Annotated in this window: 43 protein-coding genes, 16 tRNA genes, 2 rRNA genes and 2 pseudogenes (2 of these 63 only partly in view); 6 read left to right on the top strand and 57 right to left on the bottom strand. The window is 35.2% G+C overall.

Annotated features, from left to right (window positions below; genetic code table 11):
* Positions 1-508, top strand: partial view of a HAMP domain-containing sensor histidine kinase gene (locus MHH42_RS02995; protein ID WP_000041010.1) — the end only. The gene continues 938 nt to the left of window position 1, outside the view; 508 of the gene's 1,446 nt are visible here — the last part of the coding sequence; its start codon lies beyond the left edge, outside the window; it ends in the stop codon at positions 506-508.
* Positions 509-801: 293 nt separating this feature from the next.
* Positions 802-1,314 (top strand): GNAT family N-acetyltransferase, encoded by a 513-nt coding sequence (locus tag MHH42_RS02990; protein WP_000351211.1) that lies wholly within the window; start codon positions 802-804, stop codon positions 1,312-1,314.
* Positions 1,315-1,348: 34 nt separating this feature from the next.
* On the opposite strand, the gene pdxR is transcribed toward MHH42_RS02990, so the two are convergent.
* Positions 1,349-2,749 carry a MocR-like pyridoxine biosynthesis transcription factor PdxR gene (gene pdxR / locus MHH42_RS02985; protein WP_340892876.1) on the bottom strand — a complete coding sequence of 467 codons (1,401 nt, stop codon included), beginning with the start codon at positions 2,747-2,749 and terminating at the stop codon, positions 1,349-1,351.
* A 120-nt stretch (positions 2,750-2,869) separates the two neighbouring features.
* On the opposite strand from pdxR, the gene MHH42_RS02980 reads away from it, so the two are divergent.
* Both MHH42_RS02980 and MHH42_RS02975 read left to right on the top strand, forming a co-directional pair.
* Positions 2,870-3,796, top strand: a complete 927-nt coding sequence (locus MHH42_RS02980) for a DMT family transporter (protein WP_016107501.1) — start codon at positions 2,870-2,872, stop codon at positions 3,794-3,796.
* Positions 3,797-3,912: 116 nt separating this feature from the next.
* Complete coding sequence (locus MHH42_RS02975) at positions 3,913-4,437, top strand: DUF4871 domain-containing protein (RefSeq protein WP_097854350.1); 525 nt, start codon at positions 3,913-3,915, stop codon at positions 4,435-4,437.
* Between the two features lie 141 nt (positions 4,438-4,578).
* On the opposite strand, the gene MHH42_RS02970 is transcribed toward MHH42_RS02975, so the two are convergent.
* The 20 genes and pseudogenes from MHH42_RS02970 to MHH42_RS02880 all read right to left on the bottom strand — a co-directional run bounded on the left by MHH42_RS02970 (position 4,579) and on the right by MHH42_RS02880 (position 25,368).
* On the bottom strand, positions 4,579-5,781 hold the full coding sequence (locus MHH42_RS02970; RefSeq protein WP_000892431.1) for an NAD(P)-dependent malic enzyme: 1,203 nt from the start codon (positions 5,779-5,781) through the stop codon (positions 4,579-4,581).
* Between the two features lie 59 nt (positions 5,782-5,840).
* Positions 5,841-7,187: a 2-hydroxycarboxylate transporter family protein gene (locus tag MHH42_RS02965; protein ID WP_000512713.1), complete on the bottom strand. Its 1,347-nt coding sequence runs from the start codon at positions 7,185-7,187 to the stop codon at positions 5,841-5,843.
* Between the two features lie 122 nt (positions 7,188-7,309).
* Positions 7,310-8,017 carry a response regulator gene (locus tag MHH42_RS02960; protein ID WP_000598685.1) on the bottom strand — a complete coding sequence of 236 codons (708 nt, stop codon included), beginning with the start codon at positions 8,015-8,017 and terminating at the stop codon, positions 7,310-7,312.
* Complete coding sequence (locus MHH42_RS02955; RefSeq protein ID WP_000746368.1) at positions 8,014-9,618, bottom strand: sensor histidine kinase; 1,605 nt, start codon at positions 9,616-9,618, stop codon at positions 8,014-8,016. The genes MHH42_RS02960 and MHH42_RS02955 overlap by 4 nt, the downstream gene beginning before the upstream one ends.
* A 78-nt stretch (positions 9,619-9,696) precedes the next feature.
* The gene (locus tag MHH42_RS32375; RefSeq protein WP_435051734.1) at positions 9,697-10,515 is read right to left on the bottom strand and encodes a methyl-accepting chemotaxis protein; all 819 of its coding nucleotides are present in this window, start codon (positions 10,513-10,515) and stop codon (positions 9,697-9,699) included.
* Positions 10,516-10,635: 120 nt separating this feature from the next.
* Positions 10,636-11,538, bottom strand: a pseudogene (locus tag MHH42_RS32370) (HAMP domain-containing protein); the annotation flags it as partial.
* Positions 11,539-11,974: 436 nt separating this feature from the next.
* Positions 11,975-12,721 (bottom strand): C39 family peptidase, encoded by a 747-nt coding sequence (locus MHH42_RS02945; RefSeq protein WP_340892874.1) that lies wholly within the window; start codon positions 12,719-12,721, stop codon positions 11,975-11,977.
* Positions 12,722-12,734: 13 nt separating this feature from the next.
* Positions 12,735-13,556 (bottom strand): hypothetical protein, encoded by an 822-nt coding sequence (locus tag MHH42_RS02940; protein WP_016107496.1) that lies wholly within the window; start codon positions 13,554-13,556, stop codon positions 12,735-12,737.
* 368 nt (positions 13,557-13,924) lie between these two features.
* Positions 13,925-15,160, bottom strand: a complete 1,236-nt coding sequence (locus tag MHH42_RS02935) for a sensor histidine kinase (protein WP_033668301.1) — start codon at positions 15,158-15,160, stop codon at positions 13,925-13,927.
* An 11-nt stretch (positions 15,161-15,171) separates the two neighbouring features.
* Positions 15,172-15,843, bottom strand: a complete 672-nt coding sequence (locus MHH42_RS02930; RefSeq protein ID WP_001238627.1) for a response regulator transcription factor — start codon at positions 15,841-15,843, stop codon at positions 15,172-15,174.
* A gap of 212 nt (positions 15,844-16,055) precedes the next feature.
* Positions 16,056-16,760, bottom strand: a complete 705-nt coding sequence (locus tag MHH42_RS02925) for a metallophosphoesterase family protein (RefSeq protein WP_001079919.1) — start codon at positions 16,758-16,760, stop codon at positions 16,056-16,058.
* A gap of 418 nt (positions 16,761-17,178) precedes the next feature.
* Positions 17,179-18,555 carry an ABC transporter substrate-binding protein gene (locus MHH42_RS02920; RefSeq protein ID WP_000054808.1) on the bottom strand — a complete coding sequence of 459 codons (1,377 nt, stop codon included), beginning with the start codon at positions 18,553-18,555 and terminating at the stop codon, positions 17,179-17,181.
* Positions 18,556-18,582: 27 nt separating this feature from the next.
* Positions 18,583-19,404, bottom strand: coding sequence for a carbohydrate ABC transporter permease (locus tag MHH42_RS02915; protein ID WP_000635953.1), 822 nt, complete (start codon positions 19,402-19,404; stop codon positions 18,583-18,585).
* Positions 19,401-20,333, bottom strand: a complete 933-nt coding sequence (locus MHH42_RS02910) for a carbohydrate ABC transporter permease (RefSeq protein WP_000573572.1) — start codon at positions 20,331-20,333, stop codon at positions 19,401-19,403. Before MHH42_RS02910 ends, MHH42_RS02915 begins: the two co-directional genes overlap by 4 nt.
* A complete protein-coding gene (locus tag MHH42_RS02905; protein ID WP_000571195.1) occupies positions 20,333-21,430 on the bottom strand; it encodes an ABC transporter ATP-binding protein in 1,098 nt (365 codons plus the stop codon). The genes MHH42_RS02910 and MHH42_RS02905 overlap by 1 nt, the downstream gene beginning before the upstream one ends.
* On the bottom strand, positions 21,427-21,993 hold the full coding sequence (locus MHH42_RS02900; RefSeq protein ID WP_000471996.1) for a glycerol-3-phosphate responsive antiterminator: 567 nt from the start codon (positions 21,991-21,993) through the stop codon (positions 21,427-21,429). The genes MHH42_RS02905 and MHH42_RS02900 overlap by 4 nt, the downstream gene beginning before the upstream one ends.
* Positions 21,994-22,301: 308 nt before the next feature.
* Positions 22,302-22,982: a GNAT family N-acetyltransferase gene (locus MHH42_RS02895; protein WP_061530683.1), complete on the bottom strand. Its 681-nt coding sequence runs from the start codon at positions 22,980-22,982 to the stop codon at positions 22,302-22,304.
* Positions 22,983-23,162: 180 nt separating this feature from the next.
* Positions 23,163-24,035, bottom strand: coding sequence for an ankyrin repeat domain-containing protein (locus MHH42_RS02890; RefSeq protein WP_340892873.1), 873 nt, complete (start codon positions 24,033-24,035; stop codon positions 23,163-23,165).
* A 440-nt stretch (positions 24,036-24,475) separates the two neighbouring features.
* Positions 24,476-24,979: a nitrous oxide reductase accessory protein NosL gene (locus MHH42_RS02885; protein ID WP_001220934.1), complete on the bottom strand. Its 504-nt coding sequence runs from the start codon at positions 24,977-24,979 to the stop codon at positions 24,476-24,478.
* Between the two features lie 134 nt (positions 24,980-25,113).
* Positions 25,114-25,368, bottom strand: coding sequence for a hypothetical protein (locus MHH42_RS02880; protein ID WP_000450026.1), 255 nt, complete (start codon positions 25,366-25,368; stop codon positions 25,114-25,116).
* Between the two features lie 255 nt (positions 25,369-25,623).
* Here MHH42_RS02880 and MHH42_RS02875 point away from each other — a divergent pair, with 255 nt between their 5' ends.
* Complete coding sequence (locus MHH42_RS02875) at positions 25,624-26,928, top strand: CitMHS family transporter (protein ID WP_016107489.1); 1,305 nt, start codon at positions 25,624-25,626, stop codon at positions 26,926-26,928.
* Between the two features lie 43 nt (positions 26,929-26,971).
* Here MHH42_RS02875 and MHH42_RS02870 read toward each other — a convergent pair whose 3' ends face one another.
* The 19 genes and pseudogenes from MHH42_RS02870 to MHH42_RS02785 all read right to left on the bottom strand — a co-directional run bounded on the left by MHH42_RS02870 (position 26,972) and on the right by MHH42_RS02785 (position 52,842).
* On the bottom strand, positions 26,972-27,664 hold the full coding sequence (locus tag MHH42_RS02870; protein WP_000503458.1) for a response regulator: 693 nt from the start codon (positions 27,662-27,664) through the stop codon (positions 26,972-26,974).
* The gene (locus MHH42_RS02865) at positions 27,664-29,268 is read right to left on the bottom strand and encodes an ATP-binding protein (RefSeq protein ID WP_000669467.1); all 1,605 of its coding nucleotides are present in this window, start codon (positions 29,266-29,268) and stop codon (positions 27,664-27,666) included. Before MHH42_RS02865 ends, MHH42_RS02870 begins: the two co-directional genes overlap by 1 nt.
* A 160-nt stretch (positions 29,269-29,428) precedes the next feature.
* A complete protein-coding gene (locus MHH42_RS32365; RefSeq protein ID WP_370512681.1) occupies positions 29,429-30,289 on the bottom strand; it encodes a methyl-accepting chemotaxis protein in 861 nt (286 codons plus the stop codon).
* 81 nt (positions 30,290-30,370) lie between these two features.
* A pseudogene (locus tag MHH42_RS32360) lies at positions 30,371-31,405 on the bottom strand (HAMP domain-containing protein); the annotation flags it as partial.
* A 255-nt stretch (positions 31,406-31,660) separates the two neighbouring features.
* Positions 31,661-33,235, bottom strand: a complete 1,575-nt coding sequence (locus MHH42_RS02855) for a flotillin family protein (protein WP_000155001.1) — start codon at positions 33,233-33,235, stop codon at positions 31,661-31,663.
* A 12-nt stretch (positions 33,236-33,247) separates the two neighbouring features.
* A complete protein-coding gene (locus MHH42_RS02850; protein WP_016107488.1) occupies positions 33,248-33,796 on the bottom strand; it encodes an NfeD family protein in 549 nt (182 codons plus the stop codon).
* A gap of 246 nt (positions 33,797-34,042) precedes the next feature.
* Positions 34,043-36,940 carry a collagenase ColA gene (gene colA, locus MHH42_RS02845; RefSeq protein ID WP_340892872.1) on the bottom strand — a complete coding sequence of 966 codons (2,898 nt, stop codon included), beginning with the start codon at positions 36,938-36,940 and terminating at the stop codon, positions 34,043-34,045.
* Between the two features lie 298 nt (positions 36,941-37,238).
* Complete coding sequence (locus MHH42_RS02840) at positions 37,239-40,208, bottom strand: leucine-rich repeat domain-containing protein (RefSeq protein WP_016107486.1); 2,970 nt, start codon at positions 40,206-40,208, stop codon at positions 37,239-37,241.
* 129 nt (positions 40,209-40,337) lie between these two features.
* On the bottom strand, positions 40,338-41,513 hold the full coding sequence (gene yhbH, locus MHH42_RS02835) for a sporulation protein YhbH (protein ID WP_001288242.1): 1,176 nt from the start codon (positions 41,511-41,513) through the stop codon (positions 40,338-40,340).
* Between the two features lie 450 nt (positions 41,514-41,963).
* Positions 41,964-43,859, bottom strand: coding sequence for a PrkA family serine protein kinase (locus MHH42_RS02830; RefSeq protein ID WP_000353271.1), 1,896 nt, complete (start codon positions 43,857-43,859; stop codon positions 41,964-41,966).
* Between the two features lie 395 nt (positions 43,860-44,254).
* Positions 44,255-46,324 carry a sensor domain-containing protein gene (locus MHH42_RS02825; RefSeq protein WP_000664282.1) on the bottom strand — a complete coding sequence of 690 codons (2,070 nt, stop codon included), beginning with the start codon at positions 46,322-46,324 and terminating at the stop codon, positions 44,255-44,257.
* Positions 46,325-46,450: 126 nt separating this feature from the next.
* The gene (gene trmL / locus MHH42_RS02820; protein ID WP_000538149.1) at positions 46,451-46,939 is read right to left on the bottom strand and encodes a tRNA (uridine(34)/cytosine(34)/5-carboxymethylaminomethyluridine(34)-2'-O)-methyltransferase TrmL; all 489 of its coding nucleotides are present in this window, start codon (positions 46,937-46,939) and stop codon (positions 46,451-46,453) included.
* Positions 46,940-46,997: 58 nt separating this feature from the next.
* Complete coding sequence (locus MHH42_RS02815; protein WP_340892871.1) at positions 46,998-47,885, bottom strand: amidase domain-containing protein; 888 nt, start codon at positions 47,883-47,885, stop codon at positions 46,998-47,000.
* A 44-nt stretch (positions 47,886-47,929) separates the two neighbouring features.
* The gene (gene queG, locus MHH42_RS02810; protein WP_000345228.1) at positions 47,930-49,072 is read right to left on the bottom strand and encodes a tRNA epoxyqueuosine(34) reductase QueG; all 1,143 of its coding nucleotides are present in this window, start codon (positions 49,070-49,072) and stop codon (positions 47,930-47,932) included.
* Positions 49,073-49,272: 200 nt separating this feature from the next.
* Positions 49,273-49,346 (bottom strand) — tRNA-Gly (locus MHH42_RS02805).
* A gap of 115 nt (positions 49,347-49,461) precedes the next feature.
* On the bottom strand, positions 49,462-50,112 hold the full coding sequence (locus MHH42_RS02800; RefSeq protein ID WP_000841321.1) for a DsbA family protein: 651 nt from the start codon (positions 50,110-50,112) through the stop codon (positions 49,462-49,464).
* Positions 50,113-50,299: 187 nt separating this feature from the next.
* Complete coding sequence (locus MHH42_RS02795; protein ID WP_000664700.1) at positions 50,300-51,076, bottom strand: transglycosylase domain-containing protein; 777 nt, start codon at positions 51,074-51,076, stop codon at positions 50,300-50,302.
* Between the two features lie 440 nt (positions 51,077-51,516).
* Positions 51,517-51,978 (bottom strand): NUDIX hydrolase, encoded by a 462-nt coding sequence (locus MHH42_RS02790; protein WP_000400461.1) that lies wholly within the window; start codon positions 51,976-51,978, stop codon positions 51,517-51,519.
* A 144-nt stretch (positions 51,979-52,122) separates the two neighbouring features.
* The gene (locus MHH42_RS02785) at positions 52,123-52,842 is read right to left on the bottom strand and encodes a YebC/PmpR family DNA-binding transcriptional regulator (RefSeq protein WP_000532958.1); all 720 of its coding nucleotides are present in this window, start codon (positions 52,840-52,842) and stop codon (positions 52,123-52,125) included.
* Between the two features lie 642 nt (positions 52,843-53,484).
* Between MHH42_RS02785 and MHH42_RS02780 the strand changes: the two genes are divergently transcribed.
* Positions 53,485-53,805 carry a DUF3884 family protein gene (locus tag MHH42_RS02780; RefSeq protein ID WP_098623858.1) on the top strand — a complete coding sequence of 107 codons (321 nt, stop codon included), beginning with the start codon at positions 53,485-53,487 and terminating at the stop codon, positions 53,803-53,805.
* A 176-nt stretch (positions 53,806-53,981) separates the two neighbouring features.
* On the opposite strand, the gene MHH42_RS02775 is transcribed toward MHH42_RS02780, so the two are convergent.
* The 17 genes from MHH42_RS02775 to MHH42_RS02695 form a co-directional block, all read right to left on the bottom strand.
* Positions 53,982-54,063 (bottom strand) — tRNA-Leu (locus MHH42_RS02775).
* 10 nt (positions 54,064-54,073) lie between these two features.
* A tRNA-Cys gene (locus tag MHH42_RS02770) sits at positions 54,074-54,144 on the bottom strand.
* 14 nt (positions 54,145-54,158) lie between these two features.
* Positions 54,159-54,233 (bottom strand) — tRNA-Gly (locus MHH42_RS02765).
* Positions 54,234-54,238: 5 nt separating this feature from the next.
* A tRNA-Gln gene (locus MHH42_RS02760) sits at positions 54,239-54,313 on the bottom strand.
* A 63-nt stretch (positions 54,314-54,376) separates the two neighbouring features.
* A tRNA-His gene (locus MHH42_RS02755) sits at positions 54,377-54,452 on the bottom strand.
* Positions 54,453-54,471: 19 nt separating this feature from the next.
* Positions 54,472-54,545: transfer RNA gene (locus MHH42_RS02750), tRNA-Trp, on the bottom strand.
* 7 nt (positions 54,546-54,552) lie between these two features.
* Positions 54,553-54,636 (bottom strand) — tRNA-Tyr (locus MHH42_RS02745).
* A gap of 10 nt (positions 54,637-54,646) precedes the next feature.
* Positions 54,647-54,722, bottom strand: a tRNA-Thr gene (locus MHH42_RS02740).
* Positions 54,723-54,740: 18 nt separating this feature from the next.
* Positions 54,741-54,816, bottom strand: a tRNA-Phe gene (locus MHH42_RS02735).
* A gap of 11 nt (positions 54,817-54,827) precedes the next feature.
* Positions 54,828-54,903, bottom strand: a tRNA-Asp gene (locus MHH42_RS02730).
* Between the two features lie 3 nt (positions 54,904-54,906).
* Positions 54,907-54,983 (bottom strand) — tRNA-Met (locus MHH42_RS02725).
* 26 nt (positions 54,984-55,009) lie between these two features.
* Positions 55,010-55,085: transfer RNA gene (locus MHH42_RS02720), tRNA-Val, on the bottom strand.
* A gap of 4 nt (positions 55,086-55,089) precedes the next feature.
* Positions 55,090-55,164: transfer RNA gene (locus MHH42_RS02715), tRNA-Glu, on the bottom strand.
* An 18-nt stretch (positions 55,165-55,182) separates the two neighbouring features.
* A tRNA-Ser gene (locus MHH42_RS02710) sits at positions 55,183-55,274 on the bottom strand.
* Positions 55,275-55,276: 2 nt separating this feature from the next.
* Positions 55,277-55,351 (bottom strand) — tRNA-Asn (locus tag MHH42_RS02705).
* 8 nt (positions 55,352-55,359) lie between these two features.
* Positions 55,360-55,475 (bottom strand): 5S ribosomal RNA (gene rrf / locus MHH42_RS02700).
* A 102-nt stretch (positions 55,476-55,577) separates the two neighbouring features.
* A 23S ribosomal RNA gene (locus MHH42_RS02695) occupies positions 55,578-57,671 on the bottom strand; it runs 828 nt beyond the window's last position.

Below are 57,671 nucleotides of genomic sequence, written 5' to 3'. Positions count from 1 at the left end.
ACAAGATTTATTTATGCTTGTACAATTAGAACAACACCAATTTGTTATTAAAAAACAAACGATGCTTCTTCAACCATTTTTAGAAAGAATGGTTGAAAAAACAAAAACAACATTAACGAACAAACAAATGCAACTTCATGTATATTGTAAAAACGATTTAGAAGTTTGCATAGACGAAAGACGCATGGAACAAGTTATGTTAAATTTATTGCATAATGCTTATCAGCATTCACCAGAAAACACTACTATAACAATACGTGTACTAACGGAAGCAGATTATTTTACAATCAGTGTACAAGATGAAGGTGAAGGTATTCCAGAAGAAGATATCCCGCATATTTTCGATCGCTTTTACCGTGTTGATAAATCCAGAACGAGGGCTACTGGAGGAAAAGGTATCGGACTGGCTGTTGCAAAGGAAATTGTAGAATTGCATAACGGTTCCATTCTAGTAACAAGCCAATTAGGAGTGGGAACAAACTTTATAATCGAGATTCCTTTTGAATAAGATGCGTGTGAAAACACCAGTAGTAGTAAACACTACTGGTGTTATTTTGTTCATAAAATCTGCCCTTAGAAGCTAAGCTTTTGAAATTATTCTTATTTCAATATAAAATAAAGTGAAACTTTAATCCATGGAAAGGTTCACTCCATGGATTATTAGTTGAACCAATCGGGCATTTATGGGCAGTTACCTCCCACCTAACTTCCGCGCATTCGCCGAATTTTAAAATTGGAGCCTTACTGCCCGCGAATAGCATGGTAAAGGTACATTTGTCAAAGATCTGGAGGGTGATATAATTGGATATCCATGTATTAACAAAAGACGAAGCAGAAATTTACTTAGAACTTCGCGTAGAAGGATTAAAGCAAAACCCTGAAGCTTTCAGCTCTTCTTATGAAGATATTATTAATAAAGAGTGTGCTATTGAATATAAAGCACAAAAACTAGCACAAGACGAAAACTATACACTAGGTGCATTTAAAGACGGAAAATTAATCGGAGTTGCTACACTGGAAACGAAACCATATGTAAAACAAGAACATAAAGCAAAAATTGGTTCCGTATATGTGTCTCCAAAAGCACGCGGACTTGGAGCAGGAAAAGCACTTATTAAAGAATGTCTTGAGCTTGCTAAATCTTTAGACGTAGAACAAGTTATGCTTGATGTTGTTGTCGGAAACGATGGTGCGAAGAAACTTTATGAGTCATTAGGCTTTAAAACGTTTGGTGTACAAGAACGTTCACTGAAATATAACGGACAATATTGGGATGAAGAGCATATGGTCTTATTCCTAGATGAAAATAAATAATAAAAAACATCCTCTCATATATGAGGATGTTTTTTTACTTTTTTATAAACCATGCCTTATTTAATAATTGAATCGCTTTCGCAATTTCTTCTTCTGATAAAATCGCAAATCCAAGTAGTACTATATTTTCAGGTGCAGTACCGTCTTTATAGTACGTAGACACAGGGTATATTTTGATACTATGTTTCGCAGCTTCTTTAATTAATTCTTTTTCCCGCATTCCATTATGCACCTTTAATAAAATGTGCAATCCTGAATCTTCTCCTATCACTTCAACACGATTTGAGAAGTACTTTTCTAGTTCAAAAACAAGTCGATCTCTCTTCTTTCGATAGACGACACGCATTTTATGAATATGTTTTTCCCAATATCCTTCATTTAAAAACCTTCTAATCACTTCTTGGTCCATTCTTGAAACACTTTGTGTATAAAATAAATATTGTTGTTGATACTTTTTAATCAATTTCTTTGGTAACACCATATAGCTCATCCGTAATGATGGCAACAATGCTTTCGATAGCGTCCCCATATAAATAACTTTCCCGTCTGTATCTAACCCTTGCAGTGCCGGTATAGGTTTTCCCGAATAGCGAAATTCACTATCGTAATCATCTTCAATAATATACCTACCTTCTTCTTTCTTCGCCCATTGTAAAAGCTGCATCCTTCTCGTGATAGGCATAATCATTCCGCATGGGAATTGATGGGATGGAGTTACAAATACAATATTTGCATCGCTATTTTCTAAATCTGCCATACAAATTCCGTCCCTGTCTAAAGACAACATTTGAACCTTCTCTTCTCCCTGTTCAAAAACAACCATTTTCCTATGATAACCTGGGTTTTCAACTGCATAATTACTTCCTTTTAATAATTGAAACAGTAATTTCACTAATATTTGTGTTCCCGCTCCTAATACGATTTGACTAGCTGCACAACGCACACCTCTAGATTCATACAAATAGTTCGCAATTTCTTCTCCTAAGCTCCATTCTCCTTGTGGGTGACCAAGAAAGAGCAACTCATTATTATGAGGCTGCCATACGTCATTTATAATTTTTCGATACATATTGAACGGAAAAGCATTTGTATCGACTCCTGTTTGTGTGAAATCAAATTTATAACCCCTCTCCTGAAAGGGTACTTCTTCTATTTTCTCTTCGTTTTCTTCTACATGAACCATTTGCTCAATCTTACATACAAAATAACCTTTTCTCGAAATTGATTCAATATAACCTTCTGCAAGTAATTGCTCGTAAGCTGCCTCTACTGTATTTTTACTTACTTGTAAATGTGTTGCTAACTTTCGCTTAGCTGGTAATTTCGTAAAAGATAGAATTGTTCCATCTTTAATTTCTTTTTTTATATACTCATACAACTGCACATACAATGCCTTCTTACTATTCATATTTAAATTAGGCGTTAATTCTAACATAATATCTGACCCCTTAATAAAACTAAAATCTGATACTTTTTACAGTACCAGATTTTATATATAATTCCTTTTATCATGTCACACATAAAAAATCAAATACTAAAGAGGAGATGCATGATCATGAACAAAAATAGACGTATTGGACTCATTATGATTATTACAGGAGCCACATTATGGGGATTATCTGGACCGATGATTCAATGGCTATTTCAACATACGAACGTATCATCAATTGATTTTTTAACAATTCGCTTGTTGCTTGCAGGAGTATTTATTTTATCTATCTTACTAATAAAGAAACAAAACATATTTCAAATTTGGAAACATCCTAGACATTCTATACAGCTTATTATTTTCTCTATTCTTGGCATGCTCGGCGCGCAATATGCCTTTATCGAAACAGTTCATATTAGTAATGCTGTCACAGCAACACTCTTTCAATTTCTAGGCCCTGTTCTTATTACAATGTATGTTGCATTTCAGCAAAGAAAATTCCCTGCTTCTATGCAACTACTTGCAATTATAACTGCGCTAACAGGAACATACTTTATTATTACAAATGGCTCAATCGAAAATATTGTTTTATCTAAATCAGCCATTATTTTCGGACTATTAACGGCAATTGGATTTGCATTTTATACCCTTCATCCAGCTTCTCTCATTAAAGAATGCGGAACAACTGTAGTAATTGGTTGGGGGATGTTAATCGGAGGAATTGCACTACTTATTTATAATCGTTCATTTGGATGGAATCAATTTTCACAAACTCTTACACTAAAAACTTTTTCTATGCTTATTCTTATCATTATTAGTGGGACCCTTTCTTTCCTTCTTTATATTGGTAGTCTTAAATATTTAGCAGCAACAGAAACAAGTATTTTATCTAGTATTGAACCACTTGTAGCAGCCATCGTTTCAATCACTTGGCTAAATGAATCGTTTGGATCATATCAATTATTAGGCGGCGTATGTATCGTTCTGTCTGTTATTTTTTTGACGATGCCTCAAAAAGAGACCGAGCCAACCTACACAACTGAACAAATATAAAAAAATGTCAAAAGAGGTCGTACAAAACTTACGACCTCTTTTTATACTTTAAAGGAATTGTCCCGCTATCTAGCAAATACAATTACACTAACAATAATAATTAGGAGCGTGGCACCATGAAAAAAATCGGAACTATGCTACTTTTCTCCTTTCTCATCACTGGATGCACACAGGCTCAACCTGATTCAAAAGCACTAAAAAAAGAAGCCATAGTAATATCATCATCTCAGGTTAACGCCCCTTCCTTTTTTCATCTTAGTGTTTTAAAAGATGTAAATTGGGAAGAAGCGCCCTCCTTCGTAGACGGAAAGATACCTTTAAAGGGGATTGAAAGAAGAATTGCAATTGCTGATACACCTATTGTCGCAAATGAACAAAATGAAATTATGTGGTACTTTCTAGACCCTGAAATACCAACTGGAAATTTATCTATTATCGCGCTAAAACAAGGATCTGTAACTCCAACACCAATACTCTATCAACAAGAAACTTCCAAACAAACTTGGACTACTTCAAATACAATCGATTCTACTACAAACGAACTCCCTCTCACTATATCGCTACCTTCATCCGGATTATGGGTATTAAATATATATGCGAATGAAAAATATTATGATCAATTTGTAATCACTGTTGAGTAAGTTGTCAAAACTAATCTACTTCCTTGCATCCACTGAATTTTGGGCGGGATAAATAATGCGGGAGCACGAATAACTCTACACTTCTTCATTATTTTGATTTCTTACCTCAAAAAAGCAGTGCCTTGAAGGCACTGCTTTTTACTATTTATAACTTGGCATTTTCGTAATTTGTGCCACACCTGAATCTATGGCTGCTTTCGCTACTGCTTCTGCAACATTCGGAACAACTCTTTTATCTAATGGATTTGGAATTACATAGTTCGCACTACGCTCTTCGTCCGTAATTATGTTAGCGATCCCATATGCTGCCGCTAATTTCATCTCTTCTGTAATATCAGTCGCGCGTACATCTAAAGCACCACGGAATATACCAGGGAACGCTAATACATTATTTACTTGATTTGAATAATCAGAACGACCAGTTCCAACTACAGCAGCTCCAGCTTCTAATGCATCTTCTGGGAATATTTCTGGAATTGGATTTGCCATTGCAAACACAATCGCTTTCTCATTCATCGTCTTTACAAGTTCTTTCGTTAATACGTTAGGCGCAGATACGCCAATAAAGATATCAGCCTGATGAATCGCTTCTTTTAATGTTCCACGCACATATTCTCGATTTGTCTTCTTTGAAACTTCAATTTGCGCTTCGTTCATCCATGTTTCACCTTCACAAACAATACCTTCTAAGCTAACTAACGTAATGTGTTTTGCACCAGCTTTTAATAATAATTTTCCAATTGCAATTCCTGCCGAACCCGCACCGTTAATAACAATTTTCACATTATCCATTTGTTTACTTACAACTTTTAATGCATTAATAACAGCTGCTAAGACGACAATAGCTGTTCCATGTTGATCATCATGGAATACAGGGATATTCGTTTCTTCTTTTAATCGTTTTTCAATTTCAAAGCAACGTGGTGCTGCAATATCTTCTAAATTAATACCTGCAAATGTAGGTTCTAAATTTTTCACAAGGGTAACGATTTCATCCACATTCGTCGTCCCTAAACATAACGGGAAAGCATCTACATTCGCAAACTTTTTAAATAAAATACTTTTCCCTTCCATAACAGGCATAGCCGCTTTCGGTCCAATATTCCCTAAACCAAGTACTGCTGTTCCATCTGAAACAACTGCAACCATATTCCCTCTTGCTGTATAGTCATACGCTGTTTCTTCATCTGCTGCAATTGCTTTACAAGACTCCGCTACACCTGGTGTATAAGTCAGGCTTAAATCATCCGCTGTATTAACTTCTACCTTACTTGTAATCTCAATTTTCCCTACCAACTCTTTATGCAATAACAATGATCTTTCATTAATTTGATTTTCTAACATACTTATAATCTCCCCTTAATTTGACAAGCTAGCTATATGAATATAGCTAGCTTGTTTGATCATGAAAACATTGTTAATAAGATTGTCGCTGTTACAACCATTGCTGCCCCGCCTAAACGCGTCGAAATTTGTGCGAAAGGCATTAATTCCATACGATTTGAAGCTGATAAAATAGCAACATCTCCAGTTCCGCCTAAACCGCTATGACATCCAGTTACAATTGCTGATTCAACTGGATACATTTTCATCACTTTTCCTATAAGAAAACCTGATGCTACCATTGTAAGAACAACCGATGCACAAACAACAACATATCCCACTGAAAGAACTGCCGCTACGTCTTTTAACGGAATATATAGCAATCCTAATCCGACCATTAACGGCCAAGTTAAATTCTTTGAAATAAATTTATATAAATGGAATGCTCCTTGCTCCATTTTTGCTGGCATTAGTTTAAAGTATTTCACAAGTGCTGCTGAGAAAATCATAATGATTGCCCCAGGAATACCGATGAACTTAGAAGCAAACCCTCCGAAGATAAAGAACGTACATGCAATTAATAAACCTGCTCCCATTAATGAGAAATCAATTGGCTTCTCTGTATTTTGTTCTTTTAATAATTCTGCTTGATTGTCTGTTTTCACTAATACACCATTACCACTAAGCTCAGGTCTCTTCTCGCCTAAACGCTTCATATACCCTGCACTCACGATTGCAAACATATTCCCAATAATAGCTGCCGGAATAAGCTGTGATACGAATGTTGCTGATGATTCGTTTAAAATGTCACTGTATGCTAATGACAATGGTAAAATCCCTTCTCCAATACCACCGCTCACAATTGGTACGATAATAAAGAAGAATGTATGCTTCATTTCAAACCCGAATAGTGAACCGACCAATAATCCTACTGCTACAGAAGCTAACGTTCCTACTACTAAAGGAATAAACATACGAACGAAACCTTGCACTAACACTTTACGATTCATTCCTAAAATACTTCCGACTACTAAACAAGAAATATATAAATATAAAAAGTTCGATTTTTTCATTAACATAGTCGCAGCTTCCATTGAAGCTGGGTTCATCCAGTTAAAAAATACAAGTAATGATGGAATAAATAATGAGAGAATTGCTGGACCACCGATATTTTTTAAAATTGGAATTCTCATCCCAATGTCACCTAAGAAAATACCCATGATCATAATAACTGCAAAACCACCAATCATGTCTGCTGGCAATTTATTATATACAGATGCCCCATAAATAATAGCAGCCAATACTACATATAACGGTAAAGGTATAACACCGATTTTAACGTTCATAATTTTAGAAGCGAAAGATTCATTTTTCAATTCATTTCCTTCAGCAAATGATACCGCTTCCACATTCTTTTGAATTCCCATATGGCACCCCCTTGTTTTCTTAATAACAATATTAAAACGCTTTCAATAGTAAAAATAGTTTTTGTAAGTTTTGTAATTGGTTTTGTAATTAAAAAAAGTATAAGCGACTTATAATAAGTCGCTTATACGTAAAAACCTATTTTATTTTGATCAACACATCTTAATTTACTTACAGGTCTTCCCACATGCTGATACACCATTTCGTTTTCTAACACTCCAATTTCAGTCAAAAACATTACATACTTTCGAATAGAAACTCTTGAAATTCCTACTAATTGTGCCATTTCATCTGTTGTAAACGCTCGTCCATTCAGCGACTCGATCTTCTGCCAAATTAATTGCAACGTTTGCTTCGTTAATCCTTTCGGGAGCTCTTTAGTGACAGTAGGCTCTCTTTTTTCTTTTTGTAAAATTAACGAATCTAATTCCGATTGACTAATTTTTTGTTGTTCTTTCATGAAAGTAAGTTTTTCTCGATATATAGTTAATGCATCTTTAAATCGTTCAAATGTAAATGGTTTAATTAAATAATCTACTACGCCATATTGTAATGCTTTTTTAATACTCCCCATATCATGTACAGCTGAAATCATCATAATATCGATTTCTTTTTCTTGATTCCGAATATACATTAAAAGCTCAAACCCAGTCTCTTCAGGCATAAAAATATCAAGTAAGACTAAATCTATTCGTGATTTCTCTAATACTTCTATCGCCGATTTCACTGAGTTAACTGCTTGAACAAGTTCGAATCCTCCTACTTGCTCTAAATAATGTGTATTTAACATTGCTACCATCGGGTCATCTTCTACAATTAAAACTTTAATCATATTTGCTTCTCATCCCTACCTTTAGGTATTTCAATTGTTATCGTTGTTCCCTCTCCTAATAAGGAGGAAATGTGAATCTCCCCATTTATTCGCTGTATACTTTCTTTTACAAGATACAAACCATAACCGCGATTATCCCCTTTTGTGGAATAACCTTTTGTAAATAATGCATCCACTTCGTCTTCTTCTATACCTTTCCCCGTATCTTGCACTGTAATAGTTAATGTATTCTGATATTGTACCCCAATTTCAACTTGTTTCTTTTTGCAATGTATCACTGCCTCTAATGCATTATCTATTAAGTTCCCTACAATCGTAATAAGTTCATGAGTAATACTTTCATCATATATTTCCGGCAAGTAAGAATCTTCACTTATAATTAACTTAATATTTTTCTCCCTAGCATAGCTAAGTTTACCTAGTAAAAAACCAGCAAATACTGGACTTTTTATTCTTTTCATAACTCCACCAATTTCATATTGATGCTCTGATACCATGCCACTTATATACTTTTGTAATTCTTCATATTGTTTCATATGTGTAAGCCCTAATACGACATGCATTTTATTCATAAACTCATGAGATTGTGCCCGTAATGCTTCCGCATATAGTCTAATACCAGTTAGTTCCTCTGCTAGTTTTCTAATCTCTGTTTTATCACGAAATGTTGCAATCGCGCCAACTATTTCTCCTTTTACATATAAAGGAACACGATTCGTCACAATCGTAATTCCGTAAATATTTTGTTCTTCGTTTAATTGTACCTCTCCCGTTTGCAATACTTCTTTTATACGCGAATTCGGCATATATAGCTCAACGTCTTTACCTATAAAATCTTCTTCAAGTCCACTTTTTTTAAATAGACGTTTCGCTTCATTATTAATTAACGTTACTCTCGCCTCTTTATCTACAGCAATAATGCCTTCCTTTACAGATTGTAACATCGTATTTCTTTCTTCAAGAATTTTCGCTATCCTGTGCGGCTCAAGACCGAATAAACTTTTCTTTATATGTCTAGCTAGCAATATTGCTCCTATAATTCCGACTAGTACTCCAACTCCGACACCGATATAAATAATATGTCTACTTTCCTTAACTCTCTCTTTTACATTATCTGCCGAGATACCAACGGCTACCGCTCCAAGTTGTTCACCTGTTTCAGAAAATATAGGCACAAACACTCGCATTGAAATACCTAACGTTCCTTCTGCTAGCGATACATGTTCCTTTCCTTTCAATGCAGGCCCTTCATCTCCTCCAATAAAATGATGACCTATTTTTTGAGGGTTTGGATGTGATTTTCTTATTCCATTCATGTCCATAACTACAATAAATTGAACGCCTGTGTTTTTTAATATTCTATTTGTATACGTTTGAATTGCAGAAGTATCTGCTTTTCCAATCAAACCATCGATTACAATCGAATCATTCGCCACAATATGGGCAATCGTTTTTGCTTTCTCTGCCTGGCTATCCTCCGTTGTCCGCTCTACATTATGACTAATTAATATATCTGTAACAAGTAAAGAAAAAATTACAACTGTACAAACTAGCAATGTAATCGTTTTCCATAAATTCCATAGTTTTTTTCTTTTTTTCATCCCACTAATGACTCCCCTAATTGCTGAATAGAAAAATAAGTAAGGTGATATTATTTTCACCTTACTTATTTGCTGTTATTATACTTTAAATTTACTAGTCATTGCTTGTAGTTCTTCGGCCATCTCAGCTAAGTTTTGCGAAGCCGAACTAATTTCTTCCATCGAATTTACTTGTTCTTCTGTTGAAGCTGCAACACTTTGCATACTAGCTGTATTTTCTTCTGCAGCCGCTGCAATTTCATCAATAGCATTTGTCACTTCATTTGCATCTCCAGCGATTCTCCTCGTTGTTTCTACCATTTGATTAACTTGAGAAACAATATGAGTAGTAGAACTTAAAATTTCTGTAAAACTTACTTTCGTTTTTGTTACAACATCTAAGCCTTGTTGAACTTCCCCACTCACATTATCCATTGCCTTAACAGTATGTTCAATATCAGCCTTAATTTCTGCAATTAAATTTGCAATCTCTCCAGATGATTCTCCTGATTGCTCTGCTAATTTTCTAACTTCATCGGCTACAATAGCAAATCCTCGTCCCTGTTCACCTGCTCTTGCTGCTTCAATAGCCGCATTTAAAGCTAATAAGTTTGTTTGAGTTGCAATGTTTTGAATTGCTTCAGAAATAGCTCCTACTTGCTTTGACTTCTCATCAAGAAGTTTAATAATAGCATCTGACTCGGATACCGATCTAGAAATAGACTGCATTTGTTTTGCGGTTTGTTCAACTAAATCTTCTCCCTCTTCAGCTCTTTCTCGCGCATGTAATGAGGAAATAGAAATTGACTCTGCGCTTCCAGTTACATCTTGAATTGCTGTATTTACTTGTTGTAATGTAGCCGCGCCTTCTTCAACACCTTGGCTTTGTGATTCAGCCCCACCTGATACTTGTTCCATTGCAATTGTAATTTGATCTGTCGCATCATTCGCTTGCTGTACGCTCGCTGTTAACTCTTCTGCCGATGCTGCAACATGCTCTGCTGAAAAGCTAATTTGGGTAATCACATCTTGTAAAGACGTAGACATTTCATTAAATGAATTCCCTAGTTTCCCTATATCATCCTTGGAGTGGATTGTAATTTTCTCGGTTAAATCTCCCTTACTAATTTTATGTGCCGATTCAGCTATTTTTCGTAATGGCCTTGTAATAGAATTTGTAATGAAATAAATTAATACACTACCAAATGCAATAGCGATAGCTATGACAATCAAAGTCTTATAAAACACTGGACTGGCAGCTTGCATAATTTCTTCGTCAAACATAACTCCAACTATTTTCCATCCTGTTTTCTCATTTGTTGCAAAGATTAAATTCTTTTTATCATCTTGTTCTGTATAAGATACATTTCCTTGTTTATCTTCATAAATTGGTTTAATCCAAGGATCAGTAACCTTTGAACCAGGCTTTCTAGACGGATGACTAACAATTTGCTTATTTTGATCTAAAATAACTGCATAGCCTTTTTCACCAATATTAATCATTTTTGAAACCTTTAGGATGTTATTCAAATTCAAGTTAATACCTATAACACCTTTACCATCTTTTACTTCTTTAGCAACTGTCACTACCATATTTTTTGTAGATGCTGATTGATACGGTGCAGTAACAATTACCTTTCCTTTATTTTCATGCGCTTCTTTATACCATGATCTATCTGTTGGATTATAGCCATCAGACATTTGAATAAATGGTTCTCTTATAAACTTCCCCGTCTGCGCTCCAATATAAATACCTTCTACTTCTGGATGAAGCTTTATATATTGTGCTAACTTCGTTCTTACTATTTCTTCTTGTCCATTTAGATATGTATCCTCTGTTAAGATGTCTGCAAAGTACATCGCATCAACAAATTTCTCTTCTATATTTTGAGAAATAACAGTATTTAAAACTGAAATATTCTCCTTTGCTTTATCTGTCATTTGATGTTCAAAATTTGTTTGGGCAGTTTGATATGAAACACCACCGATAATAAGTCCTGGTATAGTTAAAATAATAAAAAATGAAATGATTAATTTTTTCTTGATACTCATACATTTAACCCAGTTAAATATATTTTGCATAATAAGCCTCCTTTATGTAATGTGAATACTTGTGTAATTTTATACAATTAACATATATAAAACAATATATAATGATAACATGTAATTTTTCGTCAATTATGCATTTTTACATATTCACTACTTCTAAGCATTTTAATCATAAAAATAAGAGAACTTTAGCATTATATATGCTAAAGTTCTCTTATTTCTTAACAGCTTCTATTCCAAACAAAACACCCTACAAAACTTTTCTTATAATTCCTTAAATCTCTATCCTTCACCTTATAGCTATATTGTTAAAACTCTCCGTCCTAATTTATTTAGAGCTCTTTACATAACTAATTGCCTGACTCCCCATTTGCACCCATGCCTGTTCAAAGTTTTCTCTTGGTACTTTCACATCTAAGCTATCATCAAGCGGGTCTCGAATATATACAGATTCCTTATCGTACCCAATAAGTACAACACAATGTTCATTATATGTAATAGAAACATCCCCACTATTTGTTTTCCATGTAGTAAATTCATCTTCATCTAAAGGGGCATATGTTGCATTTGTAATCATGACTACCGGTTGCCCTGCTTTTACACTCTTATACATTTCCTCTATACTCTTTCCTGTTAAATCCACAGCTTTATTAGATAAATATTTTTTCGCTAACTGAAAAAGTGGCCCATGATATACACCATAACCGGATTCAGAAAAGGTATAAATATTTCCTACAAACCCTTCATTCGGATTTCCGCGTACACCATCAACCATAAAATCAACTTTTTTTATTTCATTTGCTAATTTCATCTTATCTACTGAAACGCCTGCGTATTGTAACATCATTGCTAAACTTGTCACTTCACACCCTCTATCCAGCTCTGGTAACTGCTGAATTAAAGGCACATTTGATAAGAGGATCTTTTCATTATTATTACTAAACTCCGTTCTTTTTCCGCTTTGTATGAAGGATGTTAATTTCTCCATATACTTTGTGATTCCATTTGTATATACACTCCATACTGCTACGCCAAGTAAAGCTATGCATATATACCACTTCAATTTTCGTATCACTCTCACGCCCTTTTTAATTCGTTAAATAAGAATAAAACGCGTCAGCATCCGTTCGAACCATCGGTACAAAATTTAGTTCTTTTCCTTTTTCAGGCTGATCTCTTTTTATTTTTTCTGCTAATTCTTGAATGTTCATATTCATTTTGTCCATATTAAGCTCATCTGCCATTTGTAGCACTTTTTGCTCATTAATTTCTCTTAATACTTGATATATATCTTTACCATACAAATCAATATGATATTTTTTTGCTTCTGCCTGTACTTTTTGTTCGTACACTTCTTGCGCTAACTCTTCTATCTCTTTTCCTTTTTGAGAAATATCTAACTTTCCTGCTTCTTCTCTTACTTTTGTTCCATAAATCTCTTCCGCAACCTCTTCTATTTCTTTTCCTTCAGTCGAAACGCCTAATTTCTCTGCTTCGTTATTAATTTTGATTGCATTGATTTGGCTTATTAAATCCACAATCGATTTGTTCTCTACAGATATCCCTAAGTTTAACGCTTCTTGCTTCACTTTTGTTTCATAGATTTCTTCTGAAAGAATTCCAACATCTTTTCCTTCAATCGAAATCCCTAACTGTTCTGCTTCTCTGCCTACTTCTGTTTCATGAATTTCTTTTTCTAGCGTAATTTGTTCTTTTCCTTCCGTTTCAATACCTAATTTCTCTGCTTTTTCTTCTGTATTTATTGCATGTATCTTTCCGTTGTTTAATTGCTCTTTACTGCGCTGCGCATAGTCTGTCTTTCCTTTCGATGTTTCAGAAGGAGAGGCACCGCCTAATATACTTAAACTCATTACTCCAATAGTGAATACCGTCATCATTTTCTTCTTCAAAACTAATTCCTCCCTCTTATACTTTCTTTCCCATCATTCCCATAAAGTGAAACTATACTCAGTGGGAAGCTTCATCTTCCACTGAATATTAGCCTTCACCAATCGGGCATTTACGAACAACCCGACTCCAGCCGAGGTTTAAGGTGGGAGTTTTACCGCCCGGAAAATAGCGGGATCATTTTTTTAATACTATACATACATCTCATCACTGCCTGAGATAACATTATGATCTAAAAAATTTACTCACATACACCTCTCTAATCTCTTCTTCATGTAACGATCTTTCTTTATGCAATACATAATATAAATAGTTTCTTAACTTTCCCTTAAAAAAAGACGAACTTGTAAAAACAAGATCGTCTTCTTACTTATATTTTTTGATTTTTAGGGAGCACTACTTCAAAACAAGTACCCTCTCCCCATTTGCTCTCTACTAATATTTTTCCGTAATGCTTTTCTACAATCCACTTGGCGATTGAAAGACCTAATCCAGCTCCCTCTGATGTACTCCTTGCTTTATCCCCTTGATAAAAACGATCAAATAATTTTGGGATATCCTCTACTTTCACGCCTATCCCATCATCTTTCACCTGTATACAAATCGAGCTGCTCGTTTGCATGCAATCAATTCGAATATGACCGCCTTCATTCGTATATTTCATCGCATTATCTAACAATATGACCATCATTTGATGAATCCGTTCCCTATCACCCATAAAAGACATGTTACGTTCTACTTTTAATATCATCTCTTTTTCTTGATAAGAAGCAATTTCTTTATATGGATCTACTATTTCTTCTAACAATTTACCCATTTCAAATATTTTTTTATCCATCTCAATTTGATTAGAATCCGAACGTGCTAACAACAATAAGTTGCTAACTAGTTTCGATAACCGCCTGCATTCCTTAGATATTGTAGAAATGTCCATCGCTTTTTCTTCTATCGTAGCGGATGGTGACTGAAATAACACATCCGTTTTTGATTGAATAACTGCAAGTGGCGTTCTTAATTCATGCGATGCATCGGAAACGAACTGCTGCTGCTTCTCCCATGAATTTTGAATCGGTATGAGTGCTCTGCCAGCTAGGAAAAAGCCGATACCTATTGCACAGAGACTTCCTATACCACAACCTATAACGAGAATTAAAAATAAAGTATTTAACATTCCTTCTTCCGCTGTTATATCTCGCACGATTTGAACTATTTCTCCATCTTTTTGAAGCGCAAATGCTCTAAAATATCGTCCTTGCACTTCAATATCTTGCAAATCCTCTAACTTTTTTGGAGAAAACTTTTCCAAATTCTCTTCAAAAATAGAACGAAATTTACGATTATCGCCCTCTATTTTCACTATTTTCCCATTCCAAGTTATTCTAGTTACCCGCGGATCTCCAATTTGGATATTCTCCATGCGTTTTCTTGGTGGTATTTTAACATCTAGTTTTTCTCCATACTGAGCCATCATTTTTATAGATTGATCCACTTCATTATAAATACGCTTATATGTGTACGAATAAACAATACTACCTAATACTCCTATTAATAGGATAAATACTAATGAGTTCACTATAGTCAGACGAATGCGTGTTTTTTGAAACATACTTCCTTTTTTCATTTCTCTTTTAATATATATCCAATACCACGAACAGTTTGAATATCTTTCTGATAACCGAATGGCTCTAATTTTTTACGTAAATGATGCACATACACTTCTACAATTGCTACTGTCGTATCTGAATCAAATCCCCAAACACGATCGAAAATTTGTTCACGCATTAAAATCTTTCCGCTATTTTGAATGAGATACTCTAAAAGCTCATATTGTTTTAATGTCAGCTTAATATCTTGTCCCTCTACTTGAACATCTTTATCTTTTCCAAACAATTCAATTCCTTTATATCGAATTGTCTGCTTTGTTGTTAAACTACCACTTCTGCGTAATAAAGCACGAATTCTCGCCTTTAGTTCTGGTGCTTGAAACGGCTTTACGATATAGTCGTCTCCGCCAAAATCCAATCCTTTCACTCGATCTTCTAAAGAATCTCTCGCTGTTAAAAACAGGACTGGCGTTTCAATTCTTTCATCACGTATTTTTTGAATTACTTCAAACCCGTCCATTCCTGGCATCATCACATCAAGTAAAATTGCATCATAAATGTTTTGCATTGCCAAAAACAATCCATCTTCTCCATTTAACGCTGTATCTACTTCAAATTCATCACGCAAAATTTGTACGATAGACTCTAATAACGAAGCATTATCTTCTACTACAAGTAAGCGCATATTCTCACCTTCCATACTATAGTTCAATTCTATTTATTATTACATTTCTGCTCTTCATAACGAAAGAATGTAATCCTATTATGTAATTTCATTTTCAACTATTTCCTTCTAAGTTTTTGCTAGATATAAAATTTTGAGCCTTTATTATAAAAACTCTTTCTTAAATTTTGCTTAATAAAAAATTGAAAGAAATAAGATTCCCCTTATCTCTTTCAATTTTTTACTACGTACACCTTTTTACTCGGCAACTCCAAACAATTTAATTGACCGCCATACACAGCCCCGCCATCAATTCCAATAATACGATTACTACCAAAATATACTCCGCAATTCTCACTACCATGAAGCGTTTTTGTTTCCGTATGGCCAAATACAACAACCTTTTCGCCACTATATCCACTATGAAATTCATTACGGATCCACATTAACGTATATGGTTCAGATTCAGAAACTCGTTTCATTGGCTCAACACCAGCATGTACAAATATATACTCTTCTGTTTCAATGTAATGATCTAATTCTTGAATAAATTTTACATGTTCCTCTAATACGTGAGATTGTAAAATTGGCTTTTGGAAGTCCCCTTCATTAACTGCAATATCTTCTTCTACAAATCCATAGCTATATAACGTTTTATCTCCACCATTTCTTTTTACCCAATGGTTCCATGAGCGTTCCTCATCTGTCGTTAGCGCTTTAATCATCATATCTTCATGATTTCCCTTTAAAACGAATGCTCCTTCTTCTTTTAGCTCTTTCACCTTTTCAAGTACAGCACGTGCATTCGGACCACGATCCACATAATCCCCTAATAGAATTAATTGATCTTGTTTTGCGTTGTATTGTATTTCCTCAAGTAACTTTTTAAATTTATCAATCTCTCCATGAATATCACTTATGACAAGTATCCTATTCATTTTTCTCCTTCTTTCTAAATAAAGTTATTTCTAATTATAACTTTATTTAAAGGAATTTTCTGAACTCAACTACTAGAAAGTATTATTATTACAAATGCAGCTAATTTCCTTACAACACTGTAAGTCTCTTGTCATTCAATTCGATAGTTGTAATTACTATATTTCCTTATACTAAAAGTAAGAAATGAAACAAAAAACAAGGAGAGATGAGATATGAAAAAAGTGATGGAAGTTGTAGTAGCGGTGGTAGAGGTTTTCGTAAATGGTAAGCAAGTTGCAATGGAGTTAAATAAATAATGAAAAGGACAATATTCATTCTAGACCCTTTACTCATATAAAAGAGATAAGAGTTCATCATTTCTTTGATCCCTTATCTCCCTATAAAGAAAGCCGTATCCCTTTAGGATACGGCTTTCTTTTATTTTTGGCTCGTACGAGCTGAAATGCTAATCGCTCTATCTGTTGCTTTTGCAGCTTCATCCAACGCTTCTTTACTATTCTTTCCGTCATACATTGCTTCTAATGCTTTTACAACTGCATCTCGTGATTCTGGGAATACACTAATTAATGCACCTTGAGTTGCTGGAGATTGCTTCGTCGCTTGTAATTGTTCTACTGTTACTTTTAACTGTGGATATTTTTCATATTGCTCTTTTACTAACGATTCATTATATGCATCTGGATTAATTGAGAAATATCCTGTTGCAGTATGCCATTTTGCTTGTACGTCTGGCTTCGTTAAATATTTCATAAAGTCCCATGCACCTTGCTGCGTTTCTTCTGAAACCATATTCGTCATCCATAATGATGCACCGCCAATAACAACACCATTTCGCTTTGAATCTTCTGGATACGGAATATACGAAACACCTACATTAAACTTAGATGCATCAATTAAATCACGAACACCTGCTGAAGAATCTAAATACATAGCAACTTGTCCAGATTGGAACGCGGCACGAATATCATCCCAACTTGCTCCATACTTTCCTAGTGCACCAGCTTTATTCAATTCATCTAACATTCCAAATACTTTCTGTCCTTCTTTACCGTTAAATACCGCTTTCTTTGCAGCATCTTTACGGCCATTTTCATTATCTACATATAAAGCCCCTTGTGTCGCTAACAATTCTTCAAAGAACCAACCATAATTGAGCATAGAAAATCCATATTGTTTTACATTTCCGCCTTCTTTAAACGTTAACTTTTTCGCGGCTTCTTTTAATTCAGCATATGTTTGTGGAGCTTTCTCTGGATCTAACCCAGCCTTTGCAAAAGCATCTTTATTATAAATTAATACTGGCGTAGATGAATTAAATGGCATAGAATACATTTTTCCATCAACTGAATAATAATTTGTAATTGCTTTTTCTAATTTTGATGTATCGTACTTATCTTTTTTAATCCAACTATCGATAGGCGTAATCTTTTTGCTATCAATCATATATTTCGTTGTAATTTCACTCGATTGAACAAGAGCTGGAGCTTCTTTCGTAGCAGACATCGTTTTAAACTTCGTTAAAGACTCTTCGTATGTTCCTTGAAACTCTGCCTTTATCTCGTACTTATTCTGCGATTTATTATAGTCTGCAACAAGCCCATCTAGTACACCTTGTGTTTTTCCACCCATCGCATGCCAAAAACGAATTACAGTTTTATCACCATTTTTTTCAACTGGTGCTACTTTTGCCTGCGCTTCAGGTTTCCCCTCTGTTTTACTATTTGAACAAGCAGCCCCAGTTAATGCCATTGTGGCTGCCATTAAAAGAGCAGCACTTTTTTTCAATAAACTCATCTCAATCCCACCTTTTCCTATGTATGCTTATTTAATTGCACCTTTTGTTAATCCTTGTTGTAATTGCTTTTGCCCTAAAAATAGTAAAATCAACGTTGGAATGACGATAACCGTAACACCGGCCATTACGCTTCCCCAATCAGTTGCAACTTCTTGAGATTGAAGTTGCTTCACACCAATTTGAACTGTTCTGACTTTTTCATCAGTGGTCACTAAGAGCGGCCACAAGTACATATTCCATGTTGTTAAAAAGCTATATACTCCAAGCGTAATAAAACTCGTTTTACAATACGGAATTACAACGCTGAATAAAAACCTTACATTTCCAATCCCTTCAATAAAAGCAGCTTCTTTCAATTCATTCGGAAGCGTCATAAAATGTTGGCGTAATAAGAAAATACCGAAAGCTGTTGCAAAAAATGGCACTGTCATCCCAGCAAAGCTATTGATCCAACCAAAGTTTTGAATCGTTAAAAAGTTCGGTACCATCGTTGCTTCCCACGGAATAAGCATCGTTGAAATAAACAAGAAGAAAATTACGTTTCTCCCTTTAAACTGAAGAAAAACAAAAGCATAAGCTGCTAAACTGGATACGATAAGTTGTCCAATCATAACAATCGTCGATACAATTAAACTGTTGTACAAGTATGTAAAAAGCGGTACTTTTCGAAAGATATTCATAAAATTATCGAAAGTAAATTGGGTCGGAAATAACCTTCTCATTTGAATATCATCTGGTGTCATAAAGCTTATTAAAAACGCATAGAGTACAGGAAAAAACACCATTACTGCACTAATAATGAGCAGCATGTATAATAGGAAATTTTGTTTCCACTGTTTAACGATCATTTATAATGCACCTTTCTCTCAGCAAACTTAAATTGAAGTAATGTAGCAATAAAAATGAAAACAAATAATACCATCGCTTGTGCACTTGCTGTTCCAAATTGATGATTCACAAATGCCTCTTTATAAATCGAATACACAATTAAATTCGTTGCATCATTCGGTCCACCGTGCGTTAAAATATCAATTTGTCCAAAACTTTGGAATGCACTAATTAACGTTACTGTCACGATAAAGAATAAAGTTGGTGATAGCATCGGTAATGTAACGCGGCGAAGCTTATATAAATAACTAGCACCATCTATAGATGCACTCTCATATAAAGACGTATCAATATTTTGCAAACCACCTAATATAACTAAAAATGCAAATCCTGTATTCACCCAAACCGTTGTAACCGATACAGAAAACAGTGCCCAGTCCGGACTCGTTAACCATGCGATTGCCGGAAGATTCATAGCGGCTAATATATTATTAAATAACCCTACACTTGGATGAAATAAAAATAGCCAAATCACTGCGCTAGCAGCTACTGATATTCCCATCGTTGAAGAAAAGAGAACACGGAACAATCCAATACCTCTTACTTTTTCATTTGCAATTAATGCAAGAAATAAGGCGAATACAATACTAGTAGGCACTGTATATAAAACAAATAATAAAGTTGACTTTATACTTTTGTAGAAAGCAGGATCAGAAAATAAATATTGATAATTTTCTAAGCCAACGAAAAGATTGGCTTCTCCGTGTATATCTGTTAAATAAAAGCTATAGTAAATCGTCCTAAACAATGGATAGAAAAGAAAAATTGAAAATAACAAAATAGATGGAGCCAAAAACAATAATCCTATTCTTAAATCTTTCGTTCTGCCCCATAAACTCTTCTTTTTTGACACTGCTGTTTGAACTGGTAACTTCCCTACTTCAATCATTATTTCGCCACCACTTTCAACTCTTCTTCAGCCACCACTTTTAATCGTTCATTCTTATTTTGGTGAAAGAAACATAGTTTTTCTTGCGAGAATAATAATTTTACTTTGTCACCTTTGTTCAGGATTAACTGTCCGATGACTTTCGCACTCCAAGTTGTTCCATTTACCGCAAAGTTTAATATAGACTCATTCCCTAATACTTCTACAGATTGCAGCGTAACTTCTTGTCCTGCCTCAGACAATGCAATATGCTCAGGACGCATACCTATTCGAATTGTCCCTGCTGGTAATTGCTTTAACTGTCCAATAGATAATGGAATTTGCAATTGCCCTATATGTAATACGCCTTTTTCTTTATCCACTTCTCCATCATTTATATTCATAGAAGGAGAACCTATAAAACTTGCAACAAATTCGTTTGCTGGTTCGTTGTATATATCAAGAGGTGTTCCAACTTGTTGTATACTTCCTTTATTCAAGACCATGATACGATCTCCCATAGTCATCGCTTCTATTTGATCGTGAGTAACGTAAATCATCGTAATTCCGAGTCGTTGCTGAATTTCTCTAATTTCAATCCTCATTTGCGCACGTAATTTCGCATCTAAATTCGAAAGTGGTTCATCCATTAAACAAATCGGTGCTTGACTCACGATCGCCCTGGCAAGCGCAACACGCTGTCTTTGTCCGCCTGATAATTGGCCCGGTTTCATTTTCACATACTCTTTCAGCCCTACCATTTCAATAGCTTCTATTAATCGCTTTTGTCGCTCTTCTTTTTGTACCTTCCTTACCTTAAGTCCAAATAAAATATTTTCTTCTACAGTTAGGTGTGGATATAATGCATAATTTTGAAATACCATTGATAAATTACGGTCTTTCGGCTCTAAATTATTTGCAACACGTTCATTAATCATTAAATCTCCCGAAGAGATTTCTTCTAAGCCAGCGATCATTCGTAGTAATGTACTTTTTCCACATCCCGAAGGTCCAACTAAAACGAAAAATTCTCCCTTCTTAATATGAACCGATACATCTTTAACCGCTGTCTCTTCCGCATTTATATATATCTTTGAAACATCTTTCAATTCGATCACAAGGTTGCACTCCTTTTTTCTTCTTGTATCCATACTTCATAATGACTCGTTGAAATCGCACTTGCTCCCGCACGAATGGCAATTTCCGCATCTTCCCGCGTTTGAATCAATCCACCTGCAATAATAGGAAACTCTATTTTCTCTGCTAGCTGTTTTATAATAGAAGGCATAATTCCAGGCATAATCTCTACCGCATTTGGTTTAGTCGTTTTACAATTTTCAATTGATTTTGTAAGAGATAAAGTATCGACAATAAAAATTCGTTGAATCGTTTTTAATCCAATTTTATTGGCATTTCGAATTGTCGAACCTTTTGTTGAAATAATACCTTGTGCTCCGATAACATCTTGAATATACAAAAGGGCTTCCTCTGTGTTCGTATTTAAGCCTTGTATAAAATCACAATGAAGAAATACATCATGTCCATGTTTCTGTAATTCGTATACACGCTCTGGTAACTCCAGCATTGAACCAGTCATAAGAAAAACTGTTTTCGGTAATTTTTTGTATGCTTTATACCCTTTCCAATCCTTTATCATCGCGATATGAGGTTCTTTAAACATTTATTCCACCTAGCTTTTCTATTTTTATCCAAACTAAAAACACCTACTTACATAGAACACCCTTCTCCTTATTTGAACTCTAGGGAATAGAGCACACCTAAGAAAGTGGCACGTTATATGTAAGCGGGTGTTCTCAAATGTTCTCTACCCTAGTTATTTTGTTACCTTTACTATATTACGCATTTATTAAGTCAGTTTTGATAAATTGTTAATTAGGTGTTAATCGAATGTTAATATTCACCATATTGTTTTTTACAATAATCCAGATATACGAATAAACTCTAACAGAACACAACAATATTTACATTTCAATCAATATGTAAATTCATTCCATAGTTAATAAGTTTTAGTTTTCTCGCCACTGCTTGTGAAGCACAATTATCCCAAGAGGTACTATAAAGCGGAATACGTTTTTCTTCTTTTATTGACATTTCCCAAGCTTTAACGACATCAGCACCATATCCCTTTCCCTGGAAGCCCTCTACAGTTTCCACACTTGCCTCAGTAGCTATAGGCGTACTTCTTGCACTGCAGCATATAGAAACGACTTGTTCATTTTCAACAATTGCAAAATAAGGTTGCCTCCATTCCATCTGTTCTATTAGATTAGGAAAATTTTCTCGCATGAGCTCTTTATTCTTCTCTGTTATTTGTATCACCCTAGTCGGCTCATTTGAATTATTTGGAAACATGTAAGCAGGACCCATCCAAATATTCTCTACCGTTCTCTCTTCATTTAATACTTTCATGATCTTTGCTATCTCTATGTGATTTGAACGTTCTCGAATTAATTTCTCAATCTTACTTATTATTTCACCATCCAAATTACAATGATATCTCGTTATATTCCCTTCACGAGTTTTGCTAAGAAAAAAACGTGGTGCTTTCGGATTTCCCTGTTCATTTACACTCTTTATTCTTCCCACTTGATTATGAACAAATAAAACCTCTGCCTGAATTACTATTAACTCAAGTTCTGAAAATCGCATTTATGCCCTCCTTCATTACCCTGTGTAGCCTCCATATACCATCCATTCATACTCTATTTTCTGATGTTCAAAACAAAAATCCCATTTAAATACACATTACTGAATCAATCATACTAAAATGACTTCTTCATTCTGTCTATCTAAATGGGATTATTTCGTACTCTTTATGTCTTTTTCTTATTATTCCACCGGTTGTGGTTGCGGCTGCACTACTTCATTCGCACCAGCTATTCTCAACACATTCGCAATATCTTTAAAACCTCTTTTTTCAGCATATTGCAGCGGCGTAATATTTTCCTTATTGGCCATATTTACATCTGCCCCGTGGTCAATAAGCATTTGAATTACTTTCTTATGGCTTTCACTACCATTTCCCAATACAATTGCTTCTATTAAAGCTGTACCACCACGTTCATTTTTATAATTCACATCAATATCTGTATGCTCTAATAATTCTTTAACAACCTCTACATGACCACGCTCAGATGCAGAAATGAGTGCTGTGCCACCTGACTTAGTCGTTTCTTTCGTATTAACTCCTGCATTAATTAATACTTTTACAATATCCGTATACCCTTCTCTACTTGCATAAAGGAATGGATTGCTTTGTTTCTCATCTTTGACTTCAATATTTGCACCTGCACCAATTAATGCTTTAACTGTCTCTACATGATTTTGGTACGTTGCTGCAAGGATAGGGGTTTCTCGGTTGTCACCTTCTACGTTTATATTCGCTCCATCCTGAATCAACTTCATAGCTGTCTCTGTGTCTCCAAGAGTCGCTGAAAGTAACAACTGTTTGTCCAGTAAATTTATACTTTTTTCTTCTTTAACTTCTTCTTGTTCTTTATGCTTTTCTTTTTTCTTTTCGTTTTTCACATGAACCGGTTTCGATTCTGATTCCTCTTGCTTATCGCAAGCCACTACCGTCATTAAAAGTCCTAATAACATACATAATAAAATTTTTTGTTTTCTCACAACTACAGCTCCTATGAAAGATAATGTTTTCTTAACCATTCCTCCATCACATACAATAACTCTTCTTGAGTACATTTATCCATAAGCCCTTTATATTCCTTCTTTAATCGGATTATCTTAAGCTTATCCTATGTTTCTCAACCTATTGGAATGATACGCCTGATGGCCTCATCATTAACATTATGAAGCAATTAGTTTAGCACGTTTTAACCGCATTTGTATACATTTCTAAAAAGTACATAAAGTGAAACTTTAATTAGTGGGGGTTTTGTTCATCTACCACTAATTATTAGTTGAACCAATCGGGCTTTTACGGGCAGTTGATCTCCACCTAACTTCTTTGCTTTCACTAAATTTTGAGGTGGGGATCTTACTGCCCGTTAATGCGGGATAAATGATTGCTTTAGGTCACTATACTCCATTGTAACCGTTCTTCTAAAAATTTTACACCTTTTCTATATTTGCACCTGAGTAATGCTAGAAAAAGACAACTATATAGTTGTCTTTTTCTAGTATTAATGATGCCCACCGTGATTCCCTGTTTTCGGTTTCCCCATCATTTCTTTATTCATTTCCCATTTATGCTCTGCTAGCTCTTTATACGAAAGAACCTTACCCTTATAGTTAGATACAAAGCTCTCTGCATCTTTTTTATTTTTAAATGAAATGACATTATAAGCCATTGGTGTCGTTATTGTTTTATCATATACGTAAGTAGCGTCTTCTAACGAAACCCAATCTTTCGAATCATAATCTCGAACAAATTTTTCTTTCGTCTTTTCGCCTGGATTAATCTCCATCCATTTATACATACAACCAATATCATCAAACTTTAACGCTTTTCCATTTTCTAAAATGATTTCTGTTGCAAATTGATTATCCGTTACCCCAATTTGGCAAATATCACACTTATCATGTTTCTCATCAATTGCCACAGCTGTTGTTCCCTTTTTCCCACACCCCACTATCGTAAATAAGAAACATAAACATATAGCAAGCACAACATACTTTATTCTCATCACTATTCCTCCCTAAAAACCGTATACTCCACAAGGAGAATATCAAAAACTTGTGTGGGATTTGTGAAAAAACAATGTGCTTTTTGTAATATAGAAAACAAAAAAGATGTGTAGCTATTTCTACACATCTTTCATCATTCACAGCCTGTAATTAATAAATCATCTTCTAACTTAACTAATAATGTATCTGTATTAATTTTCTGCCCAACTTCTACATTTACTAATCTTATATTTCCACTGATACCGACCGCGACTTTTTCAAGCTCACCATTATTTTTTCGGACCATCATTAATTTTTCCCACTCATATACATAAGAAGATTCATTAACAAAAATCTCTTCTATCTTCCCCTCATAAGAACTATAAACTTCTTCTATTCTCGTTTCCATTCAAAATCTACTCCCTACTTCGCACTTCACTATTTTCACCTTATTCTATCACTCTTGTTAGAAGTAAATTATATTTTTAAAAATTCAAAATTACCTTCGTGAACAATATGACCAAAATAAAAATTATGCTTCTAATGGTGTTATTTTTCAAATTATTTACCATTTGGATAGATGCTTTTATGATAAACAAAAAACATTGTTCTGAATTTTTACTTTATTTTGAAAGCGCAATCATTTTTTTAAGGGGGAGATCGGATGTTAGCTCTACTTGGATTTGCAATGGTATTTGTCTTTATGTTTTTAATCATGACGAAACGTATGTCAGCATTAGTAGCATTAATATTAATTCCAATTACTTTCGCATTAATTGGCGGATTTTATGCAGACATGGGTCCTATGATGTTAGAGGGCATTCAAAAATTAGCACCTACCGGTATTATGCTTATGTTTGCCATTTTATATTTTGGAATTATGATCGATAGCGGTTTATTCGATCCTGTCATTAGTAAAATATTAAAATTTGTAAAAGGGGATCCTTTAAAAATTGTTGTTGGTACAGCCATTCTTACTATTATTGTTTCATTAGATGGGGATGGAACAACAACGTATATGATTACTGTTTCCGCAATGTACCCATTATATAAACGTCTCGGAATGAATCCACTTATATTAGCTGGGGTTGTTATGTTAGGGGCAGGTGTGACAAATCTTACACCTTGGGGTGGACCAACTGCTCGAGTTATGAGTGCACTTGGACTAGATGCATCAGAGCTCTTTACACCACTTATACCAGGAATGATCGCTGGTGCAATTTGGGTAGTTTTCGTTGCCTACTATCTTGGAAAAAAAGAAAGAAAACGTTTAGGCATTATGGATGTGCAATATTTAAAACAAATGCAAACAATGGATGAGCAAGCTGCCACAGTAGAAGCTGCCGTGCATAAACGCCCTAAACTTCTATGGATTAACTTTTTATTGACCGCTACATTACTTGTCTGTCTCATACTAGAAGTTATGCCGTTACCTGTTCTCTTTACAGTTGCTTTCGCTATTGCTGTTATGATTAACTATCCAAACTTAGAACAACAAAAAGAACGTATTGCCTCTCATGCAGGAAACGTATTAGCTGTTGTTTCACTCGTATTTGCTGCTGGAATTTTCACTGGTATTTTATCTGGAACAAAAATGGTAGATACAATGGCTCAAAGTGTAGTAACTCTTATACCAGATGCACTTGGACCACAGTTGCCAATTATTACAGCTCTTCTTAGTATGCCGTTCACATTTTTCATGTCCAATGATGCATTTTACTTCGGGGTATTACCTATTTTAACGAAGGCTGCTGCTACTTATGGAATTAGTGCAGCTGAAATGGGACGCGCTTCCTTACTCGGTCAACCCGTTCACTTATTAAGTCCTCTTGTCGCTTCCACTTATTTATTGGTCGGAATGGCTAAAGTTGATTTTGGTGAACATCAACGCTTCACTTTATTGTGGGCCGTTGGAACGACAATGGTGATGTTGATTACTGGAATTGTAATTGGGATTATTCCAATATAAGACGCAAAAAACAGTAGAAGAAATAAATCCTCTACTGTTTTTGTTATGAAGAAACGAGAAAATACCTTCTCTCTGGTCTCCCTACACTTCCATATATAAGCTCTGCATGTACTTTCTTCCCAGATATTAAATACTCTAAATAGCGTCTCGCTGTTGATCGACTTACTCCAACCATCGAGCTTAACACTTCTGCGGTAATTCCTTCTTCATTAACTGTTAACATATGCTTTTTTATTTTCGCTAAAGTTAAAGGATCTATTCCTTTTGGAGCATATTCAACTGTATTTCCCTTCACACCTCTTTGAGACCATAAGTGTTCAATTTGTTCTGTAGATAATTGATTGCTTTTCTTTAACTGCCTAATCTTTTTTTGATAACTTTCTAAACTCGCTTTAAAACGGTCAAACATAAGTGGTTTTACGATATAATCAGTTACTCCACCACGTAAAGCATGCCTTACTACATCTGTTTCCGATGCAGCTGTAATCATAATAATATCTGTATCATGCAAATTATGCCTAATATATGTGACAAGTTCTGTTCCTTGTATATCAGGTAAGTACACGTCTAATAAAACGAGTTGTGGCTTCACAAGCTCTAGCCATTCCTTCGCTTGTTCCCCAGTCGTTGCTGTTCCAATTACTTTAAATCCTTCAATTTTTTCAGTAAAACGCCGATGAATGTCCGCAATCCGAATATCATCTTCTACAATTAATACTTCAATCTCCTCACCCATTACAACTCGCCTCTCTCTTTCGGTAATGCAATAATGAACAACGCACCACCTAAATCCCCTTTTTCAATTGCAATGCTTCCATTTAAATCTTCTACTAACTCTTTCACTTTTGCTAATCCATATCCTCGCTTCTCTCCTTCTTTCGTTGAAAAGCCTTTATAAAATATGCTAGTAATTATTTCATCATGAATCCCTTGCCCCGAATCTTCCACTTCAATTAATATTTCTTCTCCGATATCTGTTACAAACATTCTAACTTTCTTATCATGCTCTTGATTTTTTTCAATTGCTTCAAATGCATTCGTAATTAAATTCCCTAAAATCGAAACGACATAATTACTCTCAATATGCGGACTTAATGTTTCTAAACTACTTTCTCGATCTAGTACAAAATCAATCTTCAACTCTCTTGCCCTATTATAAAATCCAATTAAAATTCCACCTAGCCATGGATTTTGAATTCGCTTCATAATAAATTGAACAAAATCTTGATATACCGCCGTCTCCTTATGAATGAGCTCTAGAGCATCTTCATATGACTCTAATTGGATAAGACCTGAAAGCGTATACAATAAATTGTTGTATTCATGGGTTTGTGCTCGTAACGCCTCTGTATATTGCTTCGTCTGAGATAATTCTGCTGTTAACTGGTCCATTTCAGATTTCAAACGTAAGCTCGATACGACGCCGGTTACTTTATTATTTACTTTAATAGGTAGACGATTAGCAATAACAGCCTGCCCTTTTATATTTAATTGACGATCAAACTGTTCTTCACCAGTTTGAAGTACATCTAGTATGGATGAATTAGGAATTATATTTAAAATAAATGATCCAATGATATTTTTTCGGTTGTCTAGTGAAAGAATATCGTAGGCTGCTTGATTGACTAAACTAATCATGCCCTTTTTATCAATTACGATAATCCCTTCTCGTACAGATTGAATCACTGTACTATGCTCTTCATATAAAGATGAAATTTCTTCTGGTTCCATCCCAAACATCATTCTTTTTATACTTGCAGCTAAATATATGGAACCGATTATTCCCATTAACAAACCGATTATTGTAATCCAAAATACACGCTTTCCATACACTTCTACCGCTCCATGAATATCATCCATTGAAAATCCAACAGATACTACACCAATAATTTTATTATCCTGATTACGGATTGGAACTTTTCCGCGTAAGGAAGGTCCTAATGATCCCGTTGCTTTCGAAACGTAAGATTTCCCTTCTAATAGCACTCCTTTATTATCTCCACCAACCATTACTTCTCCTATTTTGTCTTTCTTGGGGTGTGCATAACGAATCCCTTCTTTATTTCCAACCACAATAAAATCAGCATCTGTATCAATTCGAATTTTTTCTGCAATCGGTTGAATAATAGAAGCTGGATTTTCTTTTTGAAAAGCTTCCGCGATTTCCGGTATAGCTGCAACTGTTTTCGCAACATGCAAAGCTCTTTTACCAATTTGCTCTTCTACTGTTTCAGATAATATGTAGTAAAACAAATAACTTGTTAACAAAAGCACAACAAGAATAAGTGTACTAATAGTTAATGTAATTCTCGGTTGTAGTTTTAATTTTTTAAATTTCAAAACCATTCCCCTAACATGGATAAAGATAGAATTTAAAGAAAATACAGTTTTTTAAATTGTTAAACTTAATCATAACACGGTTACTACACATTTCTTTATTTTTATCTCCATAAAAAAAGAAACGAAGTAAAATTACTACCTCGTTTCTTAATATTTTTTATTACACTTTAAACTTGCCAATCATCTCTTGCAATTCTTCTGCCATTTGTGATAAGTGAACTGCTGCTCCATTAATTTCATCTACTGAAGCTAATTGCTCTTCAGAAGAGCCAGCAATATTTTGAACACTTGCTGCATTTTCTTCAATCGTAGCTGCAATTTCATTAATAGATGCACTTACTTGTTTGGCATCTACCGTCATTTGTTTCGCTACTTCTACCATACTATCAATTTGCACAACTGTATCATTTGTAGATTTCAATATTTCAGCAAAGCTTTGCTTCGTTTCATTTGCAACTACAAGACCTGATTGTACTTCTGTTCCAACTTGATTCATAGAGCTTACCGTTTCTTTTATATCAAATTGAATCTCTTTCACTAGTTTTCCAATTTCCGTAGAAGACTGTCCTGATTGTTCAGCTAATTTTCGCACTTCATCCGCTACAATTGCAAATCCTCTTCCTTGCTCCCCAGCTCTTGCAGCCTCAATTGCAGCATTTAATGCTAATAAATTTGTCTGCTCTGCAATATGTTGAATCACTTCCAGAATTGCTCCGATTTGTTTCGACTTATCATCTAATAAAGCAATGACTTTATCTGAATTTGAAACTGACTCATGAATTAATTGCATTTGATTCACAGTTTGCTCAACTAACTTCCCACCATCTTCAGCTTTTTTCTTCGTATACATAGAAGCTGTTGATACTAATGAAGAACTATCAGCAACACGCTGAACTCCTTCTGTAACTTCTTCTAATAACGTCGCTCCTTCTTCAACTTCTCTCGTTTGTATTTCAGCCCCACTCGACACTTGCTCTATAGCTTGTGTAATTTGTTCTGTCGCTTCACTTGTCTGCTTCATGCTAGCTGTTAATTCTTCTGAAGATGCTGCTACATGACTTGCTGAAATATTTATATTGGAAATGACATTATGTAATGATGATGCCATCTCATTAAAACTTTCTCCTAACTGCCCGATTTCATCTTTAGAATGAACTGTAATAGATTCTGTTAAATCACCTTCACTAATTTTCCTAGATGATAGAACAAGTTGTTTTAACGGTTTAATAATAGAAGCAATTATGAAGTAAATTAAAACCCCACCAATCATTAATGAAATCCCAATAACAGTTATCGTTTTATAGAAAATAGGTTCAGCCGCTTGAATAATTTCTTTTGAAGGCATTATCCCCGCTATTTTCCATCCATTTTTCTTATTCGTTTTAAAAGTAATGTTACGATCTTCACCATCTAATGAATAATGAAAATCACCAGCTTCCTGTTTATAAAATTCCTTACTAAGTTTCTCTTCTAACTTCTCACCCGGCTTCAGTGTCGGGTGTGCGACTACATTTTTATCTTGATCAAATATCGCTACATAACCTTCCTTACCGATATTAACCATCTTGGAAGTAGTTACAATATTATTGATAATTAAGTCAATCCCAAGAACGCCACTTTTATCCTCATTTTGTTTTGCCAATGTGATAACCGTATTCCCTGTCGTTTTTGACTTATATGGAGCAGTTACAATCACTTCTCCGCTTTTTTCCACTGCCTCTTTATACCAATCTCTTTCTGTAGGATTATATCCTTCCGGCATTTGAATTGCCGGTGATTGAATAAATTGTCCATTGCTAGACCCAGTATAGATAGCTTCCATTTCCGGATGTAACTTATTATATTCTTCTAGTTTATTTTGGATATTTTGTATTTGATCCGCTTGGTAACTTGATTGTGTAAATAATTTCGTAAAATAAGTTGCATCTACTTTTTTACTATCCAATTCCTTATTAATTACATTATCCAAAATTTTTATATTATCTTTCGCCGAGTTTAAAATCGTTTCATTAAAATTTGTTTTCGCCTGCTGATAAGACGTCCAACCAATTACAATACTTGGAAGAATTAAAATGATAATAAATGACACAAGTAACTTTGTTTTTAAACTACTACTCCTTAACTTCCTTTGAAACATATTTCTACCCCTCCATACCGTTTTACATGCAATAAATTACAATTAATCCGTTTATAAAAATTTTAAGATATAAATAAATTGACGAGACTCTCTATTTCTCTTCTACCCATCTTTCTAAATTTAAAGGATTATTGCATACTTACTTCATTCTATAAAAATTAAATAATTAAAACAATGTATAAAAATGTATATTATTCGAAATATTATGATTCACAGAAGAACCTCTAGCACATGCTAGAGGCCCTGCCTACCTTACTATTCTTTATCTTTTTCTACTTCTTTTTTCTTATCTTCTACTACAGATACAACAGGTTTATCACTTGATAATTGTTGTACCGCTCCTTTTCCTGCAAATCCTTCTAATAGCTCTTTTAAGTCAATTCCAGAAGAAGCTTTTAACGTTTCTTGCATCGTTGCCATTAAATCAGTCGCATAGCCCGCAACTTTTCCGGCCCCGCTATTTTTACCACCGCCGCCTGTATCGACAACTGTGATTTTATCAATGTTACTAAGCGGACTTGCAAGTTCCTTCGCATAACTTGGAAGCATTTTAAGAACCATATCCATAATTGCCGCTTGACCATATAATTCAAATGCTTCTGCAATTTTTTGTTTCGCTTCTGCTTCTGCTAAACCTTTTAACCTAATAACATCTGCCTCTGCTGTACCTTGCGCTTTTTGTACTTCCGCTTTCGCTTGACCTTGTGCTTTTTCAATCTCCGCCTTCGCTAAACCTTCTACACGTACTTCTTCTGCACGTGCTCTCGCTTCTGCTTCAATCTTATATTGATCTGCATCTGCCTTTTTAATTTGTTTTACTTTTTCTGCTTCTGCTGATTGCTCAACAGCATAGCGATCTGCATCGGCTTTTTTCTTAACTTCTGCATCATATTGCTTTTCACGACGTGCAATCTCTTTTTCTTCTAACTCAATTTGCTTTTCACGCTCAATGATTTTAACGCGCATTTGCTCTTCTGTAACACCTTGTTGCGCTTTCGCCTGTTGTAATTCGTAAGAAAGATCCGCATCTGCACGAGCCTGCTCTTGTTCCCTCTTATAGGACTGTACTTTTAATTCTTTATGTTTTTCAGCTTCAGCGATTTGTGCATCACGTTGATATTCTGCTTCTTTTGCCTCTTTTTCAGCACGTGCTTTTTCAATACGTGCTTCTTTTTCACGCTCTGCGTTCGCAATTGTTGCATCACGCTTAACTGTCGCAATTTGCGGCTGACCAAGCGCATCTAAGTATCCATTTTTATCCATTATTTCTTTAATTGTGAAAGAAACAATGCGAAGTCCCATCTTCTTTAAATCTGTAGAAGCTACTTCATGCACCTTTTGAGCAAATTGCTCTCTATTACTATACGCATCTTCTACTGTCATAGAAGATAAGATAGCACGGAGATGCCCTTCTAAAACTTCTTTTGCTTCTATTTTTAACTCTTCCGTTTCTTTTCCTAAATATTGTTCAGCTGCTGTAGAAACTTCTTCAATTGTGGATCCTACTTTAATAATAGAAACACCATTTACTGTAATTGGTACACCTTGTTTCGTATACGTATCACGTGTACCAACTTCTAATTTGTAGTTTAATAGGCTTAAAGGCTCTGCTCTTTGCATAATTGGAACTACAAAAGTACCGCCACCGCGAATAATCTTAATCTTCTTTCCATCATCAGTGGTAACAACATTTTTCCCACCACCAAGCCAGTTCCCTGTAACAATTAACGCTTCATCTGGACCAACTGTTCGATACTTCGTAATGAATACTAAAATGAGTAGAATTAAAATTGCGAGTAAAACTCCACCGATAATTAATGGAATCGTCATGTAAATTCCCCCTTATAATTTTGGTTTCTTTAAAGAATAAGCGATGTTCTGTACAAGCAAAACACCATCTTGAACTCCCTCGATAATAACTTCAGTTCCTTGTGAAATATCTTTCTTTCCAATTGTTTTAGCTGGGATTGCATTACTTCCAAATTGGGAGGAGATTAATACTTCACCAAATCCTTCTGTAGGAATTGTCGTAATGACTTCTCCCTTGCAACCAATGAATTCATCCATACGTTGCACCGTATTTTGCTCTGCCTCTGCAATCGGTTTTAAAATTAATATTTTCATTATGAAAACACCGATAAAAGATATAGCAAATGAACCAGCGAAAATAATAGTACTATTAAAGGAAAATAAATATTCTCCTATATAACTAATTCCACATAACATAGCGAAGAAACTAAGTAGTAAGGTAACAACGGATACAGATCCGCCCCCAAAACTAAATATTGATTCAAATATATCTCCAAAGAAAATATAAATAACAGTGAGTATAGTAGCAATAATAAATCCATATAAATAAATTGTTTCAAGTGGATAACCAAACAAGAACATTTCTTATCCCCCTTTCTTAAACAATCTCTTTTTTGTTATGTGTATGCCTCACCTCTTTCAAAGATTATTAATCTCAATTTTCAGTTATTTACCCTTTAAAGAAAAACCTGTAAGACAGGTCTCTAAAAAAGAACAGGAGAAACCTATTGTGACAGGCTCCTCCTAGAAAATAACCGATATATTATATATCTATATAATATATTATTTTCCACAAAAAGTAAAGTTAAACATACATTGGAAAAGCACTTATTTTAGTGATAATGAGTACGTTCCATCGCCATTATCATATTTATATACATACAAGTAATACTTACCTGGTTTTGCATTTAATTTTGCTTCTATATGATTTCCATTAGCTTGACCGTAAGCAGCATAATTTTGCATATCTGATTCATGGTGAAGTACCCACGTCATCCCAATTCCATACTCATTTAAAACAGAAATATCGAGATCTTTCGCTGCTGCTACATTAAATGTATAAACATCGGTGTGATCCCCGCCGATAAGGCTACCTTTTATAGTAGTGTTTAGTCCGATACGATTTGCTTCCTCTTTACGATTATTTGGTTCAGATTCTGTTAAACTTCCATCTTTAATCGTAACAGTTGTTTCACTTCTACTCTCTTTTCCTTTATCATCTTTTACTCTTAACACTACTTTAAAAGTTCCTTCTTTTTCATATGCATGTACTGGATTAACTTCTGTACTTGTTCTTCCGTCTCCAAACTCCCATGAATAAGAAACGATTTTTCCATCTTCGTCGTTTGATCCATCACTTTTGAATTGAATTCCTTCTTTTACAAGCCCATTATAAGGACCGTTTATATGAACTGTCGGAGCTTTATTTTCTCCGTCATCTTTTGCGATACCATGGAAGACTACATCATATTCAAATTCATTGGAACTATTCACACGATAATTGACGAAATATGCTGTAACCGTTTTGTAGCCGCTCCATTCTTTTTGCGCCAATTGTTCTAAAGCTTCATTTACTCTTTTACCCATTGCATTCCAGTCTTCTGATTCGCCTTTTGTTACACTACCTGTAAACGTACCTTCTAATGTAAATGTATTAAAGAATTGAGACTCGTGTTTTGTCATTTTTGCATCTTTCATAGACAACATCTCACTAATTTCTTTCTTCACTTCTGTTAACGACTTTGGTGCATGTTCAGCTAAATAATCATCTGCTACTTCCGGTACAGTGTACTTATCTTGATTATTAATTAACTGCTGCATATACTCTTGATACTCTTTATTTAGCTTAGAATCTTTACTTAGGTTTTCACGATATGCATCATAATTTTTCACGTCATTCGCACGAATTAAATCTTGAATTTTATCAAATGTTTCAAACTGATGCGTATATAAGTAAGACTGCAATGCGAACGAGTAGTTATAGAAATCCCAAGAACCATATTTAGCAAATAGTGTGCGCTCTGCTGTATAACGGCTTGCAGGATCAGATGATAATCCGCTAATGATGCTCTTTCTCGGTACTACATTATTTGTACGAGTAGATCCTGCGAAAAATTCTGCATTCCCTTCTTGGAACCAAGTTAATCTTTCATTTTGATACATATCTCCTCTTCCAAATAAACCGGGAACTTCATATCTCCCTTGAAGATAGTGAGTAAACTCATGACGGAATAACTCTTCTAAACTATAAATACTTTGCTCTGATGTACGCTCATATGTAAAGAATGTACCTGTCTCTTCAATATAAATTCCACCATTGTTTGTTTCATATCCATACAATTGTCTATTTAACTGATATTCATCTGGACTATTATAAATTACAATCGTTAATACATCATCCGCATTTCCTGGCTCTAACGCTTTGTCATTTCCAATTACACGATGATACTGTGCCTTTACTTCCTTCGCAGCCCAATATAGTCTCTTAATTTTTTCTTCTGATACTTTATCTCCTGTTTTGAACACAATTGATCCATCGTCGAATGTATACGTTTTTGGTAAGTATTGCTCTTTTCCTTCTTTACGTATTTTCTCTAAATCTACCGTATTCCCGCTATAATCTTTCCCATTATAATTTGTTGTAATTTGTTCTACCGCAACAAAATACGGTTCACTTAAACGCGGATACATATGCATCGCTTGTGTAACAACCTCTAGTCCTTTATTTGGATTGCTATGAAACTTCCCTAAACGGCTAGCAAAATAAATTCCATTATTAACGAGCCATTTATTTTCTGACGTTACTTCATTTAGAAGAGCAATACGATTTATTTCATTAATAAACCCATCTACTTTTCCATACCACATCGTTTCATTCGCTTCTTTACGGGCCTCATTTAAGTAAGACTGTATATCATAATCAATGCCTTGCATCATATCGTATACAGCTTGTCCTTTCATACGATCGTCTACATATGCATTAAAATTATCATTATATTGTTTTAAAATATTCGATGCGTATTGCACTGTTTCAACATCACTTGATGCATTACTAATTAATTTACCGTATGCAGATACTACTGTATCTTGCTCATTTGTTCCAAGCTTAAAGTTTGGATTTTTTGCGATTGCTTTTAAAGCCGGTAAGCATTTGTCCTGGAAGCTTCTTTCATTTAAAGCGCTTAATTCATTATTATAAAATGCAAGATAAAAAGCTGAACGTAACACTTCAGTAAACGTTTGAATTCCTTTTGAATCATCTTTCGTAAATGTACTACCTCTATGAGCTAATTCATCTATAATGACTTGCATTTTTCCGTTATCTTTATAAAAAGCTTTTGCATCTTCATTAAACTGGAATAAGTCTGTAATTTGATGCCACTTAATACTGCCTAACGTTTCAACTAACTCTTGATCATTCATTTTGTTTAAATCAGCCATTGAATAGCTGTCTTTAGCTTGCTTTACTGCCAAGTTCCTCGTAATAGATGCTGGTCGCTGTGAAAAATCTCCTACTTTTAAACGTTCTTGAAATGATAATGTTTCTTCGGCTTTAGAAACGTGTCCGATCTCATCTACTGGTTTTTCAATTCCAACTGGTTTCGAATGCAATACATTATATGGCACCTTTTCTTCTGCTGATACATTCGTTTGAATTGCTCCTAACGATAGCGCCATTGTACTAATACTAAGCATCATTTTATTAATCTTTGATTTCTTGTTCATATCATTGCCCCCTATTTATATATTCCATTCACGAAATTAACATATTATCCGGATGAAAAGATATAAAATGCAATATTTCATATTATTTCTTCATACAATTTGAACGTATCTTGAACGAAAAGTACTTACAATTCCCGCTACAGTTTCTCCATTATTTTAGTGATTAAAACATCCTCGTATCCATATCCTTCCCCTATTCAAAAAGACCTTATCATAAGCGTATTTCAACATGAAATTGCTATGATAAGGTCTTCTCAAATGTTTATGTATTTTTCGTAATAATAAGATAAAACGTTATTTATTTCTTAAATACTCTCTTTCTAAATACAAACATACTTAATGCTGAAAGAACAAATGCTAATCCCGAAAGTAAACTCGATGTGTTAGCTTGACTACCAGTTGCTGCTAAAGACTTCTGATTTTCCTCTTGCTTATTAGCTTGTTGCTTATTTGAAACTTTTTCTTGCGTACTCTCTTGTCCTACCACCTTCACCGGCCCAACTTGATTATCCCCTTTTGGCTCTTGATTCAATCCAGTTGTTGATTCTTTTACCTCTTCTTTTGTACCTTCAACTTCTTTTACTGGTTCTTTCACTTCTTCTTTTGTACCTTCAACTTCTTTTACTGGCTCTTTTACTTCTTCTTTTGTACCTTCAACTTCTTTTACCGGTTCTTTTACTTCTTCTTTCGTTTCTTCAACTTCTTTTACCGGCTCTTTTACTTCTTCTTTCGTTTCTTCAACTTCTTTTACCGGTTCTTTTACTTCTTCTTTTATCTCTTCAACTTCTTTTGCTGGCTCTTTTACTTCTTCTTTCGTTTCTTCAACTTCTTTTGCTGGCTCTTTTACTTCTTCTTTCGTTTCTTCAACTTCTTTTACTGGCTCTTTTACTTCTTCTTTCGTTTCTTCAACTTCTTTTACCGGTTCTTTTACTTCTTCTTTCGTTTCTTCAACTTCTTTTACCGGTTCTGTCACTTCTTCTTTTTCAACTATATTTTGGATTACCGTTCCATTAAAACTTATACTAATTTCATCAGAATCTAAATCAAATTTATATACCTTTTCACCTGGGGTACTCCATTTTATTACTCCGTTATTAAGCGTTCCGCCCTCACCTGTCATTTTGATATTGTCAATAGCTTCTCCTTCTAAGTCATATACAGGGACTTGAATTTCTTCATTTACTTTTGCTTCATCTAAAATGATTGTTTGTCTCCCGACATCAATTGAAAACCACTGCCCTAATTGTATTAGCGGTCTTACATCACAAATCTCATTCCCTGCTAAATTCAAGCTAAGTAAGTCCAGCATTGAACCAATAACCGTTACATCTTTAATATGATTGTCTGCAAGATTTAACCACTGTAAGTTTTTTAATGAAGATAACGGTGTTATATCTTCAATTTGATTATGAGATACATTCACAATATTTAATTGTTTCAAATTTGAGATGAACTCAATATTTTTCAAGCCTACTCCTTCTAAAGTGAGGTTTTCTAAGTTCGTCATGTACTCTAAACCTGTTACATCTTTTATCTCTTTTCCTTTTTCTTTAAGTATCTCTAATGTTTTAATCTGTAATAAATCTTCTTTTGTTATAGGAGCGTTTAAATTCTCTCTACCTAAATTCTCTTTATTAATATGTTGTTGTAAATGTTTATCCAGGATTACATTTTGACTTTCTTTTTGTTTTTCAACTATTTTCTGGACAACCATCCCATTAAATCTTATTTTACTTTCACCAGAGCTTGTATCTAATCTAAATTCATATGTTTTTTCTCCAGGACTATTCCATTTTATAAATCCATTATTCAGAATGGCCCCCTCACTTTTTAAATTGATATTTTGAAGTGACTCCCCTTTAAGATTGTATATTGGAATTTGTATTTCTTCATCTACGCTTGCTTCATCTAAAAAGATTTTTTGTCGTTGAATATCAATTGAAATTCGCTTACCCAATTCCTCAACAGGCCTTACGTCAGCAATTTCATTCGCTCCTAGGTTCATCTCATGTAAATCTGTTAAATTACTCAGCGGTGATATATCAGAGATATAATTCTCTTCTAAATTCAGTACTTGTAATTTTCCTAATTTAGATAATGGTGATATATCTTTTATTTCACTATCAGCAATTTCTAGTTCAATAAGATTACTCATTTTACTAATAGATTCAACATTACTAATTTTATTGTTCCCTATCCATAATAGTTCCACATTACTTAATTGGTTAATTCCAGTAAGATCACTGATTTGATTATTGGCTAAGTATAACTGTTTCATAGTTGATAATGTAAATAATGGCTGGATGTCTTCAATGTTATTACCAACTAAATCTAATGTTTTAATTTTTTTCATTTTACTTAATGGTGTAAGATCAGAAATTTTATTATCTCTTAAAAAAAGCATATTAATATTCTCTAACTGCTCAATTGGATGAATATTTTTAATTGGATTAGAAGTTAAATCTACGTACTTCAAATCTCTCAGTTTCGAGATGGCTGATATATCTGTTACATTAGATTCTCTTAACGTCAACTTCTCTAAATTTGTCATATGTTCTAAACCAGCTATTTCATTTATTCCTTCACCTGAATAAATGGATAATGTTTTAATCTTTAATAAATCTTCCTTAGTTATTGGATCATTTATATTTTCTCTATTTAAATTATGTTTATTAATATGCCTTTGTAATTGCTTATCTAATATTACATTTCCGCTTTCATCTTGTTGTTCCACTTTATCCTCTTTATTTTCCTTTTCTGGAACATTGTTTTCTAAATTTAAAGCATTTACTTCAAACTGCACTTGATATTTATTATCATAGGCCATCGTTGGAATATAAATATGCATTTGCATATTATATCTTTTTCCCAATTCCCCAACTTCAAATTGAATAACCTTCGTTCCATTTTTCTTTTTGTCTTCTGATATAACCTTTACATCATGAAACACACCAGGAGTATGAATATCCTCTGTTTTCAAGTATTGGAAGAAATCGCTATCACTTAACGTTGCTGTTACAATTTTCTTTCCATTCTCAATTGTTAATTTCGGATCCTTTATATAAACAGCTGCCATAGACTCTTCATTCGTTTTATCTTTATATGCTTTAATAACAGCGTCATATGTACCATCTTCTAAACCTTGTCCCGTTTTATTCGCCTCAATTGCTACCGCCGCTAAAGCAGGTGTCGAATACACAGCAAATGGAAGTGATAACGCCGCCGCTATAATCATTGCATTTATATGTTTTTTTTTATTTTTTTTCAACTTTACATCTCCTCCAATATATATAATTCAAAATGTAATCATTTCTCGAATAAATGATAATGATTTTCATTATCATTGTCAACTAAAAAAATAAAAAGTTTACAAAAAAATAATCCCTTTTAAAAGGGATTATGCCATTTTCTCTCCTGATTCTTCTTTAAAAAAGCTCTTCATCGCATGGAATACGTCTGCTTTTTGCTTTAAAATATAATATCTAAAGTTCTCATCTTTAATATTTTTATAGGCTGACATAAGCGTACTATGGCGGTTGTACTGATTCACTTCCCCATACCCAAACATATTACATTTCTTCATCAGCTCCTCAACAAGCTTTACACATCTCGCATTATCTGATGTTAAATTATCACCGTCTGAAAAATGGAATGGATAAATATTATAGCGGTCTGGTGAATATTTATTATCGATAAGCTCTAATGCCTTTTTATACACGGAAGAACATATTGTTCCGCCACTTTCTCCTTTTGAGAAAAATTCTTCTTCTGTAACAACTTTCGCTTCTGTATGATGAGCAATAAATTCAATATCAACTGTTTCATACTTTGTACGTAAAAATCTTGTCATCCAGAAAAAGAAGCTACGTGCCATATACTTCTCCCATATTCCCATCGATCCACTCGTATCCATCATCGCTAATACAACAGCTTTTGAATCTGGCTTTAACACTTCATTCCAAGTACGGAACTTTAAATCCTCTTGGTGAATTGGATGGAAAGACGCTTTACCACGCATTGCATTTCGTTTATATGCAGATATCATCGTTCGTTTCTTATCAATATTTCCCCATAGTCCTGTTTTTCTAATGTCATTAAATTCAATATGTTCAATCCGGTTTTCATCCATTTCTTTTCTCTTTAAATTAGGAAGCTCTAGCTCTTTGAAAAACGCTTGCTCTAATTCTAAAATAGAAACTTCAGCTTCATAATAATCTTCTCCAGCTGCATCTCCTGCACCTTGACCTTTTCCTGGGCCTTTTTGCTTTTGACCACCTGATCCATCTCTCGCAACGACATCACCAACTTTGCTATCACCAGTTCCTTGCCCAACGTGTTTGTTTTTATCATAATTGTACCGAATCTTATATTCATCTAAAGAACGAATTGGTATTTTTACAACATCCTTGCCATTAGACATAACAATGCTTTCTTCTGTTACAAGATCGGGTAAATTATTCTTAATTGCCTCTTGTACTTTTTCTTGATGGCGCTGTTGGTCGTCATATCCTTTGCGATGGAGGGACCAGTTTTCCTGTGAAATCGTATAATTTGGTTGATTTTCTTCGCTCATTCCTTTCCCTCCTTACTGTAATTGTCTTTCTCTATGAACAGCAATCTATAAATTTTGTTCTATAATGTTCAAGCTAAAATATTTGAAAGGTAACTGCCCATCGAAAATCACCCCATAAACATATATAACGTTTTACATACAATACTCCGAGCATCCTAAACAAAATTTTGCCACTCACATAATAGAAAGAAATATTCAGCCTCTGATAAGAAAGAAACACAATGCATTGTTGCACACATTTTCACTTTGCAACATATTGTATTGTGTTGGCTTTTTTCGTATGAATGGTTGGTTACTCTATCATATGCATATTGTAAAAATAATTGACAATAAATTCATGAAATTGCATCTTAATTTATTATATTTGGACAAGGTATGACACTTTACACATATGAATGGATAATAAAACGCTGTCCCGCAAAAAACAAGAGACAGCGTTTTGTTATCAAACTATCGATTTAGCAAGCTACCTACATAGCGTAATAATTCATTTGCCGAAGAAGAATTATAGCCATGCTCATCAATTAAACGTGCAACAACATCGTTGATTTTCTTAAGCTGATTTTCATCTGGTGTTTTCGTTGATGTTGTGATTTTCACGACATCTTTTAAATCAGCAAATAGCTTCTTCTGAATCGCTTCGCGAAGACGTTCATGCGAGTTATAATCGAAACGTTTTCCTTTACGCGCATAAGCAGAGATGCGAATTAAAATTTCTTCACGGAATGCTTTCTTCGCGTTTTCTGAAATTCCAATTTGTTCCTCAATTGAGCGCATTAGTTTTTCATCTGGGCTCATTTCTTCACCTGTTAATGGATCACGTAATTTCGATTTATTGCAATATGCTTCAACGTTATCTAAGTAATTATCCATAAGTGTCTTAGCCGATTCTTCGTATGAATATACGAATGCTTTTTGTACTTCTTTCTTAGCAATTTCATCATATTCTTTTCTTGCTAATGAAATGAAGTTCATATAGCGCTCACGATCTTCATTACTAATGGATGGATGCTGATCTAATCCATCTTTTAAAGAACGAAGTACGTCTAGTGCATTAATAGATGGTACTTCTTTTCTAATAATTGTAGAAGAAATTCGGTTAATAACATAACGTGGGTCAATACCGCTCATACCTTCATCTTGGTATTCCCGTTGCAATTCTTCTACATCAATCGCATTATAACCCTCTACCATTTCACCGTCATATAAACGCATCTTTTTGTTTAAATCAATATCTGGACGCTTCGGATCTTTTAAGCGAGTTAAAATTGTAAACATCGCTGCAACACGAAGTGTGTGTGGTGCAATATGCACATTCGATACATCACTTTCATGAATCATCTTCTCATAAATATGTTCCTCTTCACTCACTCGTAAATTGTATGGAACTGGCATTACAATAATTCTTGAATGCAATGCTTCATTTTTCTTATTTGCTATAAATGAGCGATACTCTGTTTCGTTCGTATGCGCTACAATTAATTCATCTGCTGAAATAAGCGCAAACCTTCCCGCTTTGAAATTACCTTCTTGCGTAAGCGATAATAAATGCCATAAAAACTTCTCATCGCATTTTAACATCTCTTGGAATTCCATCATCCCTCGGTTCGCCTTATTTAATTCTCCATCAAATCGATACGCACGAGGATCTGATTCTGAACCATATTCTGCAATTGTTGAAAAGTCTAGACTACCTGTTAAATCGGCAATATCTTGTGATTTTGGATCAGACGGGCTAAATGTACCAATCCCTGTACGACGATCTTCCGAGAAGAAAATACGCTCTACAACTACATCCTCAATTCTTGACCCATATTCTTGCTCTAGACGCATTACATTTAATGGTGATAAATTCCCTTCAATTCTCACTCCATACTCATCAAAGAAATCATCCCGTAAATGATGTGGAATTAAATGCAGTGGATCTTCGTGCATCGGGCAGCCTTTAATTGCAAAAATCGCTCCACGATCTGTACGTGAGTATGTTTCTAATCCTCGTTTCAACATCGTAACTAATGTTGATTTCCCTCCACTAACAGGACCCATTAATAATAAAATACGTTTTCTAACATCTAATCTTTTTGCAGACGGATGAAAATATTCTTCAACAAGACGCTCTAGTGCATCCTCTAGTCCAAACAGCTGATTACTAAAGAAATTATATTTTCTTCTACCATCAACTTCTTCAATTCCGGCATCTTTTATCATATTGTAAATGCGAGAGTGTGCTGTTTGAGCCACCCATGGTCTTTCTTTCACAAGCTCCAAATACTCCGCAAACGTACCTTCCCATTGTAAACGTTCTTCTGCTGCTCGATGCTGTTCAATCTTTTTTAGAATATCCATTATAGCTCCTCCCCCATCTCCTTGTTCAATCGGATTATTATAAAAGGTATGCTAGGATGTCCTTAAACATTCTTTAAATCAAAACGAAATATATAGTAGTGCTATAAAATTCTCTCCAAAATTCAAAGAAAATTCTGTATAATATAGGTATTAAAGTTTTCACACTGCTATTCATTATAAATAAATTCTTTTCTTCTAAGAACCTTACATACATTTCAATTCATAAATAGAATTCGTAAATCGAAAAAGTAGGGGGAATATTAATATGAAATTATTATTAATTTTAGGTGTATCACTCACATTTCTTACAGCTATTTTCACATCTGGTTACAACGATAAACCAGGTACACATAAAAAGTGATGTGCTTTTAGCACATCACTTTTTTCTTTATACATCATGTATAATACATATTTTCCACATCATATTTTGATAAAGGACGACTATAATAATAACCTTGTACAATTTCTACATTTTTTCCCTTCAAAAACTGTATTTGTTCTGCTTTTTCTACTCCTTCTGCAATTACATTCAATTCTAATGTATGAGCTAAATGAATAATTGCAGCCGTAATATTCGTATCACGTTCATCTACATGTATACCTTCCATAAAAGAGCGATCAATTTTCAAAGTATCAATTGGATATGTTTTCAAATAACTTAAAGACGAATACCCTGTTCCAAAATCATCTAAATGAATCTTTAAATTTTGTTCTTTTAATTGTAGCAACACTCTCTTTGATATGTCTTTATGTATAAGGGCTCCTTCTGTCACCTCTATCGCTAATAGATGAGCTGGTACATTGTACTTATTTAAAGCACGTGTAATCATCTCTATTAATGTAATAGATCGAAAATGTCTAGCTGAAATATTAACTGCAATCGGAACCACTTCATACCCTTTATTTAACCATTCACGTATTTGCTGACACACTTGATCTACTACCCACTCATCAAGCTTAATAATAAATCCTGTTCTTTCTGCCAGTGGAATAAATTGATTGGGAGGGACAAATCCTAATTCTTTATTCTCCCATCTTATTAAAGCTTCCATACTAGCTATTTTTTTCGTTTCAATATTAACCTGCGGCTGGTAATATAAGAAAAATTCATTTTTCTCTATAGCACGATGTAACTGATTTTCCATTACAAACCTTTTCTCACGTTCACAATCTAATCCTTTACAATAAAAATGATAATGCCCTTTTCCTTTTTCCTTTGCTTTTTCCAAAGCAGCATCAACTCTTTGAAAAAGTATTTTTTCATCGGCTCCATCTGTTGGTGCCATTACAATTCCAATTGATGCACTTAAATACACGTCCTCTTCTTCAATTACAAAATGTTCACTAATCTTTTCTAATATGTTTTTTGCAACTTCCTCTACATATTCTTTCGTTATATTTTCTATTAACATAACAAATTGATCATCATGTTCTCTAAATAAATGCATACCTTCTATTTCTAAATTGCTTAAACATTCTGTAACTTTTTGCAATACTTTATCTCCTTCTTTATGACCAAATGTATCATTAATAAGATGAAATTCATCCAAATCCATGAAAACTAGTGCAAGCTCTTTATTTTCATTTAAAAACTCATTTAGCTTGTTTGTGCATGAAATTCTATTCATTAAACCTGTTAATTGGTCATAATAAGCTAAGTATTCCGTCTTCATCTCATTTAATACTTGCCTTGTAACATCCCTCGTAACAATATACACCCCAACAATTTCACCGTTCACAATAATCGGAATCGTTCTCAAAGAAATATATAATTCATATCCTTCTTTATGAACATATTTCTTTGAAACAATTTGTTTTGCTCTCCCCTGTAAAGCTTCCTTAAATATAATTTGAAAGTCTTTTTCATATTCTTTAATAATAAAGTTAAAAATAAAGTTATTATTTAACTCTTCATATCGGTATCCAAATATTTCATACGTTGCCGGATTAGCATATGTAATTCTACCTATAGAATCTATAGATATAATGGAGTCATTATTATATTCTAGTAATGACTTAAATAACATTTGTTTTTCCTCTATCTCTGCTTTCTCCTCAATCTGAGCTGTAATATCCCTTGTAATACAAATAATAAATTGACATACCCCTTCTTCGTCGTATACAGGATTAACTGAAGACTCATAATGTAAATTACCAGTTGGGAAACTGATTACATCACAAAATGTGTGTGCTCTCGCCTCTCTCACCACTTTTGTATATTGCTCTTGTAATATTTTCACCTTTTCTCCTGATAACACTTCTGCAAATGTTTTTCCGTAACATTCTTCACTTAATCCAGCATAATCCATCCCTATTTTATTTATATAAATATATTTAAAGATCTCATCATCAATAACTTTCACAATAAATACTAAATCTTGAATAGCATGTAATAGTCCTTGTCTTATTAAATCCATATCTATCATGCTTAAAAAGGTATTTTGATTGTTATATTGTTCCTTCATATTTATCTCAACCCGTCTTATCTATTTTTAATCATATATCCCATTCTATATGAATATGTACCTTTTTTAAAATGTATGACTACATATTATTTTTATTTATAAAAAAAAGCCGCCTAATGGCGACTTTTAATAAACGATTTCTAAATCTAATCCTGGATAATTTTGTTGACGAAACGCTTCATAAATTAAAATTGCTGCTGTATTAGATAAATTTAATGAACGTACTTTATCCGTCATTGGAATACGTAAGCAATGATCGAAGTTTTCTTCGATTACATTAGCTGGTAAGCCATTTGTTTCTCTTCCAAACACGAAATAATAATCCTTCTCACGTTTGCTATAATCAAATGCTGTATGAGCTTTCTCACCATACTTTGTTAAATAGAAGAATTCACCATCTTTATTTTTCTCATAAAACTCTTCAATTGAATCGTAATACGTAACTTTTACGTGCTGCCAATAATCTAATCCTGCACGCTTTAACATTTTGTCATCCGTTGAAAACCCAAGCGGTCTAATCAAATGTAATTCTGTTCCAGTTGCTGCACAAGTACGTGCAATATTTCCTGTATTTGCTGGAATTTCTGGTTGATATAAAACAACATGTACGCCCACGCGATATTCACCTCTGTTTTTTGTCTACTACGTATTATACCACTTGAACGAAAAATCTCTACCCATTAATAATATGAAAGAATTTATATTTCATTTGTGGTGTGTATTTACTAGAGTCCTCATAACTCCAATAACGCCGCCGGCTATTTGCTGAATGTGCATTTACAAGTGGCATACCATCTGCGTCTTTTGCTACTACAATCGTCGTATGATTCCACCTACCGTCATCTTCGAAATCGTAAGCAATGACATCACCAAGAATAAGGTCTTCCGGCTTTTCTACAGTTTCTCCTCGCAGGCCAACTGCAGAACCTGACAAGTACCAGTAAAAAGAGTGTGCGACAGCCCAACTCCAACTCCACTGGTTCTCCCTTTGCCACCAACCTTTACGAATATTAGGATATCCGTTCATTGGTACTTCTCCAGTATGAAGACATTGAGAAATAAAATTTGTACAATTATCAGGAAAATTGCGATACACTGGGTTTCGATCATCCCACCAACGCTCTGCATATTTTACTGCCTCTAAACGATTATACTGATAAGAACCGTATTTCTCTTTCGTAACTTCTCTTTCTAATGTCTCACCTATTCCAATCTCTTCTGGCACTTCAATAGCATAATCACCTATTATCCGGCTATTATTTAAACAAACTCTTCGTTTTAATTGTTCCTCTTCGATATAAAATAATTCTTTATGCTTAATTAAATATTTAAAATGTACTTGATAATCAATTTCTTGATAATCACTACTATTTAGCTGTCTAATGAAAGAAACATCCGCTGTTGCTTTCACTATATCTGCACTACGTTTTTGAAACAATTGTTTCTTTCTTTGTGCTAGTTGTAATAAATCTTTAGCAATACCATCCACATTTGTTCGTTTCTCTGTTACATATGCTAAAAACTGTTGTACTTGTGTTTCAATATTTTCTTTTACAACCATTTCTTCTCCCTCCCATATTACAATATGAAAAAGGGAGATATTATCTACTCTTTTTTCTGCGCTAACAATGCAAGCCCACGATTCATTTCATGAAGAACTTCTTCATCCTTTTCACGTTCCATCGCTTTCTCAATAGCTTCGCCTACTCCATCTCCACCAATTTTCCCAAGTGCCCACGCTGCTGTTCCGCGTAGTACTGGTCTTGGATCATCTTTCATAACACCGATTAAATCAGGAATTGCTGATGCTTCTTTAAAATGCGCCAATGCTAAAATCGCATTTCGTTGCAATGGCTTTTTACCTCTCCATGACCCTGACATAATCCCATATTTCTCTTTAAAATCACGATTACTAATTGTTAAAAGTGGTGTTAAGAGCGGTTTAACTAATTCAGGATCTGGCTCCATCTCAGGATGATTATGAAAATCCATTCCTTTATTTTTTGGACAAACAGTCTGACACGTATCACATCCATATATACGATTTCCTATTTTATCGCGATATTCTTCAGGTAGGAACCCTTTCGTCTGTGTTAAAAAAGCAATACATTTCTTCGAATCTAACTGTCCACCCTGTATTAAAGCACCTGTAGGACAAACATCAATACATTTTGTACAGCTTCCACATTGATCTTCTATCGGCTGATCTGGTGGAAATGGAACGTTTGTAATCATTTCTCCCAAGTATACATACGAACCAAATTCAGGTGTAATAATAGCGCAGTTCTTACCACTCCATCCGATACCTGCACGTTCTGATACAGCACGATCGCTTAACTCACCTGTATCAACCATTGACTTCACTTCTATATCTGGAAGCTTTTCAATTAAATATGCCTCTAACTTTTGCAAACGATCTCGTAAAACAAGATGATAATCTTGTCCCCAAGAGGCACGACAAAAAATCCCACGGCGTTCTCCACGTTTACTTAATGGTGCGTTTTTTAATTTTGAAGGATACGCTAAAGCAATCGCAATAATTGATTTTGCACCTGGTAATAAAAGCTGTGGATTCGTTCTTTTTTCTATATCAGACTCTTCAAATCCAGATTGATAATTTAATTGTTGCTGCTGGATTAACCGCTGCTTTAGCTCCTCAAATGGAGAAGCACTCGCAAAGCCTATTTTATCTATACCAATTGTTTTACTATATGCAATTACATCTTGCTTTAATTGTTCAAAATCCATTCTTAATCGCCTCCTCAGATGAACCCATCCCTTATGTAACGACTATATTGGTTAGCAATTCACTTTTGGAATACTATTCTTTACTTCTATTTTCGCATACTATTACGCTTTTCAAACATTAAAAAACGCAATGCCTCGTTTATCTCAGAAACGAAACACTGCGTTGATCACAATTTATTAGAAAAACATTAAATAAAATTTGGAGCGGGTGAAGAGAATCGAACTCTCGACCAGAGCTTGGAAGGCTCTTGTTTTACCACTAAACTACACCCGCAAATATGAAATACATATAAGATATTAGAATAACTTATGTAAAGTAGTATAGCATGTAAAAAAAACGGAAGCAAGAATTTTATCGAAAAAAGTCGAAAAAGTGATGAGAGACCTCATCACTTTTTCAATTCTTTATCAATCGCCTTCTTCATACTATCGAAATCAGGGTTTGCAAGATTTCCGTTTATATATACTGAAGGAGCACCTTGAACTTTTAATTTTTGAGCACGATCTGAATCTTTACGTACTTTTTCTTTTATTTCTTTACTGTGTAAATCTTTTTTAAACTGTTCTACATCAACTTTTGGAAGTTTCTCTTTCACAATGCTAAGAAGTAATTCTTCTGTAATCCATTCTTCCGTATCTTTCTTTTGACTTTGATAAATCTCATCATAGAAAGTCCAGAATGAATCTTTATCTTGTTTATAAATTGCTTCACCAGCTGCTGCGCCTAAATCAGAATCTTTTCCAATAAATGGGAAGTTAATAAAATATAACTGCACTTTACCTTTATCAATATATTCTTCTTTTAATCGTGGTAATACCGTTACATCCCAAGTACGACATGCTGGGCATTTGAAATCTCCAAATTCAACTACTTTAACCGGAGCATCATCTTTACCTAAAGATTGTTGCGTAGAATAAGCAAACATCTCATTCCCTTTATCTTTTTTGTCATTTATGATGCTATACGCAATTGTTCCGATTACAATCAATACTGCGATAGAAAAAACTACACCAAGAGCCATGAGTTTATTTGATTTCATATACATTCCTCTTTAAATTCATATTCTGTATACAGCATTGTACACAATACACATAATATCAACACTTATATACGTCACGCAATGAACACGCTCACATAAATTACAAAAACACAATAATTGTGACGATATTGTGTCACAATTTGTCACAATTTATTCAAAAAAAGAAGCTCTTCTGCAAGAGCTTCTCTTAACTTACTGCTTTTTCACGCGCATTATTTAACATCGACTGCTCTGTTTTTATATCATGGCGAATTACTAATTTCTCACTAACTGCTTGCACATACTCATCATGATTGATATATCCTTCTTTTTCCATTAATCTCAAAACTACATTTCGTCTCTCGACCGCTTTATCATAATTTTGCGCAGGTGAGTAATAAGCAGGTGCTTTCACTACAGCAGCCATCATCGCACTTTCAGCCAATGTTAATTGGTTCACCGTTTTACCGAAGTAAAGGTTGGCTGCTTTTTCAATTCCCCATGCTCCTTCTCCGTAATAAATATTACTTACATACAATTTTAAAATTTCATCCTTCGTAAATGTACGTTCAATTTTTTTTGTATAAAAAATCTCTTTCCACTTACGAGAAAATGTACGTTCATTCGTTAAAAAAGCATTTTTCGATAATTGCTGTGTAATTGTGCTTCCTCCTTGCACAACACCACCAGCTTTTATATTCTCAACAGACGCCCTAATAATTGCTATATAATCTAAACCATTATGATGATAAAACCTTTTATCTTCTGTCGCGATAAATGCATGTGTTAATGATTCTGGCACCTCTAACTTAGGCGGTACATGTAATTTACTAATATCACTTTTCTCGATCATTATATTTCCAACGAATAATAACGTACAACTTAACAATAATAATAAAATAATGGCTTTATAAAAGAATTTAGTCATTGGATTTAATGCAACTTTTTGATGATAGTTCACTCTAGATAATACTCGTTCTTTCATCTTGAACACCTCTTTTCCACACAGCATATATATCTCTTAACTTAAGAATACCTTGTTGTAAAAAAATATCCCATCGATTTCTCTTACACCTACCTTACATCATTGTAAGGTATAAAAATGTATTGTATCACAGTCTTTTTTTATCTACTATTCATCTGAAATATTGAATATACATTATTTTAAAACATTCATAACAAACAGCAGCGTAGAAATTAAGAGCGTTATACTTCCTTGATTCCACTTTATTCTTTTATTATATCATCTATAAATTTCTATTTTTAAACATCTAGTAATCTAATTATATATGATATATCATAATTATACAGAACTAATGTTCTCGAAATCAATACTAGCTTTATTATCATTTTGACCTTTTTCTGAAGTAATATACATAAGAAAAGGGTAGCTATTTGAGATACACTCAAATAGCTACCCTTTTCTTACAACCTGCCTATAAGGTTATATGGCTGTACTTCCCACGTTTCGTATGGGATGAAATGCGTTGCTCTCATCGCATCAACTGTTCTTGATTTCATATGAGGACGCGTTATATACTCATCGATGTTCTCTTCATTTAAAGCAATAAATTTAGCCTCTTGTATTTCTTCAGGTTGAATTTTTATATCACCACTCACATATGCCACTTTAAACACAACAGCTAAAATATGCATAGAAGCATTATAATAGACCCCTGTAATTCCGATAGGCTTCACCGATAATCCTGTTTCCTCTTTTATTTCCCTACAAACAGCTTGATCGAGTGCTTCTCCTTCTTCTACCTGTCCCCCAGGCATTTCCCACGTATCCGCTCGCCAATGTACTTTTGTTAAAAGCACCTCATTCTTTTCATTTGTTAAATAGCCTGCTACAGCAACGATATGCTTTGGTGTTTTATGCTCCATAGAAATACCTCCTAGAAATACAATCATTTAAAATACTATCTATAATCCTATTCCATAACTACAACAAAACACCTTTAAAACCTTATCATCTTAATTATTTCAATAAAAAAGACCCAGTTCGTTAAACGAAAGGGTCCTTTTTTATTATTCGCCTAAGTCTACGTTATGGTAAACTTGTTGTACATCTTCTAAATCTTCTAATGCATCAACCATTTTTTCAAATTGTACTTGAGCATCTTCAGGAAGTTCTACATCATTTTGTGCAAGCATTGTTAATTCTGCAACTGTAAATTCTTCAATACCAGCATCTTTAAGTGCAGATTGTACTGAGTGGAATTGATCAGGTTCAGCATAAACGATAACAGAATCTTCTTCTTCTAGAATGTCACGTGCATCTACATCTGCTTCCATTAAAATTTCAAGAACTTCATCTGATGTTTTACCTTCAAGACCGATAACAGCTGTCGCATCGAACATGTAAGCTACAGAACCATTTACGCCCATGTTACCACTGTTTTTGCTAAATGCAGCTCGTACATCTGCTGCAGTACGGTTTACGTTATTTGTAAGTGTATCTACAATTACCATAGATCCATTTGGTCCAAATCCTTCGTAACGAAGCTCATCATAGTTTTCTTCTGAACCGCCTTTTGCTTTTTCAATTGCACGATCAATAATTGTTCTTGGTACATTGTATGTTTTCGCACGCTCTAATACAACTCTTAACGTTTGGTTTGATTCAGGATCTGGCTCGCCTTGTTTTGCTGCCACATAAATTTCACGTCCAAATTTCGCGTATATACGGCTTGTATTTGCATCTTTTGATGCTTTTTTGTCTTTAATGTTGTTCCATTTACGGCCCATACTTTCCACTCTCTTTCTCGTTTTAAATCTACATAAAAATATTAATATGAAATATAATGTGTATTCAACACATTTTTAAAAGAAATATAAAAAGTTCACTTTTGATTCATATTACAGACATAATATAAATCATTATCATTTTGTTCTTTCGACAAGTTATATTATACATGAATTTTTACGTTTATTACGAATTTTAGCATCACATAATATAATTTAACAAAAAAGACTCTAACATTTCTGTTAGAGTCTTTTTACATCGTCGATACCGATTGTCCGGGCTGCACCGACACTCCCGAAGGAACACGATTTTGAGTCTTTCTAGGTGACATTTATATAGTTATATAGAGCGTTCCCCCTAAAATCCTTTATTTTAAAGTATTTTAAAAATTTTGATCTTCTTTAAACATGATGAATTAAAATGAAACGAAGCCAAAATGGAATCACAATAAATAACTGATACTTTTTACTTTCATTTCTCTCTTGATTAAAATTATCATATTTCATTTATTACTTTATTTCTCGCTAAACAATAAGAAAAAGGGAAAAATTACCAACACATCCCCCTAATTACTTTTTATTGCTGTATAATTAAAACAGGAAAATAATTTTGGAATTCAAAGATTTGAAGGATGGGGGAGAATTATGACACATTTAAATGAAAAAAAAGCACATGGTCTTAAAGGGATAGGAGTAAAGCTAAACCCAACTATCTATCAAGTGAGATTCATGAAATTAGATGAACCAATTCAATTTGAGTCATTCCCTAAATTAAAGGAATTAGGGGAATGGTTGAGTACTTCAACGCAAATGTGGTCGTGCCACTCAACTATGTACAAGTACAACAGAGAAGAGTTTGAAAAGAAGTTTTTAGAAATTACAAAGTTAACAGTTGATAATGTGCTAATATCTACTGGTGGTGTCGGATTTAACTTCATGTCACCAGGGTGGAGAGATTCTCTATAAAATGAAACACTAAAGGGATAAAAATGAATGTTCATTTTTATTCCTTTAGTGTTTCACAGTTTGCTTTAACTGTATAGCATGAGCTTTGATAGTATTAGTCCTTATTTTGTAGTGCGATGAAAACACAAAAAAACTCTATACAATTAGTATAGAGCCTGATGTTACGCCGTTCTTGATACCGATGGTCGGGGTCGAACCGACACTCCCGAAGGAACACGATTTTGAGTCGTGCGCGTCTGCCAATTCCGCCACATCGGCACAATAATAAAGGCGGCAACCGGATTTGAACCGGTGATAAAGGTTTTGCAGACCTCTGCCTTACCACTTGGCTATGCCGCCATATTTAATTTAATTGGAGCGGAAGACGGGATTCGAACCCGCGACCCCAACCTTGGCAAGGTTGTATTCTACCACTGAACTACTTCCGCAAAAATGGCTGGGCTAGCTGGATTCGAACCAGCGCATGACGGAGTCAAAGTCCGTTGCCTTACCGCTTGGCTATAGCCCATCGAATTCTTACTTAATTATATGTAAGTATCAATTAGATTATTTGTAATTTTAAAAATAAAAATGGGGCGACTGATGGGAATCGAACCCACGAATGCCGGAGCCACAATCCGGTGCGTTAACCACTTCGCCACAACCGCCATATTGTGTAAATGTATTTGGCAGGGGCAGTAGGAATCGAACCCACACTGGAGGTTTTGGAGACCTCAGTTCTACCTTTAAACTATGCCCCTATGTAAATGGTGGAGGGGGGCAGATTCGAACTGCCGAACCCGAAGGAGCGGATTTACAGTCCGCCGCGTTTAGCCACTTCGCTACCCCTCCGAAACTTACATGGTGCCGGCTAGAGGACTTGAACCCCCAACCTACTGATTACAAGTCAGTTGCTCTACCAATTGAGCTAAGCCGGCGTATTGTATTAAGATAAATGGTGGCTCGGGACGGAATCGAACCGCCGACACGAGGATTTTCAGTCCTCTGCTCTACCGACTGAGCTACCGAGCCTTATTAAAAAATGGCGGTCCCGACCGGGGTCGAACCGGCGATCTCCTGCGTGACAGGCAGGCATGTTAACCACTACACCACGGGACCATTTGGTTGCGGGGACAGGATTTGAACCTGCGACCTTCGGGTTATGAGCCCGACGAGCTACCGTGCTGCTCCACCCCGCGATAATACTATTCATATAAAATTTATATGGTGGAGGATGACGGGATCGAACCGCCGACCCCCTGCTTGTAAGGCAGGTGCTCTCCCAGCTGAGCTAATCCTCCAAAGTGGTGACCCGTACGGGATTCGAACCCGTGTTACCGCCGTGAAAGGGCGGTGTCTTAACCACTTGACCAACGGGCCAAATATTATAAATCCTTATGGCGGAGAGCAAGGGATTCGAACCCTTGATACGCTTGTGACGTATACACGATTTCCAATCGTGCTCCTTCGGCCAACTCGGACAGCTCTCCAATGGCTCCGCAGGTAGGAATCGAACCTACGACCGATCGGTTAACAGCCGATAGCTCTACCGCTGAGCTACTGCGGAATAATATTGCCTGGCAACGTCCTACTCTCACAGGGACAAGGTCCCAACTACCATCGGCGCTAGAGAGCTTAACTTCCGTGTTCGGTATGGGAACGGGTGTGACCTCTCTGCCATCATTACCAGACATTATTCTTTTGAGACAATCATTATTATAACTTATTCACTTTAAAAGTCAACAAGTTTTTTTATGTTCTCTCAAAACTAGATAACATTTGCTACATATTATATGGTTAAGTCCTCGATCTATTAGTATTCGTCAGCTCCACATGTCACCATGCTTCCACCTCGAACCTATCAACCTGATCATCTTTCAGGGATCTTACTAGCTTACGCTATGGGAAATCTCATCTTGAGGGGGGCTTCATGCTTAGATGCTTTCAGCACTTATCCCTTCCGCACATAGCTACCCAGCTATGCCCTTGGCAGAACAACTGGTACACCAGCGGTGCGTCCATCCCGGTCCTCTCGTACTAAGGACAGCTCCTCTCAAATTTCCTACGCCCACGACGGATAGGGACCGAACTGTCTCACGACGTTCTGAACCCAGCTCGCGTACCGCTTTAATGGGCGAACAGCCCAACCCTTGGGACCGACTACAGCCCCAGGATGCGATGAGCCGACATCGAGGTGCCAAACCTCCCCGTCGATGTGGACTCTTGGGGGAGATAAGCCTGTTATCCCCGGGGTAGCTTTTATCCGTTGAGCGATGGCCCTTCCATGCGGAACCACCGGATCACTAAGCCCGACTTTCGTCCCTGCTCGACTTGTAGGTCTCGCAGTCAAGCTCCCTTATGCCTTTGCACTCTACGAATGATTTCCAACCATTCTGAGGGAACCTTTGGGCGCCTCCGTTACACTTTAGGAGGCGACCGCCCCAGTCAAACTGCCCACCTGACACTGTCTCCCGGGTCGATAAGACCCGTAGGTTAGAATTTCAATACAGTCAGGGCGGTATCCCACCAGCGCCTCCACCGAAGCTAGCGCTCCGGTTTCAATGGCTCCCGCCTATCCTGTACAAACTGTACCAAAATTCAATATCAGGCTACAGTAAAGCTCCACGGGGTCTTTCCGTCCTGTCGCGGGTAACCTGCATCTTCACAGGTACTATAATTTCACCGAGTCTCTGGTTGAGACAGTGCCCAAATCGTTACACCTTTCGTGCGGGTCGGAACTTACCCGACAAGGAATTTCGCTACCTTAGGACCGTTATAGTTACGGCCGCCGTTTACTGGGGCTTCAGTTCAGAGCTTCGCTTACGCTAACCCCTCTCCTTAACCTTCCAGCACCGGGCAGGTGTCAGCCCCTATACTTCGCCTTACGGCTTCGCAGAGACCTGTGTTTTTGCTAAACAGTCGCTTGGGCCTATTCACTGCGGCTTTCCGTTAAGAAAGCACCCCTTCTCCCGAAGTTACGGGGTCATTTTGCCGAGTTCCTTAACCAGAGTTCTCTCGCACACCTTAGGATTCTCTCCTCGCCTACCTGTGTCGGTTTGCGGTACAGGCACCTTTTATCTCGCTAGAAGCTTTTCTTGGCAGCGGGGAATCAAAGACTTCGCTCCATAAGGAGCTTCCCCATCACAGCTCAGCCTTCACGATAAGCGGATTTGCCTACTTATCAGCCTAACTGCTTGGACGTGCACAACCAATCGCACGCTTCTTCTATCCTTCTGCGTCCCTCCATTGCTCAAACGATAAAGAGGTGGTACAGGAATATCAACCTGTTGTCCATCGCCTACGCCTGTCGGCCTCGGCTTAGGTCCTGACTAACCCTGAGCGGACGAGCCTTCCTCAGGAAACCTTAGGCATTCGGTGGACGGGATTCTCACCCGTCTTTCGCTACTCATACCGGCATTCTCACTTCTAAGCGCTCCACCAGTCCTTCCGGTCTGACTTCACTGCACTTAGAACGCTCCCCTACCACTGATACCATTGGTATCAATTCGCAGCTTCGGTGGTGTATTTAGCCCCGGTACATTTTCGGCGCAGAGTCACTCGACTAGTGAGCTATTACGCACTCTTTAAATGGTGGCTGCTTCTAAGCCAACATCCTAGTTGTCTAAGCAACTCCACATCCTTTTCCACTTAATACACACTTTGGGACCTTAGCTGGCGATCTGGGCTGTTTCCCTCTTGACTACGGATCTTATCACTCGCAGTCTGACTCCTAAGGATAAGTCATTGGCATTCGGAGTTTGACTGAATTCGGTAATCCGATGAGGACCCCTAGTTCAATCAGTGCTCTACCTCCAAGACTCTTACACTTAAGGCTAGCCCTAAAGCTATTTCGGGGAGAACCAGCTATCTCCAGGTTCGATTGGAAT

It is taken from the genome of Bacillus sp. FSL L8-0099, assembly GCF_038006385.1.
GTDB classification, from domain to species: Bacteria; Bacillota; Bacilli; order Bacillales; family Bacillaceae_G; genus Bacillus_A; species Bacillus_A toyonensis.
The sequence above is the reverse complement of the archived record's forward strand: the minus strand, read 5'-3'. Positions and strand labels throughout refer to the sequence as shown.

What these genes read in the sequence shown, in the direction of transcription:
- pdxR (WP_340892876.1), bottom strand. Translation starts at nt 2,749, where the DNA reads ATGTTAGAATTAACGCCTAATTTAAATATGAATAGTAAGAAGGCATTG.
- MHH42_RS02980 (WP_016107501.1), top strand. Translation starts at nt 2,870, where the DNA reads ATGAACAAAAATAGACGTATTGGACTCATTATGATTATTACAGGAGCC.
- MHH42_RS02975 (WP_097854350.1), top strand. Translation starts at nt 3,913, where the DNA reads ATGAAAAAAATCGGAACTATGCTACTTTTCTCCTTTCTCATCACTGGA.
- MHH42_RS02970 (WP_000892431.1), bottom strand. Translation starts at nt 5,781, where the DNA reads ATGTTAGAAAATCAAATTAATGAAAGATCATTGTTATTGCATAAAGAG.
- MHH42_RS02965 (WP_000512713.1), bottom strand. Translation starts at nt 7,187, where the DNA reads ATGGGAATTCAAAAGAATGTGGAAGCGGTATCATTTGCTGAAGGAAAT.
- MHH42_RS02960 (WP_000598685.1), bottom strand. Translation starts at nt 8,017, where the DNA reads ATGATTAAAGTTTTAATTGTAGAAGATGACCCGATGGTAGCAATGTTA.
- MHH42_RS02955 (WP_000746368.1), bottom strand. Translation starts at nt 9,618, where the DNA reads ATGAAAAAAAGAAAAAAACTATGGAATTTATGGAAAACGATTACATTG.
- MHH42_RS32375 (WP_435051734.1), bottom strand. Translation starts at nt 10,515, where the DNA reads ATGGAACAAGTATCAGGTGGGGCTGAATCACAAAGCCAAGGTGTTGAA.
- MHH42_RS02935 (WP_033668301.1), bottom strand. Translation starts at nt 15,160, where the DNA reads ATGTTTCAAAAAACACGCATTCGTCTGACTATAGTGAACTCATTAGTA.
- MHH42_RS02930 (WP_001238627.1), bottom strand. Translation starts at nt 15,843, where the DNA reads ATGCGCTTACTTGTAGTAGAAGATAATGCTTCGTTATTAGAGTCTATC.
- MHH42_RS02925 (WP_001079919.1), bottom strand. Translation starts at nt 16,760, where the DNA reads ATGAATAGGATACTTGTCATAAGTGATATTCATGGAGAGATTGATAAA.
- MHH42_RS02920 (WP_000054808.1), bottom strand. Translation starts at nt 18,555, where the DNA reads ATGAGTTTATTGAAAAAAAGTGCTGCTCTTTTAATGGCAGCCACAATG.
- MHH42_RS02915 (WP_000635953.1), bottom strand. Translation starts at nt 19,404, where the DNA reads ATGATCGTTAAACAGTGGAAACAAAATTTCCTATTATACATGCTGCTC.
- MHH42_RS02910 (WP_000573572.1), bottom strand. Translation starts at nt 20,333, where the DNA reads ATGATTGAAGTAGGGAAGTTACCAGTTCAAACAGCAGTGTCAAAAAAG.
- MHH42_RS02900 (WP_000471996.1), bottom strand. Translation starts at nt 21,993, where the DNA reads ATGTTTAAAGAACCTCATATCGCGATGATAAAGGATTGGAAAGGGTAT.
- MHH42_RS02895 (WP_061530683.1), bottom strand. Translation starts at nt 22,982, where the DNA reads ATGCGATTTTCAGAACTTGAGTTAATAGTAATTCAGGCAGAGGTTTTA.
- MHH42_RS02890 (WP_340892873.1), bottom strand. Translation starts at nt 24,035, where the DNA reads ATGTACTCAAGAAGAGTTATTGTATGTGATGGAGGAATGGTTAAGAAA.
- MHH42_RS02885 (WP_001220934.1), bottom strand. Translation starts at nt 24,979, where the DNA reads ATGAGAATAAAGTATGTTGTGCTTGCTATATGTTTATGTTTCTTATTT.
- MHH42_RS02880 (WP_000450026.1), bottom strand. Translation starts at nt 25,368, where the DNA reads ATGGAAACGAGAATAGAAGAAGTTTATAGTTCTTATGAGGGGAAGATA.
- MHH42_RS02875 (WP_016107489.1), top strand. Translation starts at nt 25,624, where the DNA reads ATGTTAGCTCTACTTGGATTTGCAATGGTATTTGTCTTTATGTTTTTA.
- MHH42_RS02870 (WP_000503458.1), bottom strand. Translation starts at nt 27,664, where the DNA reads ATGGGTGAGGAGATTGAAGTATTAATTGTAGAAGATGATATTCGGATT.
- MHH42_RS32365 (WP_370512681.1), bottom strand. Translation starts at nt 30,289, where the DNA reads ATGAAGCAGACAAGTGAAGCGACAGAACAAATTACACAAGCTATAGAG.
- MHH42_RS02855 (WP_000155001.1), bottom strand. Translation starts at nt 33,235, where the DNA reads ATGACGATTCCATTAATTATCGGTGGAGTTTTACTCGCAATTTTAATT.
- MHH42_RS02850 (WP_016107488.1), bottom strand. Translation starts at nt 33,796, where the DNA reads ATGTTCTTGTTTGGTTATCCACTTGAAACAATTTATTTATATGGATTT.
- colA (WP_340892872.1), bottom strand. Translation starts at nt 36,940, where the DNA reads ATGAACAAGAAATCAAAGATTAATAAAATGATGCTTAGTATTAGTACA.
- yhbH (WP_001288242.1), bottom strand. Translation starts at nt 41,513, where the DNA reads ATGAGCGAAGAAAATCAACCAAATTATACGATTTCACAGGAAAACTGG.
- MHH42_RS02830 (WP_000353271.1), bottom strand. Translation starts at nt 43,859, where the DNA reads ATGGATATTCTAAAAAAGATTGAACAGCATCGAGCAGCAGAAGAACGT.
- MHH42_RS02825 (WP_000664282.1), bottom strand. Translation starts at nt 46,324, where the DNA reads ATGAAGGAACAATATAACAATCAAAATACCTTTTTAAGCATGATAGAT.
- MHH42_RS02815 (WP_340892871.1), bottom strand. Translation starts at nt 47,885, where the DNA reads ATGGTTGTAAAAGAAAATATTGAAACACAAGTACAACAGTTTTTAGCA.
- queG (WP_000345228.1), bottom strand. Translation starts at nt 49,072, where the DNA reads ATGGATTTTGAACAATTAAAGCAAGATGTAATTGCATATAGTAAAACA.
- MHH42_RS02800 (WP_000841321.1), bottom strand. Translation starts at nt 50,112, where the DNA reads ATGAAATCAAATAAACTCATGGCTCTTGGTGTAGTTTTTTCTATCGCA.
- MHH42_RS02795 (WP_000664700.1), bottom strand. Translation starts at nt 51,076, where the DNA reads ATGAAAGAACGAGTATTATCTAGAGTGAACTATCATCAAAAAGTTGCA.
- MHH42_RS02790 (WP_000400461.1), bottom strand. Translation starts at nt 51,978, where the DNA reads ATGGAGCATAAAACACCAAAGCATATCGTTGCTGTAGCAGGCTATTTA.
- MHH42_RS02785 (WP_000532958.1), bottom strand. Translation starts at nt 52,842, where the DNA reads ATGGGCCGTAAATGGAACAACATTAAAGACAAAAAAGCATCAAAAGAT.
- MHH42_RS02780 (WP_098623858.1), top strand. Translation starts at nt 53,485, where the DNA reads ATGACACATTTAAATGAAAAAAAAGCACATGGTCTTAAAGGGATAGGA.